This is a genomic window from Aliinostoc maniaoense, assembly GCF_058172895.1.
Map to the genome: position 1 here is coordinate 4,150,731 of NZ_CP187952.1, position 57,671 is coordinate 4,208,401.

54 protein-coding genes, 1 tRNA gene and 2 riboswitches (1 of these 57 only partly in view) are annotated in these 57,671 nt (G+C 40.8%); of the genes, 40 read left to right on the forward strand and 15 right to left on the reverse strand.

From position 1 onward, the window contains the following. Positions 1–124: 124 nt before the first annotated feature. The 6 genes from ACPZ3T_RS17960 (at position 125) to lpxD (ending at position 8,650) form a co-directional block, all read left to right on the forward strand. Entirely contained in the window at positions 125–1,324 is a 1,200-nt protein-coding gene (locus tag ACPZ3T_RS17960; protein WP_490270829.1) for a glycosyltransferase family 4 protein, read from the forward strand. Positions 1,325–1,482: 158 nt separating this feature from the next. Then, positions 1,483–3,657: a GumC family protein gene (locus tag ACPZ3T_RS17965; protein ID WP_490270830.1), complete on the forward strand. Its 2,175-nt coding sequence runs from the start codon at positions 1,483–1,485 to the stop codon at positions 3,655–3,657. A gap of 8 nt (positions 3,658–3,665) precedes the next feature. Then, on the forward strand, positions 3,666–5,135 hold the full coding sequence (locus ACPZ3T_RS17970; RefSeq protein WP_490270831.1) for an O-antigen ligase family protein: 1,470 nt from the start codon (positions 3,666–3,668) through the stop codon (positions 5,133–5,135). A gap of 67 nt (positions 5,136–5,202) precedes the next feature. Further along, the gene (locus tag ACPZ3T_RS17975; RefSeq protein WP_490270832.1) at positions 5,203–6,309 is read left to right on the forward strand and encodes a glycosyltransferase family 4 protein; all 1,107 of its coding nucleotides are present in this window, start codon (positions 5,203–5,205) and stop codon (positions 6,307–6,309) included. 230 nt (positions 6,310–6,539) lie between these two features. Then, positions 6,540–7,514, forward strand: a complete 975-nt coding sequence (locus ACPZ3T_RS17980) for a glycosyltransferase family 2 protein (protein ID WP_490270833.1) — start codon at positions 6,540–6,542, stop codon at positions 7,512–7,514. A gap of 98 nt (positions 7,515–7,612) precedes the next feature. Beyond that, complete coding sequence (gene lpxD, locus ACPZ3T_RS17985) at positions 7,613–8,650, forward strand: UDP-3-O-(3-hydroxymyristoyl)glucosamine N-acyltransferase (RefSeq protein ID WP_490270834.1); 1,038 nt, start codon at positions 7,613–7,615, stop codon at positions 8,648–8,650. Between the two features lie 143 nt (positions 8,651–8,793). On the opposite strand, the gene ACPZ3T_RS17990 is transcribed toward lpxD, so the two are convergent. After that, a complete protein-coding gene (locus tag ACPZ3T_RS17990; RefSeq protein ID WP_490270835.1) occupies positions 8,794–9,699 on the reverse strand; it encodes a CoB--CoM heterodisulfide reductase iron-sulfur subunit B family protein in 906 nt (301 codons plus the stop codon). A gap of 321 nt (positions 9,700–10,020) precedes the next feature. On the opposite strand from ACPZ3T_RS17990, the gene acpP reads away from it, so the two are divergent. The 3 genes from acpP (at position 10,021) to tkt (ending at position 14,422) form a co-directional block, all read left to right on the forward strand. Beyond that, positions 10,021–10,272, forward strand: a complete 252-nt coding sequence (gene acpP, locus ACPZ3T_RS17995; protein WP_490270836.1) for an acyl carrier protein — start codon at positions 10,021–10,023, stop codon at positions 10,270–10,272. A 157-nt stretch (positions 10,273–10,429) separates the two neighbouring features. Beyond that, positions 10,430–11,683 carry a beta-ketoacyl-ACP synthase II gene (gene fabF / locus ACPZ3T_RS18000; protein WP_490270837.1) on the forward strand — a complete coding sequence of 418 codons (1,254 nt, stop codon included), beginning with the start codon at positions 10,430–10,432 and terminating at the stop codon, positions 11,681–11,683. A 726-nt stretch (positions 11,684–12,409) separates the two neighbouring features. Beyond that, positions 12,410–14,422 carry a transketolase gene (gene tkt / locus ACPZ3T_RS18005; protein WP_490270838.1) on the forward strand — a complete coding sequence of 671 codons (2,013 nt, stop codon included), beginning with the start codon at positions 12,410–12,412 and terminating at the stop codon, positions 14,420–14,422. A 288-nt stretch (positions 14,423–14,710) separates the two neighbouring features. Here the strand turns inward: tkt and ACPZ3T_RS18010 are convergent, their stop codons facing one another. The 4 genes from ACPZ3T_RS18010 to ACPZ3T_RS18025 all read right to left on the reverse strand — a co-directional run bounded on the left by ACPZ3T_RS18010 (position 14,711) and on the right by ACPZ3T_RS18025 (position 18,473). Beyond that, a complete protein-coding gene (locus ACPZ3T_RS18010) occupies positions 14,711–16,705 on the reverse strand; it encodes a S8 family serine peptidase (RefSeq protein WP_490270839.1) in 1,995 nt (664 codons plus the stop codon). Between the two features lie 196 nt (positions 16,706–16,901). Continuing rightward, complete coding sequence (locus ACPZ3T_RS18015; protein ID WP_490270840.1) at positions 16,902–17,648, reverse strand: class I SAM-dependent methyltransferase; 747 nt, start codon at positions 17,646–17,648, stop codon at positions 16,902–16,904. 79 nt (positions 17,649–17,727) lie between these two features. Then, positions 17,728–18,066 carry a XisI protein gene (locus ACPZ3T_RS18020; RefSeq protein WP_490270841.1) on the reverse strand — a complete coding sequence of 113 codons (339 nt, stop codon included), beginning with the start codon at positions 18,064–18,066 and terminating at the stop codon, positions 17,728–17,730. Beyond that, the gene (locus tag ACPZ3T_RS18025; RefSeq protein WP_490270842.1) at positions 18,054–18,473 is read right to left on the reverse strand and encodes a XisH family protein; all 420 of its coding nucleotides are present in this window, start codon (positions 18,471–18,473) and stop codon (positions 18,054–18,056) included. Before ACPZ3T_RS18025 ends, ACPZ3T_RS18020 begins: the two co-directional genes overlap by 13 nt. 733 nt (positions 18,474–19,206) lie before the next feature. Between ACPZ3T_RS18025 and ACPZ3T_RS18030 the strand changes: the two genes are divergently transcribed. The 8 genes from ACPZ3T_RS18030 (at position 19,207) to arsC (ending at position 26,722) form a co-directional block, all read left to right on the forward strand. Next, complete coding sequence (locus ACPZ3T_RS18030; RefSeq protein WP_490270843.1) at positions 19,207–20,400, forward strand: iron-containing alcohol dehydrogenase family protein; 1,194 nt, start codon at positions 19,207–19,209, stop codon at positions 20,398–20,400. Positions 20,401–20,482: 82 nt separating this feature from the next. Continuing rightward, positions 20,483–21,703 (forward strand): aspartate aminotransferase, encoded by a 1,221-nt coding sequence (locus ACPZ3T_RS18035; protein ID WP_490270844.1) that lies wholly within the window; start codon positions 20,483–20,485, stop codon positions 21,701–21,703. Between the two features lie 3 nt (positions 21,704–21,706). Further along, on the forward strand, positions 21,707–22,492 hold the full coding sequence (locus ACPZ3T_RS18040) for a DUF4058 family protein (protein WP_490270845.1): 786 nt from the start codon (positions 21,707–21,709) through the stop codon (positions 22,490–22,492). Positions 22,493–22,682: 190 nt separating this feature from the next. Next, positions 22,683–23,012 (forward strand): ArsR/SmtB family transcription factor, encoded by a 330-nt coding sequence (locus ACPZ3T_RS18045; protein WP_490270846.1) that lies wholly within the window; start codon positions 22,683–22,685, stop codon positions 23,010–23,012. 116 nt (positions 23,013–23,128) lie between these two features. Further along, a complete protein-coding gene (locus ACPZ3T_RS18050) occupies positions 23,129–24,187 on the forward strand; it encodes a PstS family phosphate ABC transporter substrate-binding protein (RefSeq protein WP_490270847.1) in 1,059 nt (352 codons plus the stop codon). 134 nt (positions 24,188–24,321) lie between these two features. Next, the gene (gene arsB / locus ACPZ3T_RS18055) at positions 24,322–25,482 is read left to right on the forward strand and encodes an ACR3 family arsenite efflux transporter (RefSeq protein ID WP_490270848.1); all 1,161 of its coding nucleotides are present in this window, start codon (positions 24,322–24,324) and stop codon (positions 25,480–25,482) included. 167 nt (positions 25,483–25,649) lie between these two features. After that, positions 25,650–26,309, forward strand: a complete 660-nt coding sequence (gene arsH / locus ACPZ3T_RS18060) for an arsenical resistance protein ArsH (RefSeq protein WP_490270849.1) — start codon at positions 25,650–25,652, stop codon at positions 26,307–26,309. Positions 26,310–26,326: 17 nt separating this feature from the next. Then, complete coding sequence (gene arsC / locus ACPZ3T_RS18065; protein ID WP_490270850.1) at positions 26,327–26,722, forward strand: arsenate reductase, glutathione/glutaredoxin type; 396 nt, start codon at positions 26,327–26,329, stop codon at positions 26,720–26,722. On the opposite strand, the gene ACPZ3T_RS18070 is transcribed toward arsC, so the two are convergent. Next, a complete protein-coding gene (locus ACPZ3T_RS18070; protein ID WP_490270851.1) occupies positions 26,715–27,278 on the reverse strand; it encodes a Uma2 family endonuclease in 564 nt (187 codons plus the stop codon). The two genes, arsC and ACPZ3T_RS18070, sit on opposite strands and share 8 nt — an antisense overlap. Before the next feature lie 236 nt (positions 27,279–27,514). Continuing rightward, a complete protein-coding gene (locus ACPZ3T_RS18075) occupies positions 27,515–28,936 on the reverse strand; it encodes a hypothetical protein (RefSeq protein WP_490270384.1) in 1,422 nt (473 codons plus the stop codon). Between the two features lie 532 nt (positions 28,937–29,468). On the opposite strand from ACPZ3T_RS18075, the gene ACPZ3T_RS18080 reads away from it, so the two are divergent. The 7 genes from ACPZ3T_RS18080 (at position 29,469) to ACPZ3T_RS18110 (ending at position 35,563) form a co-directional block, all read left to right on the forward strand. Then, positions 29,469–30,518: a 1-acyl-sn-glycerol-3-phosphate acyltransferase gene (locus ACPZ3T_RS18080; protein ID WP_490270852.1), complete on the forward strand. Its 1,050-nt coding sequence runs from the start codon at positions 29,469–29,471 to the stop codon at positions 30,516–30,518. 24 nt (positions 30,519–30,542) lie between these two features. After that, the gene (locus ACPZ3T_RS18085; RefSeq protein ID WP_015140372.1) at positions 30,543–30,779 is read left to right on the forward strand and encodes a DNA-directed RNA polymerase subunit omega; all 237 of its coding nucleotides are present in this window, start codon (positions 30,543–30,545) and stop codon (positions 30,777–30,779) included. Between the two features lie 286 nt (positions 30,780–31,065). Then, complete coding sequence (locus ACPZ3T_RS18090; protein ID WP_490270853.1) at positions 31,066–31,548, forward strand: hypothetical protein; 483 nt, start codon at positions 31,066–31,068, stop codon at positions 31,546–31,548. A 366-nt stretch (positions 31,549–31,914) separates the two neighbouring features. After that, the gene (locus tag ACPZ3T_RS18095; protein ID WP_490270854.1) at positions 31,915–32,280 is read left to right on the forward strand and encodes a DUF1818 family protein; all 366 of its coding nucleotides are present in this window, start codon (positions 31,915–31,917) and stop codon (positions 32,278–32,280) included. 51 nt (positions 32,281–32,331) lie between these two features. Further along, a tRNA-Pro gene (locus ACPZ3T_RS18100) sits at positions 32,332–32,405 on the forward strand. 378 nt (positions 32,406–32,783) lie between these two features. Beyond that, positions 32,784–33,803, forward strand: a complete 1,020-nt coding sequence (phnD, locus tag ACPZ3T_RS18105; protein WP_490270855.1) for a phosphate/phosphite/phosphonate ABC transporter substrate-binding protein — start codon at positions 32,784–32,786, stop codon at positions 33,801–33,803. A 2-nt stretch (positions 33,804–33,805) separates the two neighbouring features. After that, positions 33,806–35,563, forward strand: coding sequence for a sensor histidine kinase (locus ACPZ3T_RS18110; protein ID WP_490270856.1), 1,758 nt, complete (start codon positions 33,806–33,808; stop codon positions 35,561–35,563). 37 nt (positions 35,564–35,600) lie between these two features. On the opposite strand, the gene ACPZ3T_RS18115 is transcribed toward ACPZ3T_RS18110, so the two are convergent. Next, positions 35,601–35,771: a beta-Ig-H3/fasciclin gene (locus ACPZ3T_RS18115; RefSeq protein WP_490270857.1), complete on the reverse strand. Its 171-nt coding sequence runs from the start codon at positions 35,769–35,771 to the stop codon at positions 35,601–35,603. A 486-nt stretch (positions 35,772–36,257) separates the two neighbouring features. After that, the gene (bchD, locus tag ACPZ3T_RS18120; protein WP_490270858.1) at positions 36,258–38,294 is read right to left on the reverse strand and encodes a magnesium chelatase ATPase subunit D; all 2,037 of its coding nucleotides are present in this window, start codon (positions 38,292–38,294) and stop codon (positions 36,258–36,260) included. 202 nt (positions 38,295–38,496) lie between these two features. On the opposite strand from bchD, the gene ACPZ3T_RS18125 reads away from it, so the two are divergent. The 5 genes from ACPZ3T_RS18125 (at position 38,497) to ACPZ3T_RS18145 (ending at position 41,886) form a co-directional block, all read left to right on the forward strand. Further along, positions 38,497–39,087 carry a Uma2 family endonuclease gene (locus ACPZ3T_RS18125; protein WP_490270859.1) on the forward strand — a complete coding sequence of 197 codons (591 nt, stop codon included), beginning with the start codon at positions 38,497–38,499 and terminating at the stop codon, positions 39,085–39,087. A gap of 438 nt (positions 39,088–39,525) precedes the next feature. Beyond that, positions 39,526–40,320 (forward strand): NYN domain-containing protein, encoded by a 795-nt coding sequence (locus ACPZ3T_RS18130; RefSeq protein WP_490270860.1) that lies wholly within the window; start codon positions 39,526–39,528, stop codon positions 40,318–40,320. 127 nt (positions 40,321–40,447) lie between these two features. After that, positions 40,448–41,134, forward strand: coding sequence for a ribonuclease III (gene rnc / locus ACPZ3T_RS18135; RefSeq protein ID WP_490270861.1), 687 nt, complete (start codon positions 40,448–40,450; stop codon positions 41,132–41,134). A 12-nt stretch (positions 41,135–41,146) separates the two neighbouring features. Then, the gene (locus ACPZ3T_RS18140) at positions 41,147–41,563 is read left to right on the forward strand and encodes a XisH family protein (protein WP_490270862.1); all 417 of its coding nucleotides are present in this window, start codon (positions 41,147–41,149) and stop codon (positions 41,561–41,563) included. After that, positions 41,551–41,886 carry a XisI protein gene (locus tag ACPZ3T_RS18145; RefSeq protein WP_490270863.1) on the forward strand — a complete coding sequence of 112 codons (336 nt, stop codon included), beginning with the start codon at positions 41,551–41,553 and terminating at the stop codon, positions 41,884–41,886. Before ACPZ3T_RS18140 ends, ACPZ3T_RS18145 begins: the two co-directional genes overlap by 13 nt. Before the next feature lie 13 nt (positions 41,887–41,899). Here ACPZ3T_RS18145 and ACPZ3T_RS18150 read toward each other — a convergent pair whose 3' ends face one another. Next, positions 41,900–43,090, reverse strand: a complete 1,191-nt coding sequence (locus ACPZ3T_RS18150; RefSeq protein WP_490270864.1) for a sensor histidine kinase — start codon at positions 43,088–43,090, stop codon at positions 41,900–41,902. 513 nt (positions 43,091–43,603) lie between these two features. After that, a riboswitch (cyclic di-AMP (ydaO/yuaA leader) is annotated at positions 43,604–43,820 on the forward strand. 96 nt (positions 43,821–43,916) lie between these two features. Between ACPZ3T_RS18150 and ntrB the strand changes: the two genes are divergently transcribed. The 5 genes from ntrB to ACPZ3T_RS18175 all read left to right on the forward strand — a co-directional run bounded on the left by ntrB (position 43,917) and on the right by ACPZ3T_RS18175 (position 48,362). Continuing rightward, the gene (ntrB, locus tag ACPZ3T_RS18155) at positions 43,917–44,768 is read left to right on the forward strand and encodes a nitrate ABC transporter permease (protein WP_490270865.1); all 852 of its coding nucleotides are present in this window, start codon (positions 43,917–43,919) and stop codon (positions 44,766–44,768) included. Between the two features lie 112 nt (positions 44,769–44,880). After that, the gene (locus ACPZ3T_RS18160) at positions 44,881–46,323 is read left to right on the forward strand and encodes an ABC transporter substrate-binding protein (RefSeq protein ID WP_490270866.1); all 1,443 of its coding nucleotides are present in this window, start codon (positions 44,881–44,883) and stop codon (positions 46,321–46,323) included. A gap of 20 nt (positions 46,324–46,343) precedes the next feature. Beyond that, entirely contained in the window at positions 46,344–47,180 is an 837-nt protein-coding gene (locus ACPZ3T_RS18165) for an ABC transporter ATP-binding protein (RefSeq protein ID WP_490270867.1), read from the forward strand. Positions 47,181–47,196: 16 nt separating this feature from the next. Continuing rightward, positions 47,197–47,383: riboswitch (cyclic di-AMP (ydaO/yuaA leader) on the forward strand. Positions 47,384–47,496: 113 nt separating this feature from the next. Continuing rightward, on the forward strand, positions 47,497–48,153 hold the full coding sequence (locus ACPZ3T_RS18170) for a universal stress protein (RefSeq protein WP_490270868.1): 657 nt from the start codon (positions 47,497–47,499) through the stop codon (positions 48,151–48,153). A gap of 2 nt (positions 48,154–48,155) precedes the next feature. Continuing rightward, the gene (locus ACPZ3T_RS18175) at positions 48,156–48,362 is read left to right on the forward strand and encodes a hypothetical protein (RefSeq protein WP_490270869.1); all 207 of its coding nucleotides are present in this window, start codon (positions 48,156–48,158) and stop codon (positions 48,360–48,362) included. Here the strand turns inward: ACPZ3T_RS18175 and ACPZ3T_RS18180 are convergent. The 5 genes from ACPZ3T_RS18180 to ACPZ3T_RS18200 form a co-directional block, all read right to left on the reverse strand. After that, positions 48,339–49,319 (reverse strand): carbohydrate kinase family protein, encoded by a 981-nt coding sequence (locus tag ACPZ3T_RS18180; RefSeq protein WP_490270870.1) that lies wholly within the window; start codon positions 49,317–49,319, stop codon positions 48,339–48,341. The two genes, ACPZ3T_RS18175 and ACPZ3T_RS18180, sit on opposite strands and share 24 nt — an antisense overlap. Positions 49,320–49,394: 75 nt before the next feature. After that, positions 49,395–49,697 (reverse strand): DUF6464 family protein, encoded by a 303-nt coding sequence (locus tag ACPZ3T_RS18185; protein ID WP_490270871.1) that lies wholly within the window; start codon positions 49,695–49,697, stop codon positions 49,395–49,397. Positions 49,698–49,713: 16 nt separating this feature from the next. Next, positions 49,714–51,807 (reverse strand): hybrid sensor histidine kinase/response regulator, encoded by a 2,094-nt coding sequence (locus tag ACPZ3T_RS18190; protein WP_490277261.1) that lies wholly within the window; start codon positions 51,805–51,807, stop codon positions 49,714–49,716. 4 nt (positions 51,808–51,811) lie between these two features. Then, complete coding sequence (locus ACPZ3T_RS18195) at positions 51,812–52,384, reverse strand: chemotaxis protein CheB (RefSeq protein WP_490270872.1); 573 nt, start codon at positions 52,382–52,384, stop codon at positions 51,812–51,814. Continuing rightward, positions 52,384–53,214, reverse strand: coding sequence for a CheR family methyltransferase (locus ACPZ3T_RS18200; RefSeq protein WP_490270873.1), 831 nt, complete (start codon positions 53,212–53,214; stop codon positions 52,384–52,386). The genes ACPZ3T_RS18195 and ACPZ3T_RS18200 overlap by 1 nt, the downstream gene beginning before the upstream one ends. 813 nt (positions 53,215–54,027) lie before the next feature. Between ACPZ3T_RS18200 and cpcB the strand changes: the two genes are divergently transcribed. The 6 genes from cpcB to ACPZ3T_RS18230 form a co-directional block, all read left to right on the forward strand. Beyond that, complete coding sequence (cpcB, locus tag ACPZ3T_RS18205; protein ID WP_490277262.1) at positions 54,028–54,546, forward strand: C-phycocyanin subunit beta; 519 nt, start codon at positions 54,028–54,030, stop codon at positions 54,544–54,546. A 73-nt stretch (positions 54,547–54,619) separates the two neighbouring features. Continuing rightward, the gene (gene cpcA / locus ACPZ3T_RS18210; RefSeq protein ID WP_490270874.1) at positions 54,620–55,108 is read left to right on the forward strand and encodes a C-phycocyanin subunit alpha; all 489 of its coding nucleotides are present in this window, start codon (positions 54,620–54,622) and stop codon (positions 55,106–55,108) included. A gap of 116 nt (positions 55,109–55,224) precedes the next feature. Beyond that, positions 55,225–56,034, forward strand: coding sequence for a phycobilisome rod-core linker polypeptide (locus ACPZ3T_RS18215; RefSeq protein WP_490270875.1), 810 nt, complete (start codon positions 55,225–55,227; stop codon positions 56,032–56,034). A gap of 46 nt (positions 56,035–56,080) precedes the next feature. Beyond that, entirely contained in the window at positions 56,081–56,953 is an 873-nt protein-coding gene (locus ACPZ3T_RS18220; RefSeq protein ID WP_490270876.1) for a phycobilisome rod-core linker polypeptide, read from the forward strand. A gap of 15 nt (positions 56,954–56,968) precedes the next feature. Beyond that, on the forward strand, positions 56,969–57,214 hold the full coding sequence (cpcD, locus tag ACPZ3T_RS18225; protein ID WP_490270877.1) for a rod-capping linker protein CpcD: 246 nt from the start codon (positions 56,969–56,971) through the stop codon (positions 57,212–57,214). Between the two features lie 305 nt (positions 57,215–57,519). Beyond that, positions 57,520–57,671, forward strand: partial view of a DUF4129 domain-containing protein gene (locus ACPZ3T_RS18230; RefSeq protein WP_490270879.1) — the 5' end (the start) only. The gene runs 460 nt beyond the window's last position; only the first 152 of its 612 coding nucleotides appear in the window; its start codon is at positions 57,520–57,522; its stop codon lies beyond the right edge, outside the window.

A 57,671-nucleotide genomic window follows, 5' to 3' on the forward strand; every position in this document is an offset into this window, starting at 1 on the left:
GGGGCTGGGGGTTAGGTTGGAGAGAAAGTTGCACACGGCGTTAGATAACTATTTTTTATCCCCATTCCCCATTCCCTATTCCCTATTCCCTATTAATGATCTCATTCTTCAAGGCTAATTAATTATGAGAGTTGCAGTAATTGGTGCAAAAGGTATACCACCAAAACAGGGTGGCATTGAACATTATTGTGCGGAAATTTATCCGCGAATGGTGTCACAGGGACACAGTGTAGATTTATTTGCTCGCTCATCTTACACAGAGAGTTTTGGCTGGGAAAATTATGATTTTCAAGGGGTGCGAGTCATTTCTTTTCCGGGTTTGAACTACTATTATGGTTTGGATGCTCTAGTCACCTCAGCGATGGGAGCGATCGCAGCTACTGGCAATAAATATGATATTATCCATTTCCATGCTCTAGGCCCAGCTTTATTTACCTGTATACCTAGAATCGCTAATTCTGCCAAAATTATAGTTACTTGTCACGGTTTAGACTGGCAACGAGCTAAGTGGGGTAGTCTATCTACAAAGCTGATTCAACTGGGAGAAAAGGCAGCCGTGCGGTTTGGACATGAAATGATTGTGGTATCAAAAGCACTGCAAACATACTTTTTGCAAACATATGGCAAAGAAACAGTCTATATTCCCACTGCGCCAGCTAATTATGGTGAGTCAGATCCCAATTTTCAATATGGTACTAATCTAGGACTAGAAAAAGGACGTTATATTCTGTTTTTAGGAAGACTTGTCCCAGAAAAACGTCCTGATTTGTTAATTGATGCTTTTTGTGCATTGAACCAAAGAGGATGGAAACTTGTTTTGGCTGGGGGTGTGAGTGATACTAAAACATTTACTAGCCAACTTCTAGAAAAAATTGCCCATCAAAAAAATATAGTCTTTGCTGGGGAACTGAGAGGTTCTCGTCTGTGGGAAATTGTCCGAGGCGCAGGTTTATTTGTTCTGCCTTCTGATGTCGAGGGTTTACCTTTATCAATGCTAGAAGCTATGCGAGAAGGTATTCCCATTGTAGGTAGTGATATTCCACCTCATCAACAACTATTGGCACAAGAGCGAGGAATATTATTTAAAGCTGGCAATTTAGACTCTTGTATTTCTGTTTTAGACTGGGCTTTACGTCACCCAGAAGCACTAGCACCAATAGCAAATAAAGCTCAAAATTACGTCAATCTCAACTACAGTTGGGATTATGTCACCTCGGAAACTTTGCAAGTATATCAACAAGTTTTGCAATCTTCGGAGATTTCAGGGCAATTGCAGGCACAAACCAAAGATATGGATTTAGCAAAAGTTGGATCTAAGAAATAGACAATTCCCATCATAATCTATTTAAAAACCGAATCCGTGAAAGTAATTAACTTGTATTGAGTGCTGTGGTCATCAGGTATGATACCGAGTAGTTAATATTCTTTAATACTTTTGTTAACGCTTGATAATCCAATCTGAAAGAAATTAAGGTATAGGTAATGGGAAAAGGTATTTCCACCTTATTAGCAGTATTACAACGCAGAGGTTTGCCAGCCTTGTCTACTTTAGCGGCGGTGATTGGCGCATCGGTTGCTTACTTGGCTGTAGCTCCGCGTTTTTATGAAACATCAGCAAGACTAATGGTTGATGCTAAAGGTGTCAGTGTTTCGGAATTAGGACGTGATTTAACACAACCTTCTGTTGTAGGACGAAGTAGCAACCCCCTAGCAGATCAAGCTGAACTAGTGAAATCACAGGCTGTTTTGGATAAGGCCATACAGAAGTTAGTTTCCCAAAACAAGAATAATGCTCATCCAATTGAGATCAAACCTACAGATATTATTTCCTCATTGAAAGTTAGTATTATACCTGCTACTAACATTCTGGAATTGAATTATTACAACCAAAATCCTGAGTTTGCGGCTGAAGTGCTAAATGCTGTTTCTCAGGCGATGGTTGAGGAAAATATTCAAGCGATTAGCTCCGAGGCGACTAAAGTTAGACAATTTTTAGAAAAAGAAGTGCCACTAGCTCGGAATCGCTTACAAAAAGCAGAAGCAGCAGAATCTCAATATAGAAGGCAAAGCGGCGTAATTGCCGATACAGAACAAACCCGGAGTCTAGTTGAGAGTTTAAAGAATCTGGAAGACCAAGAAAGGATATTATTAGCTCAAGTACAAGAAGCGCGATCGCGGGATGATTCCCTCAGAAAACTAACTGCTACAAAAAACATCAACAAGGCCTATACGTCTGTACGTAGCGGTCAAGATGAACAACTCAAAGCCTTAAGAGCTAAATTAACACAGTTAGAAACTCAACTCATCGAAGCTCGTTTACAGTTTACAGATAATCATCCCAGGGTTGTATCCTTACTAGGACAGCGAGATCAAATTCGCAATCTGTACGCGGAGGAAGTAGCACGGCTATCACCAGCAAATGAAACGGCATCTTCTGATGATGTGGCATCCGATCAAATCAGTCAAAATCTTACCACTCAACTGATAAATAATGAAGTAGAGCGGCTAGCACTGGAAAATAAGCTACGAGCAGTCCAGTCAATGAAAGCTAACCTCCAAGAGCGTTTAACAGTGTTGCCTCTCAAACAACAACCACTCACCACCCTTATCCGTCAACGGGAAGAAGCCGCAGAGTCTTTAAAATTGCTACAAAGCAAGCTAGAAGAAGCACGGATTGCGGAAGCCCAAAAGGTCAGTAATCTCAGAATCATTGAAGTAGCTCAAGTTCCAACTGCTTATGCTTATCCCAAGCGATCGGTTGTATTAGTTATTGCTATCTTCTTTGGTAGTATTCTCGCTACTGGGGTAGTGTTGCTCTTAGAGTTCATGGACAACAGACTCTATGATGTTGCAGAGGCAGAAGAACTACTCAAATTACCACTATTAGGAGTTTTACCACGTCTGCCAGCTACCAAGCTCACCCTCGAACCAGCCGAAAAATTCTTAGATGATGTAGGCTTAGTTGAGCCTTATCGGATGCTGCTCAAAAATCTAGAGTTTCGCAGTACTGATAAATTACAGATTGTAGTCGTAAGCAGTACCATCGCTGGGGAAGGTAAATCAGTTGTAGTATCCCATTTAGGTGCTGTTGCAGCTATGCTATCTCGCCGCACACTGATTATAGATGCAGATTTGCGAAGACCTGTACAACATACACTATTTAATCTACCTCCCAAACCCGGAATCACCGATATCATCAATGACAATAGATCACTACTAAATGCCGTCCAGTCAACAGATATTGACAACTTATTTGTATTGACTTGTGGTGAATTACATGGTAGACCTTCCCAGTTACTAGACTCTGAAGCCATGAAGTCCCTAGTAGCTGAAGCGGCATTACATTACGATTTAGTCATTATCGATACACCACCCCTAAGCGTTTGCGCTGATGCTTCTACCCTGAGTCAATATAGCGATGGAGTCATCATGACTACACGTCCGAGCGTCACCCTCAAAGAATCCTTGCAAAGAGCCGTAGTAGAACTTAATCAAAACCGCATACCAATTCTGGGCGTAGTTGTCAATGGTATGACAACGGAAACAGAAAAATATTATCGCTATCCTATTGATGATAACCAATCTTTCCTATCCCGGCCTTTTAAAAGGTTGAACTTATTAGGAAGTAGTAGAGATTCCCAAGATGATTTGAGGTAAAGATCACAATGTTAACTAATAAAAACTCAAGTCATTATTCTCACTTGGGAATCTTAGTTGGGTTAACAGGTATTGCTATTGGCATAGTCACGGGTTTTATCCTTGGTGTTAACCCATTGTTAATTGGCTTGCCTATATTTGCCGTAGCTATTATTGTCTGGTTTTTTGGGAAATTTGAGCAAGCCGTTATCGGTTTATTAGTTGTGCGTAGTGCTTTAGATACATTCTCCGCGCAACAAATTCCCGCCGCTTTTGCAGTTGGTTTAAGTGGCTTGGCATTGTTATATGTAGCTGTGTCGTTATTAACAAATCAAGCGATTAAAGTAGATAAATTTTGGTGGTTTTTTGCGGGATGGGTAGCACTACAAGGAATGTGGGTAGTCTTACTACCATTAGGAGGACTAGGTTTAGATGGCACATATCTCATAGAAGGTGTGCGTGAATGGACGCGTTTATTTTCGTGGTTAATGGTTTATTTACTCGTCATGCAGTTGAAGGGAAAATTACCACCTCAAACACTAATCACGGCTTTGTTTTTGAGTCTTGTGATTCCCCTAACAGTCTCACTCATGCAGATGTTTTTACCTGGTTCACTTTTACCTTCATTTCTGGCTCAAGGTAGCATCAATACAGGTGAATTAGCATCAGCTTCCCGTATTCGAGGTACTTTAGGACATCCTTCATCATTTGCCACTTTTTTATTACTATTTATTGCCTTAACTTGTTGGAAAATCAGTAACACACCAAAACGTTGGCCTTGGTTATGTTTGCTTGGTATACTTGCTTTCTTTTTTGTCAGTACCAAAGCTTTAACTATGACAGCTATGCTATTTGTGTTTGTCTTGGTAATGATTATTCCTAAATTAAATTTAATCAAATTAATTGGGGGATTTTTACTATTAGGATTAGTAATTGTTTTATTTGTCAGTACAGAATTTGGACGAGAACGCCTTGGTTCACTCACAGAGACACCAATTTTAAATTCTGATATAGAGGTATGGCGAGCAATTTTACTGTCTTGGACAGATGGCAATAGTTTTAACTGGAGAATAGCGCAATGGCATTTTATGTTGGAGGCATGGAAGCAGTCTCCATTACTTGGTTATGGACTGAATACAGCCTCTTATTTAACTGTATTAAGAAACGAAGCTCACAATGATTATCTCCGAGCCTTAGCCGAGGGAGGAATAGTAGGATTTACAACATTTATCATCTTTCTGGCGGCTCAAGTTTATCGCCTTGTCAATATTATGTCTACTGCCAAAAAAAATAGCTCACAGCAAAACTTTTGTTTTATCTTGTTGGCTGTTTTCATGGCTATGCTGTTGGGAATGTTGACTGACAATATCTGGAAGCACACTACTCTTTTATTTTATTGGTGGCTTTCTTTAGCTGTCGCTGGTTGGGATTGGGATGAAATGCCATTAGCGGATAATAATTTAACTAACTGGAAACATCCTGTTCAACAAATTAAATAAGTTCAAATAACAATCAAAACAATTACCAAACATCACGGAATTTATCTTTTAAAAGTATCAATTCATTATGCAAATTAAAAATCTGGTAGTTACAGGCGATAAAAATATGATTCATCGCCATAAATTTTTATTTCAAGAAATGTCACCTTATTTTGACGAGATTAATTACGTTCATATTGATGATTTATCTAACCTGAAAATAATTAAAAACACTTTTAAATCTATTTACCGGACTTTTCCATTTATACCTATTAAACGGGCTAGTACATTTCTCAAAAAACCTCAAGTTTTTATTAAAAAATCACAGCGATTAGAGAAAAAGATTAGAAAGTTAAATTATCAGCCAGATTTCGTTTTTCATATTTACGGTATGTTCAGCCCCTTTTGGGAAAAATTTGATATACCTTATGGTGTTTATTTAGATTATACAATGGCTCTTGCTAGGAAAAATTGGCTTCCTTGGACTCCCTTTAAGACAGAAGCGGATTTCCAAGAATGGATACAATATGAAGCTCAAACATATAGAAATGCTAGTCTTCTGTTTACTAAAAGTAACCGAGTTAAAGATTCGTTAATTGCAGATTATGGTGTAGATTCTAGCAAAATTACAGTCCTATATTCTTCAGGCCAGTTCTTAGAGACTTATCAAGGAGAGAAAAATTTTGGCAGTAAGCAAATTCTGTTCAATGGTTCTGATTTTGAAAGGAAAGGCGGGGATTTATTATTAGCTGCATTTCAAAAAGTTAGACAGATAATATCTGATGCTAAGTTGGTAATTGTAGGAGATATTTTACCAATTAATCAAGATGGTGTATCAAGTTTAGGCTTTGTATCTTCATCTGTAGAGATGAGAAATATTTTTTTAGCAACAGATTTAGTAGTTTCCCCAGCACGTTGTGAACCTTTAGGACTTTTCTTAATAGAATCCATGAATCATGGCATTCCCTGTATTGTATCAAATCAAGATGGTATGCCAGAAATTATTGAACATGAAGTTAATGGAATTGTGATTTCTCAACCAACTGTGGATACATTAGCAGAACAAATTATTTATTTACTTACTAACAAAGATATTTTAGAAAAAATGTCTATGAATGCAAGACATAAAGTAGCTACTCAACTAAATTGGAATGTAATTGCTAAGAAATTAGCCAATACACTGTTGCTTTCTTAACGCAACATCATAAGTAGAACGACTTGGAAAAACCAAACTATGTGAAGTAATGTACAAAAACTGGTATCTAGTTCGTAGTAAGGACTTTAGTCCTTATTAGAGGAATAGATTACTACAAAGATTGAATTATTGGTTGGTGCGTGACGCTATAAGTTTGATAACTATGTTTAAATATTTTCGCAGCGTCACACACCCTACAGACAAAATATTCTGAAAGGAAAAGAATCATTATGCCCAAAGTATCAGTAATTATCCCTGCATATAATGCAATGTCTTTTTTACCATTAACTTTAGATAGTGTTTTGAAACAAACTTTTAGTGATTATGAGGTAATTATTGTCAATGATGGTAGTTCTGATGGTATTGAAGAATGGTTTACTCAAGTTACAGATTCCAGGGTGAAATTGATATCACAAAATAATCAAGGGCCTGCTGCTGCACGTAATAATGGCATTATCAATGCTCAAGGAGATTACTTAGCATTTTTAGATGCTGATGATATTTGGGAATGCACAAAATTAGCAAAACAGGTTCGGATTTTGGCAGAAAATCCAGGCGTGGGTTTAGTCTATAGTTGGGTAGGTTCAATTGATGCTCAAGGCAATATTGGCAGCAAAATCCGTAATAATATTGCTGAAGGTAATGTTTGGGAAAAAATTCTAGAACATAATATTATTGAGTGTGGTAGTAATCCGATGGTACGCCGGAGTTGTTTTGATGATGTGGGTTTTTTTGATCCGCGTCTCAGCTATGCTCAAGATTGGGAAATGTGGATTAGAATTGCTTCTCGTTACAGTTTTAAAGTAATTAATGAAACCTTAGTTTATTATCGCGCTCATCCGAATAACCGTTCTAAAAACTGGAAAATTATGGAGGATAACTATAAAATTGTCTTTGAAAAAAGCTTTGCTGCTCCTCCAGAAAATTTAAATGATTTGGATGTAAAAAAGTTAGAAAATAGAATTTATGGTTTTGCTAATCTGCGGATTGCATGGAAAACTTTGCAAAGTGGAGAATGTGACAAGGCTGTACATTTTCGTAAACAAGCTGTGATGATATACCCAGAATTACGCTATGTACGTAATTATAGAATTTTGAATTTTGCAATTATTTTAGTCAGTATTTTAGGAATTAATGGCTATAACAAAATTAGGAATTTAGTATATAACCTGATGAGAGGACGAATATCAAGTATTGCCGGATAATTGTGTGGTTAACTTATTGAAATTAAATGTTTTATGATGGAAGTGGCGTAGTATAATTTTGCTTTTCTACAGAAGATAAATAAATTAAATACGCAAATATGAAATTGAGCGAAATTATACACCACTTTGGTGACTCTGCCATTGACCATAGCTTGAAAACCAATGCCAACGACCCCGATATTGTAGGGGTAGCAGCCATTGATGAAGCAACAGATGGTACTATTAGCTACGTAGAAAGTGGAAAATTTGTATCTTCGATCGCTACGACGAAGGCTAGTGCATTAATTTTACCAGATGATCAAACAATACAAGCCAAAGCCGAAGAACATGGTATACCCTGGTTAGCGACAAAACAACCTAGATTGTTATTTGCTCAAGCGATCGCCATCTTTTATCAACCATACCATCCCGCCCCAGCTATTCACCCCACAGCCGTGATTCACCCGACAGCAAAAGTTGGTGAAGATGTCTATATTGGCCCCCATGCAGTAATTCAGGAAAGAGCCGAAATCGGTAATGGCGTAATTATTCATCCCAACGTCGTCATTTATCCTGATGCCAAAATAGGCGATCGCACAATTTTACACGCTAACTGCACCATCGAAGAACGCAGCCAAATTGGTGCAGATTGTATCATCCATAGCGGTGCGGTAATCGGTGGAGAAGGTTTTGGGTTTGTCCCAACTAGGACTGGTTGGTACAAAATGGAACAATCTGGTTACGTAGTCTTAGAAGATCGTGTAGATATAGGTTGTAATACTACCATTGACCGTCCATCGGTAGGAGAAACCAGAATTGGCAGTGATACCAAGATTGATAACCTAGTGCAGATTGGACATGGTTGTCAAATTGGCAGAGGTTGTGCGATCGCCGCCCAAACTGGTATGGCTGGCGGTGTAAAATTAGGCAACCGGGTAATTTTAGCCGGACAAGTTGGCATTGCTAATCAAGCCAAATTAGGAGATGGTGTAACCGTTTCCGCTCAAACCGGTATTGCACATGATGTTGCAGCAGGAGAGATTGTTTCTGGTACTCCGGCTGTTCCCCATAAGCTATATCTGAAAGTAGCTGCTATTTACAAGTATTTACCAGAAATGTATCAGATGTTTAGACAATTGCAACGGCAGCACAAATGAATAGGGTGTAGGGTGATAAGTAATGAGTAATGAGTAATGAGTAATGGGTATTTACTCATTACTCATTTAATTTCCTTTACTAGCCTACCCCTACACCCCTACACCCCTAAACCCCTAAACCCCTACACCCCTAAACCCCTCCTTCAAAACCCCAATTTTGCTAAAACGGGTTTAGTAGAAACAATATGCCTATCTAAACCCAGTTCTTTTGGACTAACTCCCAATGCTAAAGCAATTAACTGTGGTAAATGTAACACTGGTAAACCTAATTTTGTGCCAATTACCTTTTCTACTTCTGGTTGACGAGAATCTAAATTGAGATGACACAGAGGACAAGGAGTTACTAGACAGTCAGCACCCACTGCTAAGGCTTCTTGGATGTGCATCCCAGCCATCTGAAAAGATTGAGTAGTCGCATAGCTAGACAAAGGCCAGCCACAACATTGTGTTCGACCACGATAATAAATTGGTGTTGCACCTACAGCCTCAAAAATATTTTCCATTGCTTGGGGGTTGTAAGGATCTTCATCGCCGAGAGACTTTTGAGCGCGCAGTAAATAACAACCATAAAAAGCCGCACACTTTAACCCAGATAACTTGCGGGTGACACGTTGGGCAATTTTTTCTAACCCATAATCTCTAACTAAAGCATAGAGGAGATGCTTAACTTCTGTAGTTCCACGATAAGGTAAACAGCCTTCTTTTTTTAACAAGCCATTCACCTGTTCAACATATTCTGGATGACTGCTGTGGAAATCTTGCAAGCGGTCATTGACGCGACCTATAACACCCTGACAGGTACTGCAATGAGTCAATAAGGGTAAGTTTAATGCTTCTGCTAAAGCGATATTTCTGGCGTTAACGGTATCTTCTAAAAGTTGGGAATCTTCTTTAAATGTACCTGAACCGCAACAAGCTGCTTTTTTAAGTTCAATTAGTTCAATTCCCAAGGCTTGAGTTAAGGCTTGAGTTGACTGGTATAGTTCCCCGCAAGCACCTTGAGCGACACAACCAGGGAAGTAAGCATATTTTAGCGTCTGAGATAGCATAAAAATAAATGTCGTTGAGGGCAACTGCCCCGATGATAACTTTTTTATATCTCTCACCAGAGATACTGAGGCAGGAATGTATTTTTTTTTGGACATTCACCCAAAATTTAGTAAAAATTGTTAACAACCCCTAGAAAAAAAGTTCTGAGTTACGAGTTCTGTTAGCTGAGTGGGAAGTCTATCTTATTTCAGCACTGAACTATATTCCAATTTTGGGCGGGGACGTATACGGGCGATCGCGCTTTCCGATAAGATGTATATGCTCAAAACGATGTCACCCATAAAGAGCAGACCATAGCAACTGGTAAGGAATTTTATTTTATGAGTCAAGCAGAGACATTTGAAAAAGTCAAGAAAATTGTTGGCGACCAGCTGAGTGTTGAGGCTGAAAAGATCACTCCACAAGCTAATTTTGCTAATGATTTAGGAGCAGATTCCCTAGATACAGTGGAATTAGTCATGGCTTTGGAAGAAGAATTTGATATTGAAATTCCCGATGAAGCCGCCGAAAAAATTACAACCGTTCAAGAAGCAGTGGATTACATCAACAGCAAAGTTGCCGCATCTGCTTAAACAGAGATTGGAGATTGGGGACTAGGGATTGGGGATTGGGAATTAGGGATGAGGTAAGTTTTTTCCTGTTCTCTGAATAACCTACCTGTAGCTAGTCCCCAGCCCCTAGTCCCTAGTACCTAATTTTTGCAACTTTCTCGCCATCTTGTACTGAGTCATGACAGATTATAATCGTAAACGCGTTGTTGTAACTGGTGTTGGCGCGATTACACCTATTGGTAATACACCTGCTGAATATTGGGAAGGATTGTTAAGCGCACGCAACGGCATTGACTACATCACTTTCTTTGATGCTTCTAGTCATGATTGCCGCATTGCGGGTGAAGTCAAAAATTTCGATCCCCATGAATATATGGAGCGCAAAGAAGCCAAGCGCATGGATCGATTTTCTCAGTTCGGAGTCGCAGCAGCCAAACAAGCACTTGCAGATGCCAAGTTAGTTATTAATGAACTCAACGCTGAACAGGTAGGAGTTATTATCGGTTCTGGTGTAGGTGGCATTAAGGTCATGGAAGACCAGCAAACCATCTACCTCAACCGTGGCCCAGATCGCTGTAGTCCATTTATGATTCCCATGATGATCGCTAATATGGCGGCAGGGCTGACAGCAATTCATACTGGTGCAAAAGGGCCAAATAACTGTACTGTAACAGCTTGTGCTGCTGGTTCTAACGCCGTTGGGGACGCATTTCGCATGATTCAAGGCGGTTATGCTCAAGCGATGATTTGTGGCGGGTGTGAAGCAGCGATTACGCCCTTATCTGTAGCTGGTTTTGCAGCTGCACGCGCCCTTTCCACTCGTAACGATGATCCTACTCATGCTTGCCGTCCCTTTGATCGTGATCGTGATGGATTTGTCATGGGTGAGGGTGCGGGAGTGTTGATTCTCGAAGAATTGCAACACGCCCTCAGTCGTGGCGCACGTATTTATGCGGAAATGGTCGGTTATGGTATGACCTGTGATGCCTACCATATCACTTCCCCCGTCCCTGGGGGTGAAGGGGCAGCTAGAGCCATCCAGTTAGCACTTAAAGATGCAGGTATCACCCCAGATCAAGTGAGCTACATCAACGCCCACGGCACTAGCACCCAGGCTAATGATGCCACAGAAACCGCAGCTATTAAAAGAGCTTTGGGCGATCATGCCTACAAAATTGCCGTCAGTTCCACTAAATCAATGACAGGACACCTATTAGGCGGTTCTGGGGGTATTGAAGCAGTAGCCACAGCCTTAGCGATCGCTAACGATCAAATTCCACCTACAATCAATATCGAAAACCTTGATCCAGAGTGCGATTTAGATTACGTACCCAATGTTAGCCGCGCTCTCAAAGTTAACGTGGCTTTATCCAATTCCTTTGGATTTGGTGGTCATAATGTCACCTTAGCCTTTAGAAAGTATGTTGACTAAATGAACAGGCTTAGGAAGCGGGTGAGAGAAAAAAGGTGTGGGGAGTGTGGGGAGTGTGGGGAGCGTGGAGGGTAATTTTTTGGATACTTAGCTAGAAAATCCTACACAAAATTTTCGTTCACCCCTAGGAAGCACAGAGGCAGAGGCAACAACAAAACTCAGCACAGTTTCCTGGCCAGAGTAACGCTAACAACATCGATCACAAGAAAATTGAGAGTTCACAATTCAGGAGACAGAATAGTTCAAAAATTAAGAGATAATGTGAGCAGTCAAATTAATCATCACAAACCTGAATGAAGAATCCAGAATCTCAAGTTCAGAAATCTTGAATTTTTATATTCTGCATCCTGATTCCTGAGTTCTCAATTTTTCTGGACTTCTAAGTTTTCCATGTTCACGAAATAGCCGCAATGATCATCTGTGTCGGCTATCCTGTCATCAACATAAAAATAGTATCGTAAATCTCATTTCCCAATTAGCCAAGGGTTCAAGTTAACCTAATTTTAAGCTTGATTAATTACCACCAACTTAGGATATCCCGCTTGTCCATGCACAATTGGGAATGGGATGATGATACTGTAGGGGAACTTCTATCAGTTAACACTCAACAGTTATCAACATAAAATTTACTGCTGATAACTGATCATTGATAACTGATAACTGTTAAAAACCACCCCCGTAAGAGTAGCTCCAAGAGTACTAACCCGTCGTTAAAAATAAGAAATTATGGCTGTTGCAACCCAAACCCTCGAAGAACTTTGTATTAATTCGATTCGTTTCTTAGCTGTTGATGCTATAGAAAAGGCAAAATCGGGACACCCAGGACTGCCGATGGGCGCAGCTCCGATGGCTTTCGTACTCTGGGATCGCTTTATGCGGTATAACCCCAAAAACCCCAAATGGTTTAACCGCGATCGCTTTGTTTTGTCTGCCGGTCATGGTTCAATGTTGCAGTATGCTCTACTGTATCTGACAGGCTTTGACAGCGTATCTATTGAAGATATCAAGCAGTTCCGTCAATGGGAATCTAAAACCCCAGGACACCCCGAAAACTTCGTCACTCCAGGGGTAGAAGTAACTACAGGCCCCCTCGGTCAAGGTATTGCCAATGGTGTGGGTTTAGCGATCGCTGAAGCTCATTTAGCTGCTAAATTCAACAAACCCGATGCTAAAATTGTTGACCATTACACCTACGTAATTTTAGGTGATGGTTGTAACATGGAAGGCGTTTCCGGTGAAGCTGCTTCTTTGGCTGGTCACTTGGGCTTAGGTAAACTTATCGCCCTGTATGACGACAACCATATCTCTATTGATGGTTCTACAGACGTTGCCTTTACTGAGGATGTTTCTAAACGCTTTGAAGCTTACGGCTGGCACGTCCTCCACGTTAAAGACGGTAACACCGATTTAGAGGCGATCGCTAAAGCTATCGAAGAAGCAAAAGCTGTCACCGATAAACCCACCATGATTAAGGTGACAACTATTATCGGTTACGGTTCTCCCAACAAATCTAACACTGCTGGTATTCACGGTGCAGCTTTGGGTGGAGACGAAGTAGCATTAACCCGGAAAAATTTGGGTTGGGAACATGAGCCATTCGTCATTCCTCAAGATGTCCTCGACCACACCCGCAAAGCTGTAGAACGCGGCGCAGGCTACGAAACTGATTGGAACAAAGCCTTTGCTGACTACAAAGCTAAATATCCCCAAGAAGCGGCTGAATTTGAGCGTTACCTCAGTGGTAAACTCGCTGACGGTTGGGATAAAGTATTACCCACCTACACCCCTGAAGATAAAGGCATTCCCACCCGGAAGCACTCCGAAACCTGCCTGAACAAATTGGCGGCGGTTGTTCCTGAACTCATTGGTGGTTCGGCTGACTTAACCCACTCTAACTTGACCGAAATCAAGGGTAAAGGCGACTTCCAAAAAGGACAATACCAAAACCCCAACATCCACTTTGGTGTGCGGGAACACGCGATGGGTGCAATCTGTAACGGTATAGCGTTACATAGTTCAGGTTTAATTCCCTACGGTGCTACCTTCCTGATCTTCACCGACTATATGCGGGCTGCTATTCGCTTATCCGCCTTGTCTTTAGCTGGTTCGATTTGGGTAATGACTCACGACTCCATCGGTCAAGGTGAAGACGGCCCCACCCACCAACCCATCGAAACCTTAGCTTCTCTGCGCGCTATTCCTAACTTGACAGTGATTCGTCCTGCTGATGGCAACGAAACATCTGGGGCTTATAAAGTAGCGATTGAAAGAGCAAAACAAAATGATCCTACTTTGTTAGCCTTCACTCGTCAAAACGTCCCCAACTTGGCAGGTACATCTATGGAAGGTGTAGCTAAAGGTGGATATGTTGTAGTAGATTGCAATGGCACACCAGATTTAATTTTGATTGGTACTGGTTCAGAATTGAACCTGTGTGTAACTGCTGCTGAAAAACTCACAGCCGAAGGTAAGAAAGTCCGTGTTGTTTCTTTACCTGCTTGGGATTTATTTGAAGCCCAAGATGCAGCTTACAAAGAGTCAGTTCTACCTAAAGCTGTAACTAAGCGTTTAGCTGTGGAAGCTGCTAGTAGCTTCGGTTGGCACAAGTACATTGGTACTGAAGGCGATACTGTGACAATTGACCGTTTTGGTGCTTCCGCTCCTGGCGGCATTTGTTTAGAGAAATTTGGCTTTAGTGTTGATAATGTGTTAGCTACAGCTAAAAAATTGTTGGGCTAATCGCAACGGAATATTTTCTTAAACTACTCACCCCTCAACTCAGTAGGGGTGAGTTTTTACTTTTGATAACTTCTATCTTGCACCATTCTCAATAAGCCCTAAAAAACCGGCTTTCTTTCTAAGCTGAGGGATTTGCAAGAAACCCCTAAAAAACCGGGTTTCTAAACGAAAGATTAAGGTTTCTAAGCTGAGGGATTCAAGAAAGCCCTAAAAAACCGGGTTTCTGAACGAAAGATTAAGGTTTCTAAGCTGAGGGATTTGCAAGAAACCCGGTTTTTAACCCAGGTATTAACCTGCAAACCCAATTTGAATAGTCAAACTGCGAATTTTGCCTATATCGACTCTGGCTTTATCTGTGACTTCCAATGTCCAACTTCCTTGGGGAATTTTACCTTTGAGGGTAGCTAATTCAGGGGTATTGACTTCATCGTAGGTGGTTTTGATGTTGTCTGTAGAGCCGCCTTGACGATTATGGAGAACTATCGGTAACACACCTAATTCTGCGGGAGGAATGAGATTTACGATTAAGTCGCTAATGTAGGTATGTTCAATATCTACCTCAACTTTGATAGATTTAATTGTCTTGGTGTTAGCGATCGCTAAACTCAATGTAGATGTCTGCAAATCTTTAATCGGGACATCCTGCACGGCTTTAAAAATACTTACCGGTTCAGGTTGGGGGGGTGATGCTAATTCTACGGCTTTGAGGGCATTCACCCGACCATAACCATAAAAGGGGCTACGTCCATCAGCATTATAATTGCCGTTAGCTTCGTCAATGCGATCGCAGGAGCGTTTAATGATATCTTTGACCTCATCCCAACGTAAATTAGGATTACGGGAAATAATCAAAGCTGCTACACCAGCTACCCCAGGACACGCGCTGGAAGTGCCACCAAAACTATTAGTATAGTTGCCTAGTTGGTCGCCCAGTCTGAGATTACCTGAATTGTACCCTACTAACCCGGTGCGATCGCTTGTCCAAATGCCGGGGGTTTGAGAACTGTAGCCATGATTACTTGGGAAAGCGCACCACACAGCATTGCCAAAGTCACTATAAGCACTTCTTGTCCCGAAGTCGTTACAAGCAGCCACAGCAATTACTTTCGGGTAGCTGGCGTAACCGTCATTATCGACGCTCTCATTGCCATTCCCGGCTGCAAATAAAATCACGCATCCTTTACCATTACGCCCTTGATTAAAAGCGTATTCCATCGCCAACCGTGTAGAATCAGGTAAAGGCACTTTTTGCTGATGACCTGGGTGGTTAGGTTCCCACCAAATTCCATCCGGTGGCCCCCAGCTACAAGAAATGACATCTGCACCATTTTGGGCTGCCCAGACAAAAGCGTCTGCTTCTTCTTGTGAACCCAACGCCGACACAAATCGAATCGGCATGAGTTTGGCTTTTGGTGCTACACCGGATGCACCGAAGTTACCATTGCCACAGGCGACTCCGGCGCAGGCTGTACCGTGATGATCTGAATTTCCTGGGCGGGGGTTATCAGTTCTTCTAGTTACATCTCGTGGAGCGACAATTTTACCAGAGGAACGGAACTCCTCATGGTCAATATCAACACCATCATCAATAATTGCAATAGTTGTCCCCGCACCTTCGCTTAACTTCCAAGCTGCTTCCACATTGGCATGAGCATTAATCACCTTACCATTAATTGTGGTTTCCTTGAGATGCCACTGCTGGGGGAAAACTTGACGTTGCCGAAATTCTCGGACTAACTCAGGATGGCAAAGCTCTACTGATTCCTCATTCAGTAGTCTTTCAGCTAAGTCAAAAACCGCTAAACCAGTATTTGCAGGCGCACTGACAAAATAGGCATTGCGAGCATAATTAAGTTGACGTTTGATGGTTAAATCATAACGCCGCAAAACGTCCTCACAGGTATTAGCTTCGATTTGATTATGGAACTTAACAAATAAGTTTTCGGTGTAAACTACTGGTTGCTGGGATTGAGGATCAACCAATACCCTGCCAGCAAATTGGATGTCACCTTCTTGATTTAAAATTTCCCTAGCTTGGTCACGTAAACCTCCATCTTGATGGGGTGCTTTTACTTCCAGAACTTCTACACCTGCTGGGCGAAATCGTGCCGTTACCTGAAATTGGTCGAGAATATGACGAGCTTGTGGTGAGACAGATGCCACTTCAAAGGGTCTATCTCCCACAAGCACATTACGGGTTTCGGTACGAACTACAATGTGATTATCGCTAATCACAAGTTCATACTGTTGCCCGTTCTGGCCACCATAGCGAACCTGAACCATAATTTAATCTCCTGGTATGCAGTTCAATCTCAGCCTCTGGTTGGTGTGTGCATATCTGGAATGAGTCACCCACAAACCGCAGCTGAGACACTATTTACTATTAGCCACTAAATACAAGCCTGCCCTTGATTTTTCCAGAATCTCGGTAATAGAAGTTACAAAATCTCAAGAAAAAGCAATATTAGATATTTTTAGCCTAGCTCACCTGCATAATATAAAACGTATAACCGTAAAAATTGCTGAATTTCTTAAATAATGCCATCTCTTCTTCGGTTTCACGAATCACAGATTGATTAATTGGGGTAATTGCCATTTCCTGTATGCGCTGGCGCAGTGGTTCGTAGTAATTAGTCCACCAAGCACTACTAGGTAATCTTTGAGTAGAAAGGACGCTGAAACCTGCTTTTGTAGCCCGATGAATATTTTCCGCCTCACTACCCATCATCGGATAAGCTGTGTTCCAATATGCGATCGCACTTTCAGGTACTTGATCACTAAACCAACTGATCTCTGAGACTACCGCAATACCGTTATTTGCTAACAATGGTCGCCAGAGTTTCAGAGCCTGTTCAAATCCCAGGTTATATGCAGCACCTTCAGACCAAAGTAAATCCACTGAAGCATCTGGCCAATCAAGTTTACCCATGTCCCCATGAATTGGGGTAATCAGATGCTCAATTCCAGCCTGTTGGGCGCGGATTTTGAGTTCCTCAATAAAAACAGAGGAGAAATCCACCGCCATAACGTTACATTGATAGTATTGCGCCAGTAGCAATGTACCCGCACCGCTTCCGCACCCAAGATCAGCAATGCGTGGTTTTGCTGGTAAAGCAGGCAGATTACGTAATATTTGGCGTGAGAAATCTGCATCACCCGGCCCTTGGCGTTCAAGTCCACGATGTAAATTGATCAAGGCGGTAATATACTCGGTTTGATTTTCCATATTTCTGGGGAATTTTTGATCAACCTAATAATTGCCAACATATCCAGAGAAAATGATTTTTTGTATTTACAACATCAAATTAAGAAACTGCGAATTGTGTATATTGTCTAATTTCTGGTGATTTGAACGCTAAAACAATCTGTGATTTTGGTATTCCCGCAGCAACTAATTCATTAGCAATACCATCTTCTGTGCCATCATGTTGAATCCAAAGTTTCCCTGCAATTATATCAATGTGTAATAATGTTCCATAAATCCGATAACCGTTTTCCCAACCTACTTCAACAAGCAAATAGCGATCGCGTTTTTCATCTAACACTAATTCAACCTGCACTTGTTGTTCATTATCAAGAAAATCAGCATAATCTTGCAGAATTTTGATGATGATTTGACGATACTGATTACTTAAGGAATCCATCTCACAATTACCTCCTGATTCGGGTCAAAGCTAAATAAGCGAATAATGCCATCTTCAATTAAAGTTTGACCAGCTTCTTCTTCAAAAACTGTTTTACAAGTGTTTTCACTGACAGCCAGAAATAATTTATATTCAGGATAATAGCGCAGCAATAAATGTGTATATAAAACAAATTGACCCACTGCTTCTTCGAGGTCTTTCATATCAGATGGACGAGTAAAGCTTTTCACTTCAACAGCTATTTTTTCCGTTCCTCTTTCTGCTGCTAATAATCTTTCTGCCCCTAAATCAACAAATAAGTTTTTACCCCTTGCCAAACGAATCCGCAAAGGATCATGGACAATTTTCCAGCCATCTTTTATAAGTGCATTTTTTACTGTGTTGTGATAGATGTCTCTCGCTGGCATGAGGAATTGTCTTTAATTTAACTAATTTTTGGTCAACAGGATATCTCTGCTGTGAGAGTGCCTATTAATTGAGTATAAGACTCGGAAACCGAGAAACATCAAGACTTCGTGGAAAATCACCTTTTTACAAATCTTTATACGATAGAAGAACTCAAGCAAATCCGATATATAGGATATAGGAATCCGCTTTGATTCATGAAATCATTTGCGTAGTCAGGGAACAGGGTTGGGGTAAGAAGGAATAAAAGTGTACTGAGTTTTTATGTGCTAGCGCAGGCTACGCCAACAGAAATCAAATACGAGCCAGTAGACTGCTTCAGTATAAATATTTATCGGTATATTTCGGGTTTATAGCACTGACGCACCCTACTAACTGGGTAATTTTTGATCAACCTAATTGCCAACAAATCCAAAGAAGATAATTTTTTTGTATTTAGCTATACAATATTTGTTAATTTTAGATTAAGATATGATCTACCCAAATTGAATAACTTTATCTACGGGTGATAAATACGGGTAAAACTGTATCACGTCCGTTAGACACTCTGATACTTACTTTCCCTGAGTATTCTGACAGTGGTATGTTTAATGAACTATATAGTTATTCAAAACTTTGATAGTTCGGAATTTATAGTCAATGGGTTGTAGCCCCGAATCACTTCTAGAGCTATGAGCAATGGCTATAAAGTAAATTTTATGAAGAAACATCAAGGTTTTTGGCAAACTAGAGTATATGTCTAATTTATCTACTCCAGCCTTGTCTACTTCAAGTTCTAATTCTCTACTCACGCTAGCAGTAGCCCCTGCCAAAGTGATGCGTGGGTCAAATATATTGTCTGCCGCAGCTTTAGAAATTGCCAAGTTAGGCAGTCGTCCTTTAATTGTGGCAGGCAACAGCACCATTGCGATCGCTAACGCCAATTTACTGCCAATTTTAGAACAGCACAATCTTCATGTCACCTCTGCTGCCTATGGTGCAGATTGTGCTGAAACTAGCTTAAAGTCACTGAGAAAAACAGCCAAAGAACATAAAGCTGATGTGGTTATCGGTGTGGGTGGCGGTAAGGCTTTAGATACAGCCAAATTAGTTGCCCATCAATTACAGTTACCCATCGCCACTATCCCCACCTCGGCGGCTACCTGTGCAGCTTGGACGGCTTTATCGAATGTCTATTCTGAGTCGGGGGCATTTTTGTATGATGTAGCTTTGTCTCGCTGTCCTGATTTAGTTATCCTTGACTACGATTTAGTGAAAACTGCACCACCACATACATTAGTAGCAGGAATTGGGGATGCGATCGCTAAATGGTATGAAGCATCCGTTAGCAGTGGGCATTTAGAACAGACTTTAATTATCGCCGCAGTCCAACAGGCGCGAGTCTTACGCGATATCTTATTCCAAAAATCAGCCGCCGCCTTGGAAAATCCAGGGAGTCAGGTATGGCAAGAAGTTGTAGACGCTACCGTCTTACTAGCTGGGGTAATTGGTGGCTTGGGTGGGGCGCAATGTCGCACTGTCGCCGCCCATGCTGTGCATAATGGTTTAACACACATTGCCGGACACAGCAGCATCCACGGGGAAAAAGTCGCCTTCGGAATTTTAGTGCAGCTGCGTTTAGAAGAAATGGTACAAGGCAATCAACTAGCAGCCTCATCCAGACAACAATTATTGAAGTTTTACGCAGAGATTGGACTGCCACAAAAATTAGCAGATTTAGGTTTGGGAAATATTACCCTCGGCGAATTGCAAACAGCCGCCGAAGTCGCATTAGCACCTGAATCTGATATTCATCGACTCCCATTTAAGGTTGCATTAGAACAGTTAATGGCGGCGATGGTTTCTACCACTGCACCAACAGATAGTAGAGACTTAGTTAATCGTGTCTCCACCAGGGAAACAAGTGATGAAATCATGACTAATTCATAATACTTTCTGGCAAGCAACACGCAGAACTACAAATTACAATTTTGAATTTTGAATTACCACCAGGGGTTGACGAGGTTGAGGAATGAGTTTCGATTGGATTACGCCAGCAGATCGGATAAAGCAACTACCACCTTATGTATTTGCCCGTCTTGATGAGTTAAAAGCTAAGGCTAGAGAACAAGGCATTGATTTAATTGATTTGGGAATGGGGAATCCCGATGGCGCGACACCACAGCCAGTGGTAGAAGCAGCAATGAAGGCTTTACAAGATCCCGCCAATCACGGTTATCCCCCTTTTGAGGGGACTGCTAACTTCCGCCGTGCCATTACGACTTGGTATAAGCGTCGCTATGGGGTGATGCTAGATCCTGATAGTGAAGCTTTGCCATTGTTAGGTTCTAAGGAAGGATTATCCCATTTAGCGATCGCCTATATTAATCCTGGGGATGTGGTATTAGTTCCCTCCCCCGCCTATCCTGCCCATTTTCGGGGGCCTGTGATTGCCGGTGGTAAAGTCCACAGCTTGATTTTAAAGCCTGAGAATGATTGGTTAATTGATTTAACCGCCATTCCCGAAGAAGTGGCAAGAAAAGCCAAAATACTTTACTTCAACTATCCCAGCAACCCCACAGCCGCCACCGCACCCCGTGAATTTTTCGAGGAAATCGTGGCGTTTGCCAAGAAATACGAAATTCTCTTAGTGCATGATTTATGTTACGCCGAGTTAGCTTTTGATGGTTATCAACCCACTAGCTTATTAGAAATTCCTGGGGCAAAAGATATTGGCGTAGAGTTCCACACCTTATCTAAAACCTATAATATGGCTGGTTGGCGTGTGGGTTTTGTGGTAGGGAATCGCCATGTAATTCAAGGTTTGCGGACATTAAAAACCAACTTGGATTATGGGATTTTCGCCGCCTTGCAAACAGCCGCCGAAACCGCCTTACAATTGCCTGATATTTACCTACACGAAGTACAGCAACGCTACCGCACCCGCCGAGATTTCTTGATTGAAGGCTTCGGAAAGCTGGGTTGGGATATCCCCAAAACCAAAGCTACAATGTACTTATGGGTGAAATGTCCTGTGGGTATGGGTTCAACGGATTTTGCTTTGAACTTGTTGCAGCAGACAGGCGTTGTTGTCACCCCTGGTAATGCTTTCGGTGTGGCTGGGGAAGGCTATGTGCGTATTAGCTTGATTGCAGATTGCGATCGCCTGGGTGAAGCCTTACATCGCATTGAAAAAGCTGGGATTCGCTATCAACCCGAAGTTGTTATTGCAGGCTCAGAGTTAGGAGTATAAATCATGCCTTCGGTATTTCCAGGAATGAACCCATATTTAGAACACCCGGATTTGTTTCCTGGATTACATCACCTGTTAATTACTGAAATTGCTAGGTTTTTATCTCCTCAACTGCGTCCTAAATATCGTGTCGCCGTTGAAGTGCGAATGTACGAAACTACAGATGATAGTTCCGTAGTTGTTGGTGTTCCTGATGTCATGGTGAAAACTCGTCAAAACATCAATGATACCAACAATATAAATGTAGCTGTTGCCACACCAACACCTAAACCTATTAAAGTGAGAGTACCAATACCTCTCACTATTAAAGAGGGATATTTACAAGTAAAAGAAGTAGGGACGGAAGAATTAATTACTACGATAGAAATTCTTTCTCCTACTAATAAACGTCCAGGTAAAGGCAGAAAAGTTTATCAAAGAAAACGGGAACAAGTCTTAGGCAGTCATACTAATTTAATAGAAATTGATTTATTACGCAAAGGCAAACCCATGCTGATGTTTGGTGATGATATTGAAAGTGATTACCGGATTTTAGTCTGTCGGGGAAATCGTCGTCCCCTGGCTGATTTATATGCTTTTAACTTACCAGATGTTATTCCTGCTTTTCCCCTACCTTTGCGTTCTGGTGACAATGAACCTGTGATAGATTTACAGACTTTGTTCACTCAGGTATATGATATTTATGATTATGATTTGATTGTCGATTATACTCAAGAACCAGTTCCACCATTGTCAGGAGCAGACACGATTTGGGCAGATCAATTATTGCATGAACAAGGTTTAAGATAAACTACTGGACTGTGTAGAATAAAAAAATGTTGCAATAAAAAATTCGTTTCATCGGCGTTTATCTGCGTACATCTGTGTTTTTTTATCTAAATTTAATACACTAGTTTAGCTGAAACAGTCCACTAGATTGCTGAGTCAAAATGCTTGAATATAGCAAGATTTACACCGTTGCTGAACCAAGGTTAATTTAATGCAAACCCCTACTGCTTCCACCCCTCACTTAATTGTTACTGGTTTTCACGCACTTTCTGACCCTATTAGAATTAATGTCATAGAATTGCTACGTCAGCGTGAATTGTGCGTCTGTGACTTGTGTGAAACCTTGGGGGTAAGTCAGTCTAAATTATCTTTTCATTTGAAGACTCTTAAAGAAGCTGGTTTAGTTAACTCTCGTCAACAAGGGCGTTGGATTTATTACAGCCTCAATTTACCTCAATTTGCTGTCTTAGAGCAGTATTTAGCAGATTTCCACCGCTTGGGACAAATATTATCTGCACGTTGCTGTGATAACATTTCCTGATACATCAACTTTTTTTGATGAATTTTTGTGTATATAGCCTCCTGTGTAATTGACATATCAATTTTTTTTGAAATGATATAAATATACATTTCAGATCACCCATACAGGTGAGGTCAATGAACGCAGTAGCAACAAAATTGGCTCTCGCATTTGGGATATTAGCTGTAGCAAGCAGTTGTACAGCCACATCCAATTCATCAACTCAAACTCAACAATCTCCTAGAGTCACTGAAGTCACTAATTCTGAACAGGTGGCAAAAGTTACCGTTGATGGTTCGAGTACGGTGTATCCGATTACCCAGGCGATCGCTAAAGAGTATCAAGCCTACTCTAAAAACAATACACAAATCCAAGTAAATTTTTCCGGTACAGGCGGCGGATTTGAAAAATTCTGTACTGGTAAAACAGATATTAATAATGCCTCTCGACCAATTTCCCAGTCCGAGATGGCACTATGTAATAAAAATAGCATCAGGTATATAGAATTACCCATTGCTTTTGATGCCTTAACTGTTGTGGTTCATCCCCAGAATGATTGGGCAAAAGACATTACAATTGCTGAATTGAGAAAGATTTGGCAACCTGAAGCAGAAGGTAAAATCACCCGTTGGAATCAAGTCCGCGCAACTTGGCCAGACCGTCCACTGAATTTATATGGTGCGGGTAAACAGTCTGGAACATTTGACTATTTCACAGAAGCCGTTACAGGTAAAGCCAAAGCTAGCCGCAACGACTATACAGCTAGTGAAGACGATGAGGTTTTGGTAGACGGAATTGTCAAAGATCCAAATGCTTTGGGTTATTTTGGCTATGCCTACTATGAAGAGCATAAAAATAAGCTAAAAGTGCTATCAGTGGATAGTGGTAAAGGTGCAATTCTACCCTCACGAGAAACGGTAGAAAAATCACAATATCAACCGCTTTCTCGACCTTTATTTATCTATGTCAATCCTTGGTCAGCACAACATAAAAGTACAGTTTATCAGTTTGTGGATTTCTACATTAAACAAGCACCTAAAACTGCTGCTGCTGTAGGTTATGTACCTTTACCAAATGAAGCCTATCACATTGATTATGTGCATTTAAATCAAGGCAAAGTCGGTACAGTTTTCAATGGTAAAGCACAGCTAGATTTAACGATTGGGCAACTTTTACGCAAACAAAAACAATTTTAAAATTTTGTTTGCTACTAATACTAATTATTCAAGATTCAGTAACAGATGCCAACGCTGAAACTGATGTGAACTCTCGTTTTCTTAATGAGTGAATTTTGAATTGGTATAACTGCCGACATTAGAAGGAAATTTGGATGAATAGGAATAATCCTCAAGCTAGTACAGCACCAGTCAAGGCTGGAAGCAACTTAAGTTTTTTTGAAAAGTACCTAACTATTTGGGTATTTTTGTGCATCTTCGTGGGAATTGCACTAGGAAGATTATTTCCAGGAATAGCCGTGACGCTCGATGCGATGAGTATTTATCAAGTCTCAATACCTATCGCCGTGTGTCTGTTTTTCATGATGTACCCCATCATGGTAAAAATTGATTTTACGCAAGCTGTAAATGCTATGCGTGCGCCAAAACCTGTAATTTTAACTTTGGTGGTGAACTGGTTAATTAAACCATTCACAATGGTAGTATTTGCCCAATTTTTCTTGGGTTGGTTGTTTCGTCCGTTAATTGCAGGTACAGAATTAATTCGTGGTAGTGAAGTTGCGATCGCAAATTCTTACATCGCTGGTACAATTTTACTAGGAATTGCCCCTTGTACAGCAATGGTGTTGATGTGGGGTTATTTATCCTACGGTAATCAAGGACATACCTTGGTGATGGTAGCCGTTAACTCTCTAGCAATGCTATTTTTGTACGCACCTTTGGGAAGATGGTTACTCGCAGCCAATGATTTAACAGTACCTTGGCAAACAATTGTGTTGTCAGTGCTGATTTATGTTGGCTTACCATTAATAGCAGGAATGTACAGCCGTTATTGGATTTTTAAATACAAAGGTAAGGAATGGTTTGAGCGCAAGTTTTTAAAATATCTCAGTCCTATTGCGATTTCTGCTCTGTTAATTACGTTGGTTTTATTGTTTGCATTTAAGGGAGAATTAATAGTTAGTAATCCCTTGCATATTTTATTAATTGCTGTACCGCTATTTATTCAAACTAATTTTATTTTCTTAATTAGTTATGTCATAGCGTTAAAGCTGAATCTCAGCTATGAAGATGCCGCACCAGCAGCATTAATTGGAGCTAGCAATCATTTTGAAGTTGCTATTGCTACGGCTGTCATGTTATTTGGTTTAAATTCCGGTGCAGCACTAGCTACAGTTGTCGGTGTTTTAATCGAAGTACCTGTGATGTTGATGTTAGTTGAATTTTGCAAACGGACAGCACCTTGGTTTCCTAGAGAACCAGAAAAAGCGACATTACGAGATCCACGTTGTATTAGTGCGTTTGGTTCTAAATAGAACGGGGTAAATAATTAAAGGTTTGTAGTGAGAACTTTAGTTCTCAAATAAGGACTAAAGTCCTTACTACGAACTGAATCGTTGTATTTCTGCATTAAATAGTTGAGTTTTTCAGGTTGTTCTACTTAATGATTAGTTACTAAATCTTGTTGTGCCTAATAAAAAGAATGAAATCTTTCGATCATCCTCCCAGAATATTATTTTTATATGGTTCTTTGCGAGAGCGTTCTTATAGTCGCTTGCTAGCAGAAGAAGCCGCCAGGATTATTACAGAATTTGGTGCGGAAGTGCGGTTTTTTGACCCCCGTGAATTACCCATTTATGCCAGTGTGCCAGATACTCATCCCAAAGTACAAGAATTACGGGAATTAAGTATGTGGTCTGAGGGTCAAGTGTGGTCTTCGCCTGAGATGCACGGTAATATTACTGGCATTTTGAAAAACCAAATTGACTGGATACCTTTAAGTTTAGGTGCAGTTAGACCCACTCAAGGGAGAACTTTAGCTGTTATGCAAGTTAGTGGTGGTTCACAGTCATTTAATGCTGTGAATACGATGCGGATTTTGGGTAGATGGATGCGAATGTTTACAATTCCCAATCAATCTTCTGTAGCGAAAGCTTATCAGGAGTTTAACGAAGACGGCACAATGAAGGATTCATCATACCGCGATCGCGTGGTTGATGTCATGGAAGAAATGTATAAATTTACCCTCCTGTTGCGGGATAAAGTTGATTATCTCACAGACCGCTACAGCGAACGTAAAGAAAAAGCTGCAAAAGCAACTATTCAAATAGCAAACAGTGCATTGGAAATCAAAGCTAATTAATTCATCAATCAAAAACAATGAAAAAAATCATGTTTGTCTGCAAGAAAAATTCTCGCCGTTCCCAAATGGCTGAAGGATTTACTAAAGTTTTAGGTGCAGGTAAAGTAGAAGTATCTAGCTCTGGTTTGGCTTCCAGTGAAGTAGATCCCATCACTGTGCAAGTCATGTCAGAAATTGGCATTGATATTAGTAATCAAACTTCCAAAGCATTAAATGATTTTAATCCAGAAGATTACGATGCGGTGATTTCTTTATGTGGTTGTGGTGTGAATTTACCAGAACCTTGGGTATTAAGAGAAGTCTTTGAAGATTGGCAATTAGATGATCCTGAAGGAGAATCTATAGACACATTTCGCCGTGTGCGAGATGAAGTCAAAGAAAGAGTTGTGAAGTTAATTTTATCTCTTAGCTAACTCTTTGCAACCAAGCAAAGATATCATTAACAGTCAGCTCTAAATTCATACCTTCTAGGACGGGTAATACATCTGCTCCTGATAATATATCGGGGAGGCAATCTAACCGATAAACTATTACTGAGCGTTCATAGGGATCTATTAACCATCCTAGTTGAGTACCATTTCTCATACAGTGGAGAATATTACCTGTTACTCTAGTCTGACTTTGGTCAGGTGAGAGAATTTCGATTATCCAAGCTGGTGCGAAATTAATACCCGTGCTAGTAATATCGCCATTTTCATCTAATGGAATTTGGTTACTAGCAACCACTGAAATATCAGCAACTATGGAACGATTACCGAACGTACAACGCAATTCGGGAAAAGCTTCGTAATTACTTCCTGCTGTATCGATTGCTCCCACTAAACGTTTTTGTAAAAGGCTATGTTTTCCACCTGGCATAGTTTTTTGAATTGCCTGTCCGTTAATATATTCCCATGCTGGTGACTCATCTATGTATGGAAGTTTCAAAAATTCTTCTAATGTGCTATTTTCTGTAACTATAGCTGTCATTTTAATTTACCAATTTTAGACATACAATATTAACCTTGGTGTTGGGTTTCCGTGAGTCAACACCGACTTTTTACGGCATCTCGAAAACCCCTCTCCATAGAGCGAAGCTCTTCTCGTAGAGTACCTCTCCCCTACAACTGTAGAGACGTTTCATGAAACGTCTCTACATTTTCCCCCTTCCCTACTGGGGGTTAGGGGTAGGCTGTTGACTCTGTACTTTTTTTAGGGGTAAAAGTTCATGCAGTTTCTGTGTCTTCGTAATCAGGAGAAAATAATATTTTTCGTTTCGAGAGCGAAGACTGACCAAAAACCTGAAGAAACCATGCTTCAACATCAGCAAAGCTAATATTTAAAAGTGCATTTTTAACAACAGTAGTTGTTAAATCCATAGTCGATAGACATATGGTTAGTAGCATTTGACTGATTTCTTTAAATGGACAGCGAGCAGAAAATTGCTTGTATTTTCCAAAGAGTGATTCAATAACATCAGAAGTAGCCAAAAAAGTACCTTCATGCTTGATTTTGTTACATTGAACAGCTAGATAACCCAAAATATCTTGCTGAAGCTTCTGGAGACAATTATCATCATAATTATCTTGATTATTTGCGAAATGCACAAGAGAATCATGATTGATTCCTGATTGTTTAAGCTCAGTTTCGATACGGCGTGTTAGCAATACCATTTGATTCCATTTAATTAAATCTGATTGATAATCATTTAACCACCCCAACTTATCTCTGACTTTTTGATAAATCACTGTGGGGGCAATATCTGGAATCAGGCTAATTAGAGTTTCCACTGATGAGTTTAATAACTTAATTCCCCAATTAGTTAGCCTTTCAATATTAAAATAACGACATTGAGAACGCTGTGATGGCGGAGCTAAAAAAGATAATTCTGTTTGCTGTAATTGCTGCCTACATATGCTACACTTTTGGATAAATGATTGATATCTCTTATCTGATTCTAATTGATATTTTAATAGTAATGCCATTGCGTGAGTCACATCATGCGTATAAATTACCTCTGGATTATTTTCTTGATATAGCTTGATTCCACGCGCTAGGTCACTACTATTATCTGCAACGATTTGTCTTGGTACTCCCACCCTTTGGCTAATTTTATCTAATTGCTTTTCTATGATTTCTCCTTTGGTAGACTCCATTATTTCTATTGCTAGTATTTCTACGTCTTTATGTGATAATCCCCTCTTTTCCTCAATTACATTTGATAATAAGTATTCCTGTGACACCCCTAGCACAACTAAAGCTTTATGTTTTCCCAATGCTAAAGTAAAATCCACAATGTAAATCCAATCCCTGCGATACTCTTTTTCTCTTTTTAACTCATATATTGCTATTCTTCCTAACCATTTTCTAATACAGCTAAAGCTAGGAGTTGCCTGTGATTCACAATCATTAAATAATTCAAAAACTTTCTCTACACCTCTAAAACTAATCCCACTGTTGATTAACAAATGTATCGCTTGCTGAATTGTTTTTACATCATAATAGTGACCCTTAATCTTTAAGTCTGTTTCACCCATCTCCGATTCTATGTCGGCTGATTGGTTTTCGATTTCTGCTTTTTTTCGCTCTCCTCCTCCAACTTCAGTTTTTTTAACCTTGCTTCTGCCGCCATCGCACGCTTTTTCCACTTCTCTCTCGAATCCGTTAAGTCTCTCACTTTTATTTCTAAAGCTCTGATTTGCTTCTGTTTTACGACCGCCTTCTCTTTCCAGTTTTCTCTACCTTTCTTGAACAATCTCGCTAATCTACTCACTGGGCTTTTAAACTCTTGCATAGACTTTGACTTTGCTGGATTTTTCCGACACAATTATTGTATGAACTAATTCTGCCTTAAAACCGACAAAGTCAACAGCCTAGGTTAGGGGGTTAGGTTTCACCTTAGCTTTTCCACATAACGTGAAAAGTTTCTAATTCTTGCCAAGTTACATCTCGTAACACTACTTTTTGTCCAGGTGGAATATAGATGCGCTTGAGTTCTAATAACATCATTGCCACTCACAGAAACTTATATCTAAGCTAGCTCGTTTGAGGGATTTTGTTGATCGTAACTCTGTGATATTGATGTAGTATTTTTTACGCCCGTAGTTGGATACACATGATAAATTTATCAGGCTAAGATAGCAGTCAAATATAATTGATATCTTAATTAACTCAGTAGTTGTGATTCATCAACATTCTGAAAGTCTGATACATTCTTCAGTAACTACAACTCAGCAACCATATCAATTTAACTGGTTTGACTGGTTTTGTTTGTGGTATCCTCCCGGTTGGCTAATTTTATTTAACCGTCATTGGCAACATTATCACCCTGATCCCGACGGTTGGCGTTGGCTAGAATATTTACTATTTTTAATTCCTGGGGGATTTTATCTGGCGTTTTTGATGCGATGGTTGCGTTTAGGTTGTCGTTCTCCTAGAACAGAAATTGTAGAATTTAATCCTGACTATCAACAGGCTTTTCGTGAAGAAATTTTAGCTTTTATTGTGAAATATTATTTTCGTGGGGAATTGCACCAAGTAGAGAATTTACCCTCGACGGGTTCGTTAATTGTAGCCATGAACCATGCAGGGATGTGTTTTCCTTGGGACTTTATTAGTTTGGGTTATTTATTAGGGGAAAAACAGGGTTGGACAGTGCAACCTTTGGCGGGAGTATCATTATTTGAACATCCTTGGATGGTGTGGTGGCTACCTCCAAAATGGTCGCAGGTTTTGGGTGCTGTGCGTGCAGAGTTGAGTGATTTTGAGCAGGCTATTTCTGAAGGTAAAACTTTGTTATATGCGCCGGAGGGTTTACGCGGCCCGTTGAAAGGTTGGGGGAAACGCTATCAATTGCAAAAGTTTGATGTGAGTTTTTTACAGTTGAGCGATCGCTATCATATTCCGATTCTGCCAGTGGTTTGCATAGGGAACGAATTTTTACACCCTTGGACTATTAATTTGAAAAAATTACAAAGCCTCTTGAAATTACCATTTCTCCCTGTCTCGCCTTTGATGTTGATGTTAATTCTGTTTCCTTCAATGGGTGTTTGGGCGATGAGAACTGACTTACGTTATTTTATTCAGCCTGTAGACACACTACAGCCAACATCAGAAATTGATCATGATTCTAGGAAAGCACGTAGGGGATTGTATGAACGGACAAACAAACTTCGTGAACAGTTACAGACTCAAATCAATCGATTATCTTGTTTGGTGCTGCTAAACTAGGTATGTCCCCAAGAACCAATTACTATGCTCAAGCGTTCTAAGTTCGAGACAACCCAGTCTCAGATTATGCACCGTGCCGAGGATCTAATTAGTGCAGCTTCCAACCGCTACCGCATTACGGTTCAAGTGGCAAATCGTGCCAAGCGGCGACGTTATGAAGAATTTGAAAGTGCTGAAGATGCTATGATGAAACCCGTGCTAAGGGCAATTATTGAAATGTCTGATGAACTCACACAACCAGAAATCATTGGCGAACTCTGAAATTAATGCTGGCTGAGTTGAACGATTTAAAAGTTGTTGCTTTGTGTTTTCACCTCAGAAGATAAACGGGACTTACGCAAGTGTCACAATTGATGGTTGGTGCGTGAGGCTATAAGTCTCACGACTATGTTCAAATACTTTTAGAGCGTCACACAACGGCAATAAAGCGAGAACTCAGAGCGGCGGCTTCCGCCGATATGAAGTTCGGTGGGGAGGAAAATCCACACCGCTTTTTGCCTCCCCTACATAAAAATATGGCAGTTGCGTAAGTCCTAATGAACGAGTAATGAAAAAGCTAAATTTTATTGCCCCTGCTCAGATTATATTAACGGCGATCGCCACTGCGATTTTTTCTGTCATTGTATTAACTTCTGTAACAACTGAATTGACATTACTACCAGCACAAGCACAACGAATTAGTCCTAGTGATGTGTGGCAGTTAGTATATGAAAAATTGCCTGATTTCCCCAAGGAAAATCAATATATTAGCAGAGAATCTGGGAAAGTAGCCGAAAATAGCACCCTAGCCAGTCGCCTCATTAGATATCACGTTTATATTAAACAACGCGCCCCTAATTATCGCCTTGATTGGAAACTAACCTTGGCTGATTACTTAGATGCAAATGAAATCATGTATGAAAATACTTACCCTGGTCATAATACCTTGAGAAAGAACCCCTTAGATGGCGATCGCACTGCCATTCAAAACCTCACACGCCACCAAAGAGATGCCCTAGTACAAGTCCTCACAGATATATTTAACCGTTAAACTAAACTTGCTCAAATCTATTTCAAGACTTAAGGCGTTAGCTTCCTGCTTAACTCTGGTAATGTCGGCATTATCCAGTCCACAGGCTTAAAATCGGGTATAACTCACCCTATTTTTCAGTTTTTGATTGAGAAACTTCGCTACTTTACTCCCTTATTTTCAGCCATTTAAAACCTCTGGGTTTTCTCAGTTACCTTGCTACAGGTTGGCTACTCTTAAAAGTTTTGTACAGGTTCTCAAGCCTTAATTTTTTTTAGCTTGGTTCTCGCTTATTCTAAATTATAGAGGATTTTGAGTAAATTTAAACAGGTTTTTGAACACTGTTTAAACCCCCAATGAAAATAATTCGTAATACGAATTAAGACTATGGAACGTTTAATTAAAAGCGGTAATGGTTGGCGCATCGGTTGGCATCCCAACGCTAGGGAATTTCAAGGGTTAGTAGGTACTGAAGATTGGGCAATTGAATTAACCGCCGCCGAGTTAGATGATTTTTGCCGCCTGTTAGCAAAGCTAGCCGACACGATGAAACAACTCACCGCCGAATTGATGGATGAAGAAAAAATAGCCTGTGAAGCTGAAAGCGATTTATTATGGATGGAGGTAGAAGGCTATCCCCATGAATACAGCTTGCGCTTCATCCTGAACTCAGGACGTTGTGCTGAAGGTAAATGGACAGCCCCGGCTGTACCTGGATTGTTGCAAGCTGCTGGAATGTTGAAAGTTTTTTGAAGTTGACCCTTGATTTTACTTTAGTTTTGCGCTAATATAGTAAATCGTGACCGGGGCGTAGCGCAGCTTGGTAGCGCGCCACTTTGGGGTAGTGGAGGTCGTGGGTTCGAATCCCGCCGCTCCGATTAATAAAATCCCTAATCCTGCTAATCTTCAGTATAAGGTTGGCAGGTTTTTTAACGTTTGTTAGTTAAATAACCACAGCAGGGGGCAGGGGGCAGGGGGCAGGGGGCAGGGGAGACAAGGGAGACAAGGCAGACAAGGGAGACAAGGGAGACAAGGGAGCAGAGGTAGAAAAACTCTTGAATTTTGATTGATACACCCCTACACCCCTACACCCCTACACCCCTAATGGGTACACAGGGGAGAAAGAAAAATATTATCTGGTTAAATGGGATAATTGATTTTCTAGAATGTCCCAAAATGATTTGAGTTAGCTGATTATAGATCAAAATTAGATTTTAGTATTAGCTGAAACTATTGATTACCAGAGTCAAAATTCTATGACAAAAGCCGTGCAGTGGCTTGCAAGCAAACGATCTGTATTTAGTGGCAAGATATTAATTGTCAGTGCGATCGCATCAATACTGAGTATAGGTTGTACTGAAAACTCATCCCAATATAGTCAGCACACTCTCAATCAAACCTCATCGCCATCACCCATTAGAGTCTCTAGGCGCACAAGGGAAAGACAGGGTACAGCCTACGAAACCCCTATAAATGAAAAAATACCCAATCTCAAAATTGGGTTAATGCCTACCGAAAATCAAACAGACCAAGAACAAGCCCTAAAACCTCTAGATAATTATTTAGAAAAATATCTAGAGCGGGGGGTTGATTTCCAGATTGCCGAGGACAATAAACAAGTTGTACAGTGGCTAGTGGAAAATAAAATAGATATGGCCTACTTGGGATCTGTTACTTACCTAGAGGCTGTAGAAAAAGGCGCGAAAATCAAACCCTTGGTAGCTCCTATTGACAGCAGGACAGGTCAACCTTGGTATCGATTGTGTCTGATTGTTAAGAACAATAGCAAAATTAAAACCTTAGAAGACCTCAAAGGTAAAACTATTGCTTTTGTTGATCAGATATCTACCTTCGGATATATTGCACCGTTAGCTGATTTAAAACAACAAAAAATTAATAATCCTTATCAAGATTTTACTCAAGTTATCTATTTGGGCAACCATACTCAAAGTATGACAGCATTAGAAGATGGCATAGTTGATGCTGTAGCTACCAATATTACTGCCTATACTAATCCACCAAAAAATGGTAAACTCACATCAAAAAATACCAAAATAATTTGGGAATCTGCTCCCGTACCCAATTTTCCCATAGTCATATCAGAGGAATTATCCCCTGACTTAATTCAAAAACTGCAACGCGCTTTTCTGAGTCTTCCCGAAGGTGTTGGTGCTATTGGAGGTAGTGAGTTAGATGGATATACTCTTGTAATTGCTTCTGACTACGACCCAATTCAACAACTCCGCGAAAAATTGAACTTAATATCTCTCCCGTAAAAATGAAAATCTCTACAAAGCTATTGACTAGTTCTGCTGTATCTGTTGGACTTGTAGTAGCTATCCTCATTGGTAATACGGTAGTGGTACAGCAGATTAAGCAGACTGTACGGGATAAAAGCTATGATACTGCGGAAACTATCAAAGCAACTTTAGAAGCAGACAACGCTTTAAAATCGGAAGTTATTATTCTCAAAGATTTTGTTTTATTCCAGAATCAAAACGCAGAAATTGAAAAATCCCATGCGGCGTTTATTAAGTCTTTAAATGACTTAGAACGCTTAATGCCAGATATGGAAGAAATTTCTGTAATTCGCCGTCGTCACCAGTTCCTGCGGCGGATGGCAGTGCAATTAATTGAGCAAAATTCTGGTGTAGCTAATGTAGCAGATCAACAACTGTATTTTCGCTCCATTAATTCTTTTAGCAGAGATATTAAATTATTTCTTGACCAACTAATTGAAATGACTGATAAGGAGAGGGAATTAGTAGCAAAAGATTTAGAAAATCTCCATCAGGTACAAAGAATTATTTCTTTTGTGGTTGTAGCTGTGATTTTAATGCTACTAGTTGGCGAATTTATGTTAATTTGGCGACCAACAATTAAATCTTTACAGAAATTACAAACGGGGACATCAGAAATTGCTACAGGTAATTTTGAGTATCGGTTAAATATTCCCACCGGGGATGAAATTGAAGACTTAGCAACGGCATTTAACCACATGGCTATTAAATTAGCTAAGTCTCATGAAACGCTAATCAAAAATACAGAATTAACTCACATGAATCAACGTTTGGAGTTAGAAATTACTGAACGTAAACAAGCAGAATTAGAACTCCAACGAGCATTGCAAGAATTACAAAGTACCCAAGCACAACTGATACAAACTGAAAAAATGTCTAGCTTGGGTCAGTTGGTAGCTGGGGTAGCCCATGAAATTAATAATCCCGTAAATTTTATTTATGGGAATATAACTTATGCTAATGACTACACCCAAGAACTACTAGAATTAGTTAGTTTATATCAACAAGAGTTGACCAATCCTAGTAAAAAGATTCAAGCTAAGATCGATAACATGGATTTGGCATTTATCCAAGAAGACCTACCAAAAATTCTCGATTCAATGACAATGGGATCTCAGCGTATTCAGCAAATAGTTTTATCTTTACGCAATTTTTCCCGTCTTGATGAAGCTGAGATGAAAGCGGTAAATATTCATGAAGGTATTGAAAGTACACTGTTGATTTTGCAAAATCGATTCAAGGCTAAACCAGAAAATCCCAAAATTGACATTATTAAAGAGTATGGTGATCTACCTCTGGTAGAGTGCCATGCAGGACAATTAAATCAAGTGTTTTTAAATATTATTAATAATGCTATTGATGCCATCAATAGTTACAATGCCGAGCGGACACCACAGGAAATTGAAAATAATCCCAGTCATATTAAAATTAGCACCCATCTGACTCAGAATAATCGTGTAGTTGTGAGAATTGCCGACAATGGCCCTGGGATGACTGAGAAAGTTAAACAAAAACTATTTGACCCATTTTTTACCACTAAACCTGTAGGGCAAGGAACAGGGTTAGGCTTGTCAATTAGTTACCAAATTATTGTGGAAAAACACTCTGGAATATTGCGTTGTGAGTCGGAATTGGGCAAAGGATGCGAGTTTTGGATTGAAATACCCTTAGATCAAAAAAAAATTCCAGATTTGGTAATTCCGATGGAAGCGATCGCCTATAATCATACACACTAAAGTCTGCCCTGAGCAACACCAACCCCAAGTTTATGTTCTAGGGAACGGCAGGAGTTGGGGTAGTCGGTGGAACAGTTTCCGGTGGAACTACAGGTGATGGAGTCACAGGTGGGGGTGCAGTTGTTGGGGGTGGTGTAGCTGGCTCACAAGCTGCCATCAATACACCTAATCCCATAGTAGACGCGAGAAAAATTAATTTTCCGTTCATGATCAAATCAACTTTTCAATGATGTGATTGATCGTGAAATATTTCGTAAACTTCTACATCTGTCCTGAGTTGGAGGATTAAAAAATACAAATTACGTCTAAGTAGAACGGTGTAAATAATTAAAGGTTTGTAGTAAGGACTTTAGTCCTCTCATAAATAAGGACTAAAGTCCTTACTACGAACTAAATGCAATTTTTTGGCATTACTTTACATAGTTTGGTTTTTTCAAGTCGTTCTGACTTGAAAAAGGGGTGTAGGGGAGCGAGTGCGTTGGGCGGCTTTGCCGACTTGTAGCAACTCGCGTGTGTAAGGGTATAAGGGTGTAAGGGAAAGACTTTTTCATGTGTTCTGGTGTAGGGAGTTCATGATGGCTACTTAATATCAATTCAAATCTTGCGAATACCTAGATATTTGTAGGGGCGGGTTAACAAACATCGTTAATGATTAACTTTTGATCTCGGTGAACCCGCCCCTACTATTTTTTAATTACCTAGATTTTAAATCACCGATCGCACCTTTGGTCATAGCAGCGATCGCTTTATCTGTGGCTTTAGGTAGGTGATAATATTTACCTCCTGCTGTTTGGGCTAACTCCTTAGCAAAACCAGTGGAGACAAATTTACTCTCAGTATCTATTACTAACAGTTGTATCCCTAATCCTCTGATTCTGGCGGCAACTTCCAATAATTCCCCTTTGATGTCTGGTTTTTCTCCAGGTTCTTGGGGTTCACCTAAAGACCGAGACAAAGGAATGTTACCTCGTCCATCAGTAATTGCGACAACTACCACTTGCCCAATATCGCCACTCATGCGAGCGTTTACACCAATGCGGACAGCTTGAGTTAAACCATGTGCTAAAGGTGAACCACCTCCACAGGGTAATCTTTCTAAGCGGTTACGGGCTAAGGCAATGGAACGTGTGGGGGGTAATAATACCTCTGCTTGTTCACCCCGGAAGGGAATTAATGCGATTTGGTCACGGTTTTGATAGGCTTCTGTTAACAGCTGCATAACTGCGCCCTTAGCTGACTGCATCCGGTTTAAAGCCATCGACCCGGAAGCGTCTACGACAAACACCACTAACGCCCCGGCTTTACGGACTAGACGTTTAGAGCGAATGTCACCTTGCTCAACAATCACTTTTCTGTCTGGGTGTCTTTCCCGGCGGGCTTTTTGGTAGGGTGCAGCCGCCCTTAAAGTTGCGTCTACAGCAATGCGGCGGACTTTACCTTTAGGTAACATCGGCTTGATGTAGCGTCCCCGGTCATCGGAAAAGATAATACTACGACTACCAGATTTACCTTGACGTTGTGCCATTTGAGCAAAGTACAGCACACTATCATCCATGATTACCCCTTCCGGGTCAAAGATAAATTCTTCCGGGATGCTGGGGGGTTCTTGGTCTTCGGGTTCGTCTGGTTGCTCTTCTTGGTCTTCCTCTTGGTCTTCCTGTTGGTCTTGTTCTGACTCGTCTTGACTTTGTGGCGGTGGTGGGGGTGGTGGGGGTGGTTGGTCGGGGGGTGGTGTCTGTACTACAGTTGCCCGTGGCACAATGACCAATTCTACCGCCCGGCGTAGGTCGTCAGCGTTGACGGTGGCTCGTCCATCTAAAGCCGCAGCCGCTTTTGCTACCCGTACCGCGAATAATTCCGCCCGATGTCCTTGAACTCCACCGCGAATGGCTTCATCAACTAGGTAAGCAATTTGCTCGTGAGTAATGGTAACTTCCTTCAACCATTCCCTTGCTAAGATGATTTGAGTTTTGAGCGAGTCGATATCTTCGCTGTACTGTTGGAGGAAATCTTGGGGTGATTTAGAATAGGCGATCGCTTGCTCAACTGCTTGTACTCTTTGATCTAAACCGAGAACACCGTCAGCAGAAAGAGCGATCGCAATTCTATCTAATAAATGCTCCCGTAATGCTCCTTCTTCTGGGTTGTAGGTGGCGATAAATAGGGATTTACAAGGATGCTGAAAACTGATACCTTCCCGTTCGATTTGGTTGCGTCCTTCCGAGAGGACAGTTAATAGCTGGTTAGATATCTGGTCATCTAAAAGATTGATTTCATCCACATACAGCACACCCCGGTTAGCTGTGGCGAGTAACCCAGGCTGAAATACTGTATCTCCTTGTTTAACTGATTGTTCCACATCCACAGAACCGAGGAGACGATCTTCAGTTACGCCAAGGGGAATTTGTACAAAGGGAGCAGGAATAATTTCTGTCGGGACATCTTGAATATCTTTATCGGCGCACTCAGCCAATAGATAATCGTCCCATTCTTCTGGGTGGTTGGGGTCGCAGTTGCTTACCGAACCGGTGACAACTTCAATTGGTGGTAGTAAGGCATGAATAGCACGCGCCATTACTGATTTTGCCGTACCGCGACGACCTGCGATCGCTACTCCTCCCAACCCAGGATCTACTGCTGCTAACAATAAAGCAAGTTTAATGGCTTCTTGACCGACTACGGCAGTCAACGGAAACGTAGTAATTGTCGGGTTGATAGTAGGCGCAGGCATAGTTTACAGATAAGGGATTAGGTACTGGGTACTGGGGATTGGGTACAAATCAATTCAAAGTTAAAGAACTACTTACTCAGCACTCAGCACTCATTACTCAGCACTTTTAAACTAGTCTCGGTTTTTAGCATATCAATTTCTGGCTCATTTACAATAAGGGTTGTGGGAATGAGGACTGTGTATTACTCTGGGGGCAGAATTTATGAGTATCGCTCAAGCTAAACGCTTCACCTTGGATGAGTACCACAAACTTATAGAATTGGGCTTTCTCCACGAGGATGACCACATCCAATTAATTAACGGGGAACTGATTGAAATGGTATCTAAGGGTACAGCCCATGAAACTTGCTTAAGAAAGTTATTGAAAGAAGTTCCAAAAATCATAGGCGATAGGGCTACTTTACAATCTCAAGCCCCTATCACTTTACCGCCTAACAGCGAACCTGAACCGGATTTTGCTATTGTGCAGAACCGCCTTGATGATTATTTTTCTGCTCACCCTCGCCCTGCTGATGTGTTGCTAGTGATAGAGGTAGCAGATTCATCTTTAAGTTATGACCAAGATGTGAAAATACTTCTCTATGCTCAAGCAGGTATTTCTGATTATTGGATATTCAATTTATTCGACAATCATTTGGAATGTTACAGTGAGCCTTATCAAGATAGTCAAGGAAAATACGGTTATTCAACTAAGCGAATTTTTCTGCCTCATCAAGTAGTTGATTTCCCTTGTTTTCCAGATTTATCTATTGATTTAAATAGAATATTTCCCCAAAAGATAAATATTCAATGATCTATAGTGATTTTGAACTTACTCGTATTCGGTAGTACTTTTTTTGTCAAACAATATCTTGACATCCAGAATTAGTTGTGCCATTGTATAATTAAAGACAGCAAAAGAACTCCTAATCTAAGGTTTCTATTTTTTGGTGTTGTCTCAGCAGCAGAACTCTTAGTTTCCTCCCAAGCTTTGAGTTATCCTTTCCCTTGAATATTTCTTCACCTTTACTTTGAGCAAATGTTTGAAGTGAATGTTCAAGGGAGAAGATAATTCAAAGCCCGGTAGGAAGCATAGAGTTCTACGGCTGAGACTTGAACCAAAAGAAGTTTTGCAGGAATCCATGACAGCTTAGTAAACACTATTTATCAATCCTTGACTAACAGTATTACTTTGCTAGATACGCGGTTTTTGTGCTGTCCAGTAAACTAAAAAACACTGGATCAACCTACAATGTCACAACCTAATCTACCTTCAAAAAATAACTCTAGCCAGAAAAAAAACCACGTTGCTCTTTTCTGTGATGCTCAGAATGTATCTTTAATCAGAAAAAAGGTTCAATCTTTGCTTGATTTTGCTCAATCTAATGAGTTTTTATACTGCAAAAATCTATACTATAGTTCACAGTATAACGATCAAGTTCGTGTCAAGAATCATTTAGAGGTTTTCGGTTTTAAATGTGTTGATGTTCCTGACGCTTCCAAGAATAGTTTAGACTACAGATTGATAGCTGACTGTGTTCAATGTGTTGGTTTTAATCCTTGTCTTACAAAAATCATTTTAGTGTTAGGAGATAGAGACTTTGCTGGATTGATTTGCGTTCTAAAGTCCTTGGGTAAAAAGGTTATAGTTGTTGCTCAAAAAGGTAGTGCTAGTCAGAAATTAATCAAACTAGTTGGTAATGATAACTTCTACTTTATCAATGACTTGACTGATTTATTTATAAATATAAGTAAATCTCAAATTACTGCTCTCAATGTTCAAATAAATTATCATGAGGCTATAAAAAATTTAACTGAAGCAATTAAAATCCTATTAGTTCAAGGGAAACCAACAACATTTTCATCTATTGATAAATTGATGCGTCAGCTTTGTGATCACTATCACGGATTTTCCTCTGTTTGTAAAGCTGATGGAACGAAGTTTAAAAACTTTAGTCAATTTGTTGATGCTGCCGTCAAGGATGGTAAAGTGCAAAAACATAATCAACAATTGTTTTTAATTGATTTAGAAAGAATTGCTGCATAAAAAATTGCACCTCGCCTAGTTTATTATCTCAAAACTATTTCTAAAAAACCGCAGTAAGCGCGGTTTTTTCATGTTAATATAATAGCCTTTATCTATTTCCCAGCATTAATTTCTGCAACAATAAAAAATGCACAAACTTCTAACATTTCATAACGAAAAACTTTTACGTCGCGCACTTACTCATCGTTCCTATGTTCATGAAAACCCAGGCGAAGGCGAACATAATGAACGCCTAGAATTTCTTGGTGATGCGGTGCTGAATTTCCTAAGTGGTGAATATCTTTATAGCCGCCACCCGGAAAAAGGAGAAGATGAATTAACACGGCGACGTTCTGCATTAGTTGATGAAAAACAATTAGCTAAATTTGCTCTGGAAGTCGGCTTAGATTTTAGGATGCGCTTAGGTAAAGGTGCAATTCGAGATGGCGGTTATCAAAATCCCAATTTACTTAGTAGTACATTTGAAGCAGTCATTGGTGCTTACTATTTAGATAATGATTCTAATATTGAAGCAGTGCGCGCCATTGTTGAGCCATTATTTGATGCTGTACCGGAACAAATTGTAGTCTCTCGCTCAAATGTAGATTCCAAAAATCGTTTTCAGGAATGGGTACAACGCAATATTAGTCCAACTCCTCCCAAATATCTCACAACACAAATAGGTGGTTTGCCTCACGCGCCAGAATTTAAGGCTGAGGTGTATGTAGGAGATAAAAAGTATGGAGAAGCAACAGGAAGTAATAAGAGAGAAGCAGAAAAAGCGGCGGCTGAAGATGCTTTAGCTAAGTTGAAAAAACAAGATTTGTTAACATAAATATACCTTGATATGCCTGCGAGAGATATATATCATAATGCTGTGAAAAATGCCTTAACTCGGGAAGGATGGATAATTACAGATGATCCCCTACACTTGAAATGGGGTCAGAAAGATATGTATGTAGATTTAGGAGCAAAACAACTCCTAGCGGCAGAAATAGGAACTAAAAAAATAGCTGTAGAAATTAAGAGTTTTGTTAGTCCCTCAGAAATGGCCGATCTCAAAGATGCTATTGGCGGATTTATTATGTATCGTGCTGTTATCAATCGCTTAGAGCCAGAAAGAACACTATACTTAAGTGTGCGTGACAGCGTATTTGCAACTTTGTTTGCAGAACCTATTGGTACTCTTTTAATAGAAAGTGAACATCTGAAGTTACTTGTCTTTAATCCAGAAACGGAGAGGATTATCCAATGGATAGATTAGATAATTATCGGCGGATCGTTAAAGAGGTATTATTACCTTACACAAAAATTCCTTATTCCTATGGGGATATTGAATGTAAAGCTGTATTTGATAGCGAAAATGACAGTTATTTACTCATAAATAGAGGCTGGGATGGTGTTAAGAGAGTTCATGGTTGCTTAGTTCATCTTGACATTATTGATGGAAAAATTTGGGTACAACGGGATGATACAGAAGATGGTGTGACTTATGAATTAGTAGCCGCAGGTATCCCCAAAGATCAGATTGTTTTGGGATTTCACCCACCTAATGTTAGACAACATACGGGATACGCGATCGCATGAGTTTTGTAGTTGCTCAAATCTTCACTTGTAATGGTAAAATCACGGTGAAAGTAGAGCCAATACCCTCTTGAGACACTAAGTTAATTTCTCCTTGCAGTAGTTCGACTAACCGCGCCACTATTGCTAAACCTAAACCTGTACTCTCAGGAAGGCGGGGACGTTGTTTGGAATTGACACGAAAATACGGCTCAAATATCTTACTTTGGTCTTTTGGTGCAATGCCAATCCCAGTGTCAGCAACCGCGATCGCCAATTTTTCACTATCTAGCACCTCACACTTTATACTAATAGTGCCGGAGTCTGTGTAACGAATGGCATTACTAACAAGATTTGTAACAATCTGTTGTAATTGAAAACCATCTGTAGTTACTTCTAGAGGTAGGCGATCGCAATCGACTAAAATTGTTAAATTCTTCTCGGCTGCTAGTGGTTCTAACATCTCGCATACGTGGTTAATTAATTCCTGAATCTTAATAACTTCCGGTTCAAGTTGGAGTTTACCCGCTTCATATCGTGAAAGTTCCAAGATATTATTAATTAACCGCAGCAAGTGTCTACCATTACGCAGTACACGTTCAATATGACCTAAGTTGGTGTAGTTATCCTTGGGAGTAATGTTTCGTTGTTGTTGTCGTAAAAATAAATCTGAGTAACCAATAATAGCCGTCAAAGGATGCTTGAGTTCGTGTGCTAGTTCTGAGAGTTTGTCTTGATTGATATTAATTAAACGTGTGAGTTCTTCATTGTGCAGAGTCAGAGAAGTTTGTAAATTTTCTAGTTCCCGCAAGCGTTCTTGAACATAACTATTAAAACACCGAGCGATCGCTTCATCAATCACCGCATCAATCAGACGCATATAACGAATAATTTCTGTTGGTGTTGCTTGTAATAGATCCCCTTCTAGAGTATCAAATACTACTCCTCTGAGCAAACGATATTCACGAGCAATTTCGGACGGGTCAAAACCTTGTTCAGCGCGTAGTAACCCATGTTCCCAACTAGCAGTCACTATTGATTTAATATCACCTTCCTGGGTCAGTGACAACACCTTTACCATCGCCTGAAAGACTTGAGGAATATGATTTTTAATTGCTGTATATGATAAATCGTCAGCACTTTCTATATGGTGATCATTACGAACTGCTAAAATCCATTTTTCGACAATTTTGTCAGTATTTTCAGCCAGTAATTGACTAAAATTCATACTTTTAAATTCTGTTCTTAGATAGAGTAATTAAATTCTATATGCCAATAGTGTAACGATTACAGTGACGTTTATCGCAACTATTGAGAAGTTTCACCTATCTCATGAGATATATTTAACCCTGTTATCTGTCTTTTGTGCCATCACAACATGAAAATCAAGACACCACGACTTTGTACTTTAACCCTAAACTATACGCACAAACAGTAACGGACTAACCCTATCAGACTCTTGATGTATTCCGAGGTGGAACATCGGGTAGCAGCAACATACAGCAGATTCGATGTTGATGAGGTACAGCAGCTGATTGAAAAAAGTAATGAGTAATGAGTAATGAGTAATGAGTAATGAGTAAGAAATTTACTTATTACTCAGTACTTATTACTTATGGTGTACCTCACTTACTTCAAAAGTGCTGTATCAAGCAAGATATCAGGTAATCAAAAAAATATCAGTTTCAAGTTGTCTTTATTGAATCAATGATGTTATCTTGATGAACATTACTATTCATTTAGAGTAAGTCAGCCTAATCCAACAGATCACAGTATGTCATGTTGGAGCGGAGGAACCACATTTTTGGGGCGTATCCTGGAGAGAGGCGCAAGTCAAGAGTTACAAGAGAAAGGAAATTCCATCCTAACTCCCGACTCAAAACTCAGCACTCTCATTGGAAGGGCAACTCTCAGCCCTAGCCCGTCAGCTAACTTCGTAGGCATTGAGAGGAGACTGAAGAGACAGCATTTTTAATGTTTTGCTCTCATCAGTGTCCGAGGCTGGTACTGCTCGGTTTTTTGTACCTGCACTTAACTCTGTTGAGGTTGCACCAATGATATTGCAATTAAATTTAGCAGCGATCGCAGCTGTTACAACTCAAGCTGTCTGGAAAAAAACCAAACCCGTAATTATGCGGGATGTAGTCCTATTACCTATTGTTGGTTTTTTAGGAATTATCTTGCTGTGGTGGGTTATAGCACTCTTGAACCACGAGTTAATGCCCACACCACCAGAAGCCCTAGCCGCTAACTTAGACTACATACTCAACCCCTTCTATGAAAGAGGCCCCGGTAATTTAGGTATTGGCTGGTTATTGCTAGCTAGCTTGCGAAGGGTACTCATAGGCTTTGCCTTGGGTGCAGTCGTAGCTATACCTTTAGGCTTTTTGATTGGGATGTCTAGACCAGCCATGCTAGCATTCAATCCTCTAATTCAAATTTTCAAACCCGTATCACCCCTAGCTTGGCTACCCATAGCCTTAGCCATTTTCAATTTAGCAGATCCCTCCGCCATTTTCGTCATTTTCATTACCTCCCTCTGGCCAACCATTATTAATACAGCCCTAGGAGTTGCCAGCGTTCCCAAAGATTATATAGATGTTGCCCAAGTCCTAGAAATACCCCATTGGCGGCGAATTATCAAAATTATCTGGCCTGCCAGTTTACCCTACATTTTCACAGGCTTAAGAATCAGCTTAGGAATTGCCTGGCTAGTCATAGTTGCAGTAGAAATGCTCACAGGCGGAGTAGGTATAGGCTTCTTCGTCTGGGATGAATGGAGTCGTTTAAACCTGAGTTCAGTCTTCCTAGCCGTCTTCATCATCGGCCTAACCGGACTTATTCTAGACTTCGCCGTGAGCAAACTGCAAGAACTAGTTACCCATCGCCCCATAGCGTCTAAATGAAAAACTCTCATTTTTACAACACTTCCAGACGCAACCTCTCTCTGCGCCTCTGTGCCTCTGTGCCTCTGCGTCTTTGCGTCTCTGCGTGAGCTAATTAAACATTGAACGCCACATGAGTAACCATAACTGGACAAGACGGAACTTCATCAAAAGCATAGGAGTAACCACAGCCGGACTGAGTCTATCCGCCTGTAATATATCAACAGATAGAACCGCCAAAGCACTGACAGAAGAAGCCTTAGCAGTAGAACCACTAGTCAGATCCCAAGACCTAGAAAAACCCAACCTCGTTGTTGGATACGTTCCCGTTAATGATTGTGCGCCATTTGCGATCGCCTGGAAAAAAGGCTTCTTTCGCAAGTATGGCTTAAACGTCCAACTCAACCGCGAAGCCAGTTGGGCTACCTCCCGCGACGGCTTAATATTTGGTCGCTTAGATGCCTCCCCCGTTGTTTCCGGTGCAGTCACCAACGCCCGTATCGGTGCAGAAGGCGCACGTCATGCCCCCCTATGTGCAGCCATGACTATTCACTGTCACGGTAACGCTATGACCATGAATAAAGCCATGTGGGATTTTGGCTTACGTCCCTGGTACGAATATCAACAACAATATGGCGACAGTGCCTTAGCAACCTTCGGTAAAGATTTTCGCGCTTATTTTGCCCAACAACCACCAGAAAACAAAGTCTGGGCTGTAGTTTTAAGTTCTTCGATTTATGAATACTTTATTCGGTATATATCTGCTGCGGCTGGTGTCGATCCTCTCAAAGAGTTCCGTGTGATTATTGTGTCACCTCCACAGATGTTAACTAACGTCCGAATTGGAGCGATGCAAGCCTATATGGTAGCCGAACCCTGGAACACCAGAGCCATTACAGGTAACGAAAACATCGGTTTCACTTTTGCCCAAGGTAAAGAAATTTGGTTAGGACACCCAGATAGATTATTAGGGGTGATGGAATCCTTTATTGATAACTATCCTAAAACCTATCGGTCTTTAGTCAAAGCGATGATTGAAGCTTGCCAGTATTGTAGCAAGCCAGAAAACCGTCAAGAAGTTGCCGAACTGATGACAGACCGTTCCTTTACAGGTGCAAAACCAAAAAATACCAATGCGGCAATTACCAAGTTGACCGCACCCGGCATTATCGGCAATTACAATTATGGCGGATTTGATGGCAAAAACCGCACTATCAACGCCGCAGATACCACGATTTTCTACGATATTCCTGAGAATCTACCCCAAGAACCAGGCGAACACTCAACATTTTTATGGAGATCGAGAAGTCTTTGGTTAATGACTCAAGCCGCCCGTTGGGGACAAATCAAGGAATTTCCTAAAAATGCTGAAAAATTAGCCGAGCAAGGTTGGAGAACCGATTTATATCGAGAAATAGCCAGCGAAATGGGCATTGAATGTCCCAAAGACGACTACAAAGTTGAGCCGGCAGCAGTTTTCATCGATAAAAAAAGCTTTGACCCTAGTAACCCTGTTGGTTATTTAAATAGTTTTGCCATTAGAGCCAACGCACCAACTCGTTTTTTTCTGTCTTGAAATTAATAGGAATAATTGACATGAAATCTACACATTTAACCTTCACGGCTGATCAACCAGCTATGTCTAGACCTAAGTTTTTAGAAATAGAAAATTTAGTCAAGTCTTATCCGACACCAGATAAAGGTAACTTTGTCGTACTTAATGATGTGAATTTAACCATTGGTGAAGATGAATTTATTTCAGTAATTGGACATTCCGGTTGTGGTAAATCAACTTTGTTAAAAATTGTAGCGGGTTTAGAAACAGCAACCTCCGGCTCTGTCCGCCTTGATGGTAAAGAAATTCGCAAGCCTGGTGCGGAAAGAATGATGATATTTCAAAACTACTCTTTGTTACCTTGGTTAACAGTAAGAGAGAATATTCGTCTAGCTGTCGATGAAGTGTTAAAAAATGCTAATCGGGCTGAAAAAATTAGCATTGTGAACGGACACTTGGCAATGGTAAACTTAACGGCGGCAGCAGACAAGTATCCTGATGAAATTTCTGGAGGTATGAAACAAAGAGTAGGCATCGCTAGAGCCTTAGCAATTCGTCCCAAAATGTTACTCATGGATGAACCTTTTGGCGCATTAGATGCCTTAACTAAAGGTAAATTGCAAAAGCAAGTATTAGATATTTGGGAAAATCATCGACAAGCAGTCATGATGATTACTCACGATGTTGATGAGGCTATTTATATGTCCGATCGCATCGTCTTAATGACCAATGGCCCAGCAGCTAGAATTGGTGAAATTTTAAATGTACCCTTTCCCCATCCACGGGATAGAGCTGCTATACGAAACTCGAAAGAATACTTTGAACTTCGTAATCATGCCTTAAACTTTCTTGATAAATATTTTACTCACCAAGAGTGAAGTAGACTATGATTTTTGTAGTGGGTAGCCTAATTCAAATTCAGTCAAACTAAATTTGAAACGGAGAAACCAAATTATGGGGCGCATCTTATAGAGAGTGAGCAATTTCAGAGTGTAGCTAATTTGAAAACTATCACTCATAAGAGAGACACCTTCCAGTCTTAGCCCGTCAGCTAACTCCGTCGGCAATGGAAGGAAATCCCAAAACTTTGGCTGTCATAGCAGTTGTTATTGGGGATTCCTAACGAATATTGGGTTATTCGTGTCTATCCTGCTTCTCATTTGTTGTTAGTTAAGTTTAGGAGAAGTCAAAGCTGTGAACATCAAGCCAATGTTAGCGCGCTTACAAAGTGCGATGGGTAGAGATGACTTAATCGAACAAATTCTTTTGTTACCAGAACCGAAAAAAGTTGATGAGCAGCAATGTCAACTAGGAAAATCGGTGAATTTAATTGTTGGTTATGATGCGTCTCCTAATAGTCATACCGCACTAGATATAGCTTTTTGGATTGCACATCAAACACGGTTAGCCACTAATCAAGAAGTAATAGTGCAAGCTGTTTACGTATTAGAAGAAACACATCATCATCAACATTCCAGGAGATTGAAACTAGTCCATAAATTACCAACATTAGAATCTTCTGTGACTGAAGTTTCTCACTCTACCACATCAGTATTAACTCAACCAAAAATACAGGGAATTGCACCAAATCCACAAAATAAGACCCTAAATTCCCTGCAAAAAGCCGATCAAATTCTTTGGCAAGCTAGGAGTTTAGCGGAAGAATGGCAAGGTTATTTTAAGTCACATTTGCGCTTTGGTGGCGTTAGTACAGAACTCAGGACAGTTGTACAAATTGAATCTGCTGATATCTTATTTTTGGGATGTCAATCTGTGTATCATCCCCTGATTCAACAGTTAAATTCAGATTTTCCCTGTGCTGTTGTAGGTATTCCCAATTGCATAGATTAATTATGGAATTGGGAATTGGGCATTGGGCATGGGGCATGGGGCATGGGGCATGGGGCATTGGGAATTGGGCAGGGGGCAGGGGTAGAAATTCTACCTTGTCTACCTTGTCTACCTTGTCTACCTTGTCTCCCTTGTCTCCCTTGTCTACCTTGTCTCCCTTGTCTCCCTTGTCTCCCTTCCAGTCTTTATCCCATTTGATACTCAGCTAGAAAAGATTCAACTTCAGCCGGGGTGGGTTGAGAAGCGATCGCACCTGGTTTAATGGTAGTGAGCGCGCCTACAGCACTAGCATAGGTAATGATCCTTTTTGCTGTGTCTGCATCCTTGAGGCTCTGGATACCATATTGACTCAGTTGGTGGATGAATCCTGCTAAAAAGCTATCACCTGCACCGGTGGTATCAGTTACAGACACGGTAAAAGCAGGTAAATTACCTTCATTCTCACCCAAGCAATAGGCACAACCATGTTCACCATCTGTAATCAGCACCCCTTCAATCGAATCTAGTCGGTAAGTAATAGCACCGGGGTCTGCGGTATCAAATAGCCATTCAGCCTCTTCTTTGGAGAGTTTGAGAAAATCAATCCGTTTGAATGTAGCTTGGATTTTCTGCCGAGCAATATTTTCATCTTGCCAAAAGACGGGCCGCCAGTTGACATCTAAGACAATTTTCAAATCATACTGTTCTGCCAGTTCTAGAGCGCGATGAGTTGCCTGTTCAGTTTCAGGGTAGGCTAGTTCCAAAGTACCCAAAACTAGAAACTCTGCATCTCGAAATAGGGACTCTGGCAGTTGTTTGGCTTGTAGGCGAGTATCAGCAAATTCGGCAGTGTCATATTTACCAAAGCCAGCAAAATGGCGATCGCCTGCTAGATTTCGCACCACATAAACTTGGCGCGTTGGTGCAGTAGAATGACGTTGCACACCCGTTGTATCTACACCTACTGTTTCTAATAACTGCACAAGTTGATTACCTGGTTCATCTTCTCCCACTGCACCAATAAATGCGGCGGGAGTTCCCAACTTCACTAAACCACAAGCTACATTAGCTGGCGCACCACCAGGGTAGGGAGTCCAGGATTGTACTTCTTCTAACTTTAGCCCTAACTGATCAGCTAAACAATCAAATAGAATCTCACCTAGGCACAAAACACGGGGATTACTCATGTAATTTTCGGCTTTCAAGGGTACTGCTCTTGATTATTTTAAAATTTTGCTCATCCTTTATTAGTATTTTGATGTTCAATTTCTAGGTTCATAGTATCGACAGCTTTCACAGGGGCCATGAGGGTTAATAGCACAACGGAGATAACCAGAACGAGCATTAAATTTGCAGCTGATATCCCCAATCAGGAAACCTACTCCTTCTAAATAATAGCGATCGCCTTCCTCTGTGGGAAGATGTTCTTGTATCCTGACTCTGGCAGCATGAATAGCTGCTTGCCGCAACCGTGAACGTATGCGCCATCGGGTTTTACGCATCACCCACAGAGAAAACAGGGAGGGTAACAAACCAATAGTAATGAGCAAAAATGTTTTGAACACCTGCTGTCAAACTCTTTTATCTGATGTTGAGCGATCGTCCTGTTGCCTTTAATTCTAATAGATTAGTGATGGTTGTAATTAATTGATTTGGGTCAATAGGTTTAACCAAGTGTTGCTCAAATCCCGCTTCCAGAGCCGCTTGACGGTCTTCTTTCCCAGAAAACGCAGTCAGAGCGATCGCTGGTATATGGCCTCCCTGTTGGGCTTCCATCCTGCGTAATTTCCTCATAAGAGTGTAACCATCTTCATCTGACATTCCTATGTCACTAATGAGAATATCTGGTTTTGATTCTGGGATAATTGCTAATGCTGCCTCACTTGATGCGGCAAAATTGGCGATCGCTCCATACTCCTCTAATAAGTACACTAAAAAATTCCGGGTATCAGTTTCATCATCGACAATTAACACTTTCACACCTTGGAGAGCAGTGGTATTCATCACTAAAGACTTTTTGGGGGAATCAGCCATTGCATCTTGACTACTATAAATCAGTGGTAGCCGGACGGTGAAGGTTGCCCCTTTTCCTTCTCCTGGACTGTCTGCGGTAATTGTGCCGCCATGCAACTCTACTAAATGCCTGACGATCGCTAGTCCCAATCCTAGCCCATTGTGCGATCGGGTGGTCGTGCTGTCGGCTTGGCGGAAACGCTCAAATACATTGGGGAGAAAATCCTCATCAATGCCAATACCTGTATCTATGACTTGAATTTGAGCGTAAACGGAAGATTTAGGGATACTCAAAGCAATATTAGTCTTATTGACTGGTAAAAGTTCCCCCTGCACTGAGTTTTCTGGTTCTATCCCTGCTAGATGAATTTCTACCTTGCCTCCTTCTGGTGTAAATTTAATAGCGTTGGTGAGGAGATTCCAAATAATTTGCTGTAACCGGGCTGGATCACCACAGACTGAACCTAATGTATCGTCCAGATAAGTATGTAATTGAATACCTTTGCTATCAGCCAGGGGGCGCACTACTTCTAAGGCTGCTGTAATCACTGTCATGGGATTGACAGCACACAAATTTAGCCGCAACTGACCCCGAATAATCCGTGAGATGTCTAAAATATCTTCAATTAGCTGTACTTGAGTATTGGCATTGCGTTCAATGGCTTCTATGGCGCGGGCTGTGGCTTTTTCATCGAGTTTTTTCGCCCGGAGGATTTTTGACCAACCTAACATAGCTGTTAGGGGAGTGCGGAGTTCATGGGATAGCACCGCCAAGAACTCATCTTTCATGCGGTTGATGGCTTCAGCTTCTTGCCTAGCGGTTTGTTCCTGAATTACTTGGGCGCGGATTTCTTCAGCTTGCTTGCGGGCTGTAATATCTTCTAGTGTGCCAACGTAGCCTAACAATTTTCCTTGCTGAGAAACCATCGGCGAAGAACGCACCTGTACCCATCGCCGACTGTCATCAGTAGTTTGAAACTGAAATTCTTCTGAGTAATCCCCACCTTGTTGAATATATTTAGACCAAGTGGCGATCGCTCTATCTCTATCTTCTGGATGAACTGACTCTAGCCATCTGCTTTGTAAACTGGCGGCACTCAAACCACAAATTGTCTGATAACGAGGATTACTATATTTACAATATCCTGCTGTATCGGTTTCAAAAATACCTACAGGGGAACAATTACTTAAACATCGGAATTTCTCCTCACTTTGCCTTAATTCGGCATTCATGGCGGCAAGTTGAGCGGCTTGATTTTGGACTGCTTGAGTTTTCTTAAACAGTTCTACAAAAACAGCTACTTTAGATACCAAAATATTCGAGTCTATGGGTTTGAGGAGATAATCTACAGCCCCTAAAGCATAGCCCTGAAATAACATTTGGTCGCTGGTACTAAAGGCAGTCAAAAAAATAATTGGTGTTTGACGTGATCTTCCCCGGCTGCGAATCAGGGTGGCAGTTTCAAAACCATCCATCCCCGGCATTTGCACATCCAACAAAATTACCGCAAAGTCTTGATGCAGCAGACACCTTAAAGCTTCCTCTCCGGTAGTCGCTCTCACTAGATTTGCTCCCAAATGCTCCAAAATCGCCTCTAGTGCCAGCAAATTTTCTAACTTATCATCCACCAGGAGGATGTTTACTTTGGATTCGGGCTGCATCATTTCAGTTCCCTGTAGAATAACAAAGATTAATGAGTAAATGAGATATCTTTGGTAGTGGCAAAATCCAATCTACTACTACATCAGAAATAGCGGCGGCAGGCATAATTGGGCTGTGGGCGGTGCTTGGATCTTCTACGATGGTTATACCTCCTCTGGCTTTGATTTTTTTTAGTCCTTGTCTACCATCCTCATTTGCCCCTGTCAATATTAGACCTATGACACCTTCAGCATATATATCAGCTACCGATTCAAATAGTACATCTATAGATGGTCTAACATAAGAAACGAGTACATCAGTAGAAAGAGCGAAATAACCACGTTCTACTAATACATGATAATCTGCGGGGGCTAAGTATATTTGTCCTGGGATAATTTCATCTTTATCTTCTACTTCTTTGACAGGTAATAATGTATAGGTTTGTACTAACGCCTTGAGACTTTTTGCAGAGTCTTTGTGACGATGCTGCACAATCACTATCGGTAGGGGAAAATCTAGCGGTAAATCACCCAGAATTATTTTTAAAGCAGATAATCCCCCTAAAGAAGCCCCAATCACCACAATTTTAAAGCTCATTAATTGAGCCTCCGGTAGAGCTTTTCACCTTGAGCTATTTCTTCATAGTACTGCTCATAAGGGGTAAATCTGACTGATTCTTGTCGTCCTAAACCTAAAATACCAAAATTACATAAACTGTTATAAAACAATGTATGTACTTGTTTTTGTAGTACCTGATTGAAGTATATTAAAACGTTGCGGCAGAATATCACATTAAATTCGTTAAAAGAACTATCTGTAGCTAGATTATGCTGGGCAAAAATTACATTTTCTCTTAATGAAGCTCGAAAAATTGCATGATCATAAGCGGCGGTGTAATATTCAGAAAAAGACAACTTGCCCCCGGCTTTTAAATATAGCTGGGTGTACTCTTGCATAAGTTTGAGAGGAAAAATACCACTTTTGGCAGTTTGCAAAACTTTTTCATTCGTATCTGTTGCATATATCCGACAACGATGATATAAATTTTCCTCTTGGAGTAAAATTGCCATCGAGTAGACTTCTTCCCCAGTAGAACAACCAGCGTGCCAGATGCGAATAAACGGATATGTTCTCAGTAGTGGCACGATTTTAGTTCTGAAGGATAAATAAAAACTGGGGTCACGGAACATTGATGTGACATTGACTGTAAGATTCACTAAAAACCGATCCATAGAAGTGCGATCGTGTAGTAACTGTGCTTGTAGTGCAGAAATATTATTTAACCCCTGGGAGTGCATAAAACTGTGAATCCGTCGTTTCAGGGAAGCTAGAGCATAATTACGAAAGTCATAGCCGTAATACTGGTATAAACCTTCCAATAACAGCTGAATTTCAATGTCTTCTAAATTGGGTTTTGGCAAATTCATATAGCAATTTGATTTGATTCATGAACAACTGGCAGCTTTCAAGGGTAGGGGGCAGGGGGCAGGGGGCAGGGGAAGAATTATCTGTAGCCAGGATTTAGAGAAATGGTAGAACAAGTTGATTTATAGGTAATAACTAATACTCATTACTCATTACTCATTACTCATTACTCATTACTTATTACTCACTGATATTGGCTAACTGTTAAATCCATCACTAATACCTACCACCAATTGATATGGTATTTCACCAGAGATTTAACTGATAACTAATCACTGTTGAAGCAATTGTTTCCAAATATTACTAAAAGTAACAATATTTTAATTCTAAAAACAAAAAGAAAATAAAATAAATCCTTGCGCTGACAGAGTTTCAGAGTTTCCTTAATATTTTTTAACCATTTCTTTGGAGACAAAATTAAAATTGCACAAAATTTGCACAAACGGATTGCTTTAATCAAATTCAGGTTCAAAAAACCACTGCACTCTCTGCCCTGGATGAAGGGGATTCAGTTTCGGAGAAATTGATGATTGCCCATTTCATAATTTAGGGTTTTGAGTCTTAGAAAAATGGTTGTTGTAGATATTAGCAGTATTGATTGATAGCTGTGCCGTCGGTTAATTGCAGCTAGCTAACTGTGTGGGTTTGAATTAACCCTAATTTCCCAGTGAGTATAACTCCCTAGGTGCAGTTTAGTTGTGTTCTGATGATGGTGGAACTATTTGGCAATCAATAACTATGCTAAAGCGAATCAACAATCAGGCTTTGAACCAAATTGGAATCCACAGCATAGTAATAACTTAGGAGATGCTGGAATGCTTGACGCTTTTACTAAAGTAGTTTCCCAGGCTGATACAAGAGGCGCATACGTCAGCGATGCCGAAATCGATGCACTAAAAGAAATGGTTGCTGCTGGTGCTAAACGGATGGATGTTGTCAACCGGATTACCGGCAATGCTTCCACCATCGTTGCTAACGCAGCACGGGCATTGTTTGCAGAGCAACCCCAGTTGATTGCACCTGGTGGAAACGCTTATACAAACCGTCGCATGGCTGCTTGTTTGCGCGATATGGAAATCATTTTGCGCTATGTTACCTACGCTGTGTTTGCAGGTGATGCTAGCGTTTTAGACGATCGCTGTTTGAATGGTCTTCGGGAAACATATCAAGCTTTGGGTGTTCCTGGTGCTTCCGTAGCAACTGGCGTAAGCAAAATGAAAGAAGCTGCGATCGCAATTGCTAACGACCCCAATGGTGTTACTCGTGGTGACTGTAGCTCCTTAATGGCTGAATTGGGCAGTTACTTTGATCGTGCTGCTGCCGCAGTCGGCTAGTAAACTCCTCATCACTTCATTATTTCTACTTTCTGCCCCACAAGTTTACATATTTGTTGAAAGGATAATCAGCATGAAAACACCTTTAACCGAAGCAGTCGCTACCGCAGATTCTCAAGGTCGCTTTCTCAGCTCTACAGAACTTCAAGTGGCTTTTGGTCGCTTCCGTCAAGCAACTGCTAGCTTAGATGCAGCTAAAGGTTTAAGCTCTAAAGCACAAAGTTTAGCTGATGGTGCAGCTAATGCAGTATATCAAAAGTTCCCCTACACCACCCAAATGCAGGGTAATAACTTCGCTTCCACTCCCACAGGTAAAGCTAAGTGTGCGCGGGACATTGGTTATTACATTCGCATCATCACCTACTGTCTAATTGCAGGTGGTACAGGCCCTCTCGATGACTACTTAATTGGTGGTTTGGCAGAAATCAACCGTACTTTTGATTTGTCTCCTAGCTGGTACGTTGAAGCTCTCAAATACATCAAAGCTAATCATGGTTTGAGTGGCGATCCTGCTGTAGAAGCAAATTCCTACATTGACTACGCAATCAACGCTCTAAGCTAGAGGGTTTCCTGTTGCCCAGAACAACTCAAGGCTGTGAATGCTAATTTTTACTAGCGTAGACAGTTTTTTGGGGTTCTGGGCTTGTTTTTTCCTGGCAGAAATTAAGGAGATCAGTCATGACTAGTTCTACAGTAGCCAGCCACTTGGGATTTGAGCCATTTGCTAACACTGCTCCTACAGAATTGCGAGCTAGTGAGGATGTAAAAGCAGTCATTCATGCTGCCTATCGTCAAGTGTTTGGCAATGACCACTTGATGCAAAGCGAACGCCTCACCAGTGCAGAGTCACTATTGCAGCAAAATAACATCACTGTGCGGGAATTTGTCCGGTTGTTAGCACAATCTGAGTTATATCGGCAAAAATTCTTTTACTCCACACCCCAAGTCCGCTTCATCGAATTGAATTACAAACATCTGCTTGGTCGTGCGCCTGCTGATGAATCAGAGATTGCTTACCATGTCGATCTCTATACTCAGGAAGGATACGAGGCAGAAATCAATTCTTATATAGATTCACTGGAATATCAAGAGAACTTTGGCGAATTGATCGTTCCTTATTATCGAGGTTTTGAAACTCAACTAGGGCAGAAAACCGTCAGCTTTAACCGGATGTTTCAGATATACCGGGGCTATGCTAATAGCGATCGCGCCCAAGGTAAAAATAAATCTGCGTGGTTAACTGAGGATCTAGCTCGGAATTTGGCTAGTCCAGTGCAGACCCCCAGCTTCGGCCGGGGACTGACTGGTACTGTGGCAGGCGATCGCGGACAGCTTTACCGCGTGCGGTTTATGCAAGCAGATAGAGGACGCACTCCCCAAATCCGGCGTAGCATGAGTGAGTATTTAGTCACTTATGACCAACTCTCACCAACCCTACAACGGCTCAACCAAAGAGGTAGCCGAGTAGTAAATATTTCTCCTGCCTGAACCAATCAACAATTTGCAATATTAAGTTTACAAGGAGAATTATTAGATGGCAATTACCACCGCCGCATCTCGTTTGGGAACTACGGCTTTTGACCAAGCCAGCCCAATTGAACTGCGACCAAACTGGACACCAGAAGATGCCAAGATTGTCATTCAAGCAGTTTATCGTCAGGTCTTAGGCAACGATTACCTGATGCAGTCAGAACGTTTGACTAGTCTAGAGTCTTTACTCACCAACGGTCAAATCAACGTTCGAGATTTTGTCCGAGGAGTTGCTAAATCAGAATTATACAAAACCAAATTCCTTTACCCCAATTTTCAAACTAGGGTAATTGAGTTGAATTGTAAACATTTGTTGGGACGCGCTCCCTACGATGAGGCAGAAGTAATTGAACATCTCGATCGCTACCAAAATCAAGGTTTCGATGCAGACATCGATTCTTATATCGATTCTGTAGAATATGATACCTACTTTGGTGATGCGATCGTTCCCTATTACCGTGATCTCGTCACCACCGGAGTTGGTCAAAGAACCGTTGGCTTTACCCGGATGTTCCGCCTTTATCGGGGTTATGCTAATAGCGATCGCGCTCAATTATCAGGAAATAATTCTCGTTTAGCTGCTGACTTAGCCACAAACACTGCTACAGCTATCATTGCTCCTTCTGGTGGTAGTGAAGGTTGGGCTTACCAACCCTCCAAACAAGGAACTGCACCAAGTCGCACCTTTGGCAGATCCTCACTGGGTTCTAGCGCACGTCTCTACCGCATTGAAGTTACGAGTATCAGTTTACCCAGATATCCTAAAGTTCGTCGGAGCAATAAAGAGTTCATCGTCCCCTACGAACAGCTATCTAATACCCTCCAGCAAATTAATAAGCTAGGCGGTAAGGTAGCCAGCATCACCATTGCCCAATAGGAGATAGAACACAAAATGCTAGCAGTGTCAAGTTCAGCTTCAGACAATCGCGTTTTTGTCTATGAAGTAGAAGGATTACGGCAAAACGACCAAACCGATAACAATAAGTATCCGGTTCGCAACAGCAGCACAATTTTGATTCAAGTCCCCTACAGCCGCATGAATGATGAGATGCGACGCATTAGCCGTCTAGGCGGCAAGATTGTCGGCATCCGTCCCTTAAGTGCAGTCACTGCAACTGAAGGTGAATCAGAAAACTAAATAGCAATGCTCATATAATTTACCTGGGTGTGGAAAAGTAAAATTTTCTACGCCCAGTTTTTTATCAAAGAAAGGCAGAAGGCAGAGGGCAGAAGGCAGAAGGGATTTATTAATTCGTAATTCACACGATGTCCAACTTATTTTTCAAACCCCTCTCCAAACCTCTCCCCTGCAAGGAGAGAGGCTTTAAATCTTGCTCCCCTTCCCTTGTAGGGAAGGGGTTGGGGGTTAGGTTTGAGAGAACGTTGCACACTACGTTAATTTGTAATTTATAATACCGCTACGCTTGCTTTTGCATTGGTTTTATGTCTACGGAAACTTTTACTAAAACTACTTGGGACTGGCAACTGTCTCAGTTGCGACAACAAATAGGAGAATGGTTAGAATACGAGTCTTACCGTTTTGATCGAGTTTTACCAGAATTGTCTCCTGACTGGAAACTCAGCCCTTGGTTGGC

What these genes read in the sequence shown, in the direction of transcription:
- ACPZ3T_RS17960 (WP_490270829.1), top strand. Translation starts at nt 125, where the DNA reads ATGAGAGTTGCAGTAATTGGTGCAAAAGGTATACCACCAAAACAGGGT.
- ACPZ3T_RS18180 (WP_490270870.1), bottom strand. Translation starts at nt 49,319, where the DNA reads ATGAGTAATCCCCGTGTTTTGTGCCTAGGTGAGATTCTATTTGATTGT.
- arsB (WP_490270848.1), top strand. Translation starts at nt 24,322, where the DNA reads ATGAATAGGAATAATCCTCAAGCTAGTACAGCACCAGTCAAGGCTGGA.
- ACPZ3T_RS18050 (WP_490270847.1), top strand. Translation starts at nt 23,129, where the DNA reads ATGAACGCAGTAGCAACAAAATTGGCTCTCGCATTTGGGATATTAGCT.
- ACPZ3T_RS18110 (WP_490270856.1), top strand. Translation starts at nt 33,806, where the DNA reads ATGAAAATCTCTACAAAGCTATTGACTAGTTCTGCTGTATCTGTTGGA.
- ACPZ3T_RS18085 (WP_015140372.1), top strand. Translation starts at nt 30,543, where the DNA reads ATGCTCAAGCGTTCTAAGTTCGAGACAACCCAGTCTCAGATTATGCAC.
- ACPZ3T_RS18195 (WP_490270872.1), bottom strand. Translation starts at nt 52,384, where the DNA reads ATGAGCTTTAAAATTGTGGTGATTGGGGCTTCTTTAGGGGGATTATCT.
- ntrB (WP_490270865.1), top strand. Translation starts at nt 43,917, where the DNA reads ATGATATTGCAATTAAATTTAGCAGCGATCGCAGCTGTTACAACTCAA.
- phnD (WP_490270855.1), top strand. Translation starts at nt 32,784, where the DNA reads ATGACAAAAGCCGTGCAGTGGCTTGCAAGCAAACGATCTGTATTTAGT.
- arsH (WP_490270849.1), top strand. Translation starts at nt 25,650, where the DNA reads ATGAAATCTTTCGATCATCCTCCCAGAATATTATTTTTATATGGTTCT.
- cpcB (WP_490277262.1), top strand. Translation starts at nt 54,028, where the DNA reads ATGCTTGACGCTTTTACTAAAGTAGTTTCCCAGGCTGATACAAGAGGC.
- ACPZ3T_RS18165 (WP_490270867.1), top strand. Translation starts at nt 46,344, where the DNA reads ATGAAATCTACACATTTAACCTTCACGGCTGATCAACCAGCTATGTCT.
- ACPZ3T_RS18125 (WP_490270859.1), top strand. Translation starts at nt 38,497, where the DNA reads ATGAGTATCGCTCAAGCTAAACGCTTCACCTTGGATGAGTACCACAAA.
- ACPZ3T_RS18115 (WP_490270857.1), bottom strand. Translation starts at nt 35,771, where the DNA reads ATGAACGGAAAATTAATTTTTCTCGCGTCTACTATGGGATTAGGTGTA.
- ACPZ3T_RS18220 (WP_490270876.1), top strand. Translation starts at nt 56,081, where the DNA reads ATGGCAATTACCACCGCCGCATCTCGTTTGGGAACTACGGCTTTTGAC.
- ACPZ3T_RS18095 (WP_490270854.1), top strand. Translation starts at nt 31,915, where the DNA reads ATGGAACGTTTAATTAAAAGCGGTAATGGTTGGCGCATCGGTTGGCAT.
- ACPZ3T_RS18030 (WP_490270843.1), top strand. Translation starts at nt 19,207, where the DNA reads ATGTCTAATTTATCTACTCCAGCCTTGTCTACTTCAAGTTCTAATTCT.
- cpcD (WP_490270877.1), top strand. Translation starts at nt 56,969, where the DNA reads ATGCTAGCAGTGTCAAGTTCAGCTTCAGACAATCGCGTTTTTGTCTAT.
- ACPZ3T_RS18025 (WP_490270842.1), bottom strand. Translation starts at nt 18,473, where the DNA reads ATGCCAGCGAGAGACATCTATCACAACACAGTAAAAAATGCACTTATA.
- ACPZ3T_RS18215 (WP_490270875.1), top strand. Translation starts at nt 55,225, where the DNA reads ATGACTAGTTCTACAGTAGCCAGCCACTTGGGATTTGAGCCATTTGCT.
- ACPZ3T_RS18010 (WP_490270839.1), bottom strand. Translation starts at nt 16,705, where the DNA reads ATGGTTCAGGTTCGCTATGGTGGCCAGAACGGGCAACAGTATGAACTT.
- bchD (WP_490270858.1), bottom strand. Translation starts at nt 38,294, where the DNA reads ATGCCTGCGCCTACTATCAACCCGACAATTACTACGTTTCCGTTGACT.
- ACPZ3T_RS18200 (WP_490270873.1), bottom strand. Translation starts at nt 53,214, where the DNA reads ATGAATTTGCCAAAACCCAATTTAGAAGACATTGAAATTCAGCTGTTA.
- ACPZ3T_RS18045 (WP_490270846.1), top strand. Translation starts at nt 22,683, where the DNA reads ATGCAAACCCCTACTGCTTCCACCCCTCACTTAATTGTTACTGGTTTT.
- ACPZ3T_RS17990 (WP_490270835.1), bottom strand. Translation starts at nt 9,699, where the DNA reads ATGCTATCTCAGACGCTAAAATATGCTTACTTCCCTGGTTGTGTCGCT.
- ACPZ3T_RS18070 (WP_490270851.1), bottom strand. Translation starts at nt 27,278, where the DNA reads ATGACAGCTATAGTTACAGAAAATAGCACATTAGAAGAATTTTTGAAA.
- ACPZ3T_RS17965 (WP_490270830.1), top strand. Translation starts at nt 1,483, where the DNA reads ATGGGAAAAGGTATTTCCACCTTATTAGCAGTATTACAACGCAGAGGT.
- ACPZ3T_RS17970 (WP_490270831.1), top strand. Translation starts at nt 3,666, where the DNA reads ATGTTAACTAATAAAAACTCAAGTCATTATTCTCACTTGGGAATCTTA.
- ACPZ3T_RS18015 (WP_490270840.1), bottom strand. Translation starts at nt 17,648, where the DNA reads ATGGAAAATCAAACCGAGTATATTACCGCCTTGATCAATTTACATCGT.
- ACPZ3T_RS17975 (WP_490270832.1), top strand. Translation starts at nt 5,203, where the DNA reads ATGCAAATTAAAAATCTGGTAGTTACAGGCGATAAAAATATGATTCAT.
- lpxD (WP_490270834.1), top strand. Translation starts at nt 7,613, where the DNA reads ATGAAATTGAGCGAAATTATACACCACTTTGGTGACTCTGCCATTGAC.
- ACPZ3T_RS18190 (WP_490277261.1), bottom strand. Translation starts at nt 51,807, where the DNA reads ATGCAGCCCGAATCCAAAGTAAACATCCTCCTGGTGGATGATAAGTTA.
- ACPZ3T_RS18035 (WP_490270844.1), top strand. Translation starts at nt 20,483, where the DNA reads ATGAGTTTCGATTGGATTACGCCAGCAGATCGGATAAAGCAACTACCA.
- fabF (WP_490270837.1), top strand. Translation starts at nt 10,430, where the DNA reads ATGACAGATTATAATCGTAAACGCGTTGTTGTAACTGGTGTTGGCGCG.
- ACPZ3T_RS18160 (WP_490270866.1), top strand. Translation starts at nt 44,881, where the DNA reads ATGAGTAACCATAACTGGACAAGACGGAACTTCATCAAAAGCATAGGA.
- ACPZ3T_RS18145 (WP_490270863.1), top strand. Translation starts at nt 41,551, where the DNA reads ATGGATAGATTAGATAATTATCGGCGGATCGTTAAAGAGGTATTATTA.
- ACPZ3T_RS18040 (WP_490270845.1), top strand. Translation starts at nt 21,707, where the DNA reads ATGCCTTCGGTATTTCCAGGAATGAACCCATATTTAGAACACCCGGAT.
- ACPZ3T_RS18175 (WP_490270869.1), top strand. Translation starts at nt 48,156, where the DNA reads ATGGAATTGGGAATTGGGCATTGGGCATGGGGCATGGGGCATGGGGCA.
- ACPZ3T_RS18140 (WP_490270862.1), top strand. Translation starts at nt 41,147, where the DNA reads ATGCCTGCGAGAGATATATATCATAATGCTGTGAAAAATGCCTTAACT.
- cpcA (WP_490270874.1), top strand. Translation starts at nt 54,620, where the DNA reads ATGAAAACACCTTTAACCGAAGCAGTCGCTACCGCAGATTCTCAAGGT.
- ACPZ3T_RS18130 (WP_490270860.1), top strand. Translation starts at nt 39,526, where the DNA reads ATGTCACAACCTAATCTACCTTCAAAAAATAACTCTAGCCAGAAAAAA.
- ACPZ3T_RS18020 (WP_490270841.1), bottom strand. Translation starts at nt 18,066, where the DNA reads ATGGATTCCTTAAGTAATCAGTATCGTCAAATCATCATCAAAATTCTG.
- tkt (WP_490270838.1), top strand. Translation starts at nt 12,410, where the DNA reads ATGGCTGTTGCAACCCAAACCCTCGAAGAACTTTGTATTAATTCGATT.
- ACPZ3T_RS17980 (WP_490270833.1), top strand. Translation starts at nt 6,540, where the DNA reads ATGCCCAAAGTATCAGTAATTATCCCTGCATATAATGCAATGTCTTTT.
- rnc (WP_490270861.1), top strand. Translation starts at nt 40,448, where the DNA reads ATGCACAAACTTCTAACATTTCATAACGAAAAACTTTTACGTCGCGCA.
- ACPZ3T_RS18150 (WP_490270864.1), bottom strand. Translation starts at nt 43,090, where the DNA reads ATGAATTTTAGTCAATTACTGGCTGAAAATACTGACAAAATTGTCGAA.
- arsC (WP_490270850.1), top strand. Translation starts at nt 26,327, where the DNA reads ATGAAAAAAATCATGTTTGTCTGCAAGAAAAATTCTCGCCGTTCCCAA.
- acpP (WP_490270836.1), top strand. Translation starts at nt 10,021, where the DNA reads ATGAGTCAAGCAGAGACATTTGAAAAAGTCAAGAAAATTGTTGGCGAC.
- ACPZ3T_RS18090 (WP_490270853.1), top strand. Translation starts at nt 31,066, where the DNA reads ATGAAAAAGCTAAATTTTATTGCCCCTGCTCAGATTATATTAACGGCG.